Below are 57,212 nucleotides of genomic sequence, written 5' to 3' on the forward strand. Positions count from 1 at the left end.
ACAAAGTCATACCCTTCCATACCGGATTCGCCATGCACCGAGGCGGCATCGCGCAGGGGACGCACCAGCGGCATCGAGGCGCCCTGCGCCAGCGGCACATCGGCATGCCAGAAGTGCAGCAGCTGCAGCGCGTTACGGGTCGTCTTCTCTACCGAGACATTGCCCGCCACGGTGGTCATCAGTTGCAGATCCAGCTCAGGGGCGAACAGCGCCGCGGCAATAGCGGCAGCATCGTCGATGCCCGGGTCTGTATCAAGAATGATCGGTAAGCGCATGGTTTCTCCCTAAAAAAAATGCCAGACGTTAAGTCTGGCATCTTCTCATACTGCTGACGGAAAGAACTTACTCTACTTCACGGACATCCACACGCAGCTCTTTCGGCACTTCAAAGACGATATTCTCTTCCCGGCCTTCCAGCGGTACGGCTTCGCCGCCGCCCAGCTCCTGCAGGCGGGTAATGACGTTCTGCACCAGAATATCCGGCGCCGACGCGCCCGCCGTCACGCCAACGCAGGCCGCATCCTTGACCCACGCTTCCTGAATATCGGAGGCATCGTCAATCAGGTAAGCCGCCTTACCCATCCGCTGCGCCAGTTCGGCGAGACGGTTTGAGTTGGAGGAGTTTTTCGAACCAACCACCAGCACCACGTCAGCCTGCTCCGCCAGCGCGCGCACCGCTTCCTGACGGTTAGTGGTGGCATAGCAAATGTCGTCTTTGCGCGGGCCGACGATTTTCGGGAAACGCGCGCGCAGCGCGTCAATCACATCCGAGGTATCATCCACCGAGAGGGTGGTCTGGGTCATAAACGACAGCCGGGCGTCGTTTTTGACTTCCAGCTTGAGAACGTCTTCCGGCGACTCGACCAGGTACATGCCCCCTTGCGGGTTATTGTACTGCCCCATCGTGCCTTCGACTTCCGGGTGCCCGGCATGGCCGATCAGAATCGACTCTTCGCCACGGCGGCTGGCGCGGGCGACTTCCATATGCACTTTCGTCACCAGCGGACAGGTGGCGTCGAACACCGTCAGATCGCGGCTCTTCGCTTCATTCCGTACCGCCTGCGATACGCCGTGAGCGGAGAAGATCAGGATCGCGCCATCCGGTACTTCGCTGATCTGTTCGATAAAAATGGCGCCGCGCTTGCGCAGGCTATCCACCACATAGCGGTTATGCACCACTTCATGACGAACATAGATCGGCGCGCCGTACAGCGTCAGCGCGTTTTCTACAATGCTGATAGCGCGGTCAACGCCAGCGCAAAAGCCGCGCGGGTTAGCCAACAGGATCTGCATGTTAATCCTCCAGCGCCGGATCGATCTCCAGCACTTCAATATCAAAATGAACGGTGCGCCCGGCCAGCGGATGGTTGAAGTCGACGGTGATGGAATCGCCGTTCACTTCACGGATCACGCCAGGCATTTCGCTGCCATCCATTGCGGTAAAGAGCATAATCGCGCCGATCTCCGGCTCGCCGGCGTCGATAAACTCGCGGCGAGAGAAATACTGAATCAGGTCCGGGCTCGGGACGCCAAATGCGGCGTCAGGCTCCAGCGAAAAGGCCTTTTTCTCGCCCTCTTTCAGACCAAGAAGCTGTTGCTCCAGCCCCTCAGACAGGGAGGTGTCGCCGAGGCGAAACAGCGCCGGTTTGCCATTGTTACGGGTGGACTCGGCGGTGGATCCATCGTCCAGCTTCAGCGTGAAGTGAACGAGAACCGCGCTGTTGCTCTGTACGGATTTAGACATGCAAATTGCTCGCTTGTTTTCGGTCACCTGTTGCCCGGAGGCGCTACGCTTACCGGGCGACGGGAGACCACACATTCTGTAGGCCGGGCAGGCGTGGCGCCACCCGGCATTAACATTTACGCCTGCTCTTTTGCGGTCGGTTTCGGCAGGAAGCCTTCCAGCACAATCATCGCCGCGCCGATGCAGATAGCGCTATCGGCGAGGTTGAAAGTGGCGAAGTGCCAGTCGCCGACGTAGAAGTCGATCATATCGACCACAAAGCCGTGCCACAGGCGATCGAACAAGTTGCCCAGCGCGCCGCCGATAATCAGGGCGTAGGCAATATTGTTCAGCTTTTGCGTCGCCTTCGAACGGTACATCAGCACCGTCAGCACCACGCAAATGCCGATGGCGATCCCGGAAAAGAACCAGCGCTGCCAGCCGCCGCTGTCGGCGAGGAAGCTAAAGGCCGCGCCATAGTTGCGGGCATAATGCAGATTAAGCGACGGGAACAGCGGCACCGTCTCCCCCAGAGCGAAGTTCTGGAGGATCAGGAATTTGCTACCCAGATCGATAATCAGCACGGCTACGACCACCCACAGCCAGCGTAGCCCCGTTGAACAGATCGATTTACTCATCAGGCGAATTTACGTTGCTCGCCGTCACCGGCGACGTTGCTCACACAGCGTCCGCAGATTTCCGCGTGTTCCGCCACCTTGCCGATATCGGTGGTGTAATGCCAGCAGCGCGGGCATTTCTCACCTTCAGCTTTGCTCAATGCGACTTTCAGCCCTTTGAGCAGTTCGCTCTGCTGGGCATCAGCAGGCGCGCTCGCATAGTCTGCGACGTTCGCCCCGGAGGTCAACAGGACAAATCGCAATTCATCGCCCAGCGCGTTGAGCTTAGCGGCCAGATCGGCATCAGCATACAGCGTCACCGAGGCTTCCAGCGAGCCGCCGACTTTCTTATCCGCACGCGCCTGTTCAATCACTTTGTTGACTTCGCCACGGACTTTCAGCAGCTCATCCCAGAAGCCGTCATTCATCGCTTCGTTGTCGGCCAGACCGAAGAGACCTTGATACCATTCGCCGGTAAAGACGTATTTCTCACGCTCGCCCGGCAGGTAACCCCAGATTTCGTCCGCGGTGAAGGACATGATCGGCGCCATCCAGCGCACCAGCGCTTCCACGATGTGGAACAGCGCGGTCTGGCAACTGCGACGCGCCACGCTGTCCGCCCTGGCGGTGTACTGACGGTCTTTGATGATGTCGAGGTAGAACGAGCCCATCTCAATGGAGCAGAAGCGCATCAGGCGCTGCACCACTTCGTGGAAGTCGTAGGATTCGTAGGCTTTCAGGATATCTTCCTGTGCCGCCTGCGCGCAGCCGACCGCCCAGCGATCCAGCACCACCATCTCTTCCGGTTTGACCATGTCTTTTGCCGGATCGAAACCGTTCAGGTTGGCCAGCAGGAAGCGCGCGGTGTTACGGATACGACGATAGCTGTCCGCGGCGCGTTTGAGGATCTCGTCAGAGACCGCCATTTCGCCAGTGTAGTCGGTGGAAGCCACCCACAGGCGCAGGATATCGGCGCCCAGCTTGTTCATCACGTCCTGCGGGCTAACGGTGTTGCCGATAGACTTGGACATTTTGCGGCCCTGACCATCGACGGTGAAGCCGTGGGTCAGTACCTGACGATATGGCGCTTTGCCTTTCATCGCCGTGGAAATCATCAGAGAGGACATGAACCAGCCGCGATGCTGGTCGGAGCCTTCCAGATACATATCGGCGGCGTGACCGGCGAATTCCGGACGCACGTCAACCACGGAAGAGTGGGTCGACCCGGAGTCAAACCAGACGTCGAGGGTATCCGGCACTTTCTCGTAGCTGTCAGCGTCATCGCCAAGGATGTCGCGGGAATCGAGATCCCACCACGCCTGGATGCCGTCGACTTCAACACGCTTCGCGACTTCTTCCATCAGCTCAAGGGTACGCGGGTGCAGTTCGTGAGTTTCTTTATGCACGAACAGCGACATCGGCACGCCCCAGGTACGCTGACGGGAGATGCACCAGTCAGGACGGTTGGCGACCATCGATTCGATACGCGCCTGGCCCCAGTCCGGGATCCACTGCACGCCTTTGATCTCTTTCAGCGACTGCGCGCGCAGACCTTTCTGATCCATGCTCACGAACCACTGCGGGGTGGCGCGGAAGATGATTGGCGACTTGTGGCGCCAGCAGCACGGATAGCTGTGCTGCATTTTTTCCACATGCAGCAGCGCGCCGCGCTCACGCAGCATCTCAACGATGATATCGTTGGCTTTGAAGACGTTGATACCGTCCAGAGACGGATAGGTGCCTGGCAGATAAGCCCCGTCCGGGCCAACCGGGTTAGCGATTTCCAGACCGTATTTCTGGCTGATCGTGTAATCGTCCGGACCGTGGCCGCCGGCGGTATGCACCGCACCGGTACCGGCATCCAGCGTCACGTGGTCGCCAAGGATCGCCGGCACGTCGAAATCGAGGAACGGATGCTGGAAACGCATCAGTTCAAGCTCGGCGCCGTTCACCGCCGCCAGGATGGTGTAATCGGCCGCGCCAACGCGCTTCATCACGCTCTCAACGAGGTCTTTCGCCAGGATCAGCGTCTGGCCGTCCACCTGCACCAGCGCATAGTCGAACTCTGGCGACAGGGAGATGGCGCGGTTAGCCGGCAGGGTCCACGGGGTGGTGGTCCAGATAACCAGCGACACCGGGCCGTTGACGTCGGCGACGCCGAATTTCGCCAGCACCGCGGCTTTATCTACCGCGTGGAATGCCACGTCGATGGATGGAGAAGTCTTGTCGTAATACTCCACTTCCGCTTCCGCCAGCGCGGAACGGCAGTCTACGCACCAGTGCACCGGCTTGGCGCCTTTATGCAGGTGGCCGTTGCCGATGATTTTACCCAGCGCGCGAATGATGTTGGCTTCGGTTTTGAAGTCCATGGTCAGATACGGATGCGACCAGTCGCCCAGCACGCCGAGACGGATGAAATCTTTACGCTGACCCTCGATCTGCAGAGCGGCATATTCGCGGCACTTGGCGCGGAATTCTGCGGCGGTGAACTTCTCGCCCGGCTTGCCGTATTCCTGCTCTACTTTCAGCTCGATCGGCAGACCGTGGCAGTCCCAGCCCGGAACGTAAGGCGAGTCATAGCCCGTCAGTCCTTTGGACTTAACGATAATGTCTTTCAGAATCTTGTTAACCGAGTGACCAATATGAATACTGCCATTCGCATAAGGAGGGCCATCATGCAGAATGAAGGTTTTTTTGCCTTTTTTGGCTGCACGAATGATGCCGTACAGGTCATCATCGGTCCAACGCGCCAGCATTCCCGGTTCGCGTTTGGCGAGGTCGCCACGCATAGGGAACCCTGTTTCCGGCAAATTCAGGGTCGATTTATAGTCACTCATCAGATTCTCGGTTCCGTATTTCGGTTTGATAAACACCAGTGGCTCAGGCCTGGCTGGTCAGCCCAAATAATTCGCGGGCCGTTAACTCATCACGTGCGATTTGCGCCTTCAGCTCGTCGAGCGACGCAAACCGCTGCTCATTACGTATCTTTTTACGCAGTACTACATTGATATGGCGACCGTAGAGGTCCATTACAACGTCCAACAGATGCACTTCGAGCTGCTGACGCACGCCCGCTACCGTTGGACGGGTGCCAATATTGGCGACGCCGGCGATCGGCTTGTCGCCCAGCCCTGTCACTTCTACCGCATAGACCCCTTTAACCGGGGAAACCTGACGACGCAGCGGTAAGTTCGCCGTCGGAAAACCTATGGTACGGCCCAGTTCGTCGCCATGCACGACGCGTCCGGAAATGCTAAACGGATGGCCGAGCAGCGTCTCCGCCAACAGGAGATCGTCATCAGCCAGCGCCTGACGCACCGCCGTGCTGCTGATCCGCACCCCGCCTTCGCAGAAGGTTTGGGTGCTGGTGACGTCGAAGCCGTATTCCGCCCCCGCCTTTTGTAATAACAAGAAATCCCCCTGGCGACCAGCGCCAAAGCGGAAATCGTCACCGACGGCAAGAAACTGCACGCCCAGGCGGCGCACCAGCAGTTCACTGATAAAATCCTGCGCCGTCAGCGCGGCGAACCGGCGGTCGAAGCGAACGCACAGCACATAGTCGACCCCGCTTTCAGCCAGATAGCTCAGCTTTTCACGCAGGCGGGTCAACCGCGCCGGGGCTTTATCGGCGGCAAAGAGCTCGAGCGGCTGGGGTTCGAAAATCATCACCACCACCGGTAAACCGCGCAGGCGGCCCTCTTCGCGCAAGCGCTGCAGCAGCGCCTGATGCCCACGATGCACGCCGTCAAAATTGCCAATGGTCAGCACGCACCCGTGCGGGGCCTGACTGAGATTATGTATGCCGCGTATCAGCTTCATGTCTGGCTCAAAACAGTGAAAATCGTCCGAGTATACCTTGTACAACTGTCAACGTTAACCAGCGATTGCTCCTCGGCAACGAAAGTTCTCAGGAATTCATTCACTCAGCGCGAGTCAGCGGGAAAACCGCCCGCCCCCGGCGATTTTTATGGTGGAAAAGCTGTATTCGCCTGCAACAAGCTGGTAGAATCTTGCGCCATCACTACGTAATGAAGCGCTGTGGTGTTAAACGGCGCTTATTTGCACAAATCCATTGACAAAAGAAGGCTAAACGGGCATATTCCTCGGCCTTTGAATTGTCCATATAGAACACATTTGGGAGTTGGACCTTGGCTAATATCAAATCAGCTAAGAAGCGCGCCGTTCAGTCTGAAAAGGCTCGCAAGCACAACGCTAGCCGTCGCTCTATGATGCGTACTTTCATCAAGAAAGTATACGCAGCTATCGAAGCTGGCGACAAAGCTGCTGCACAAAAAGCATTTAACGAAATGCAACCGATCGTGGACCGTCAGGCTGCTAAAGGTCTGATCCACAAAAACAAAGCTGCGCGTCATAAGGCTAACCTGACCGCTCAGATCAACAAACTGGCTTAATCGCTGCTTGTTGTCGCTTTGTGAAAAAACCCGCGAAAGCGGGTTTTTTTATGCCTGTCATCTTTCCCGTCCTGGCGCGACCTGAGCCACGCCAGCCCACGCTTTCCGGCTATCTGGGTTCAGTAAACAGCGACGAATAATCGCGATTGCAGATGCGCTGTACCGCCGGATGCTGAATCATCCGTTCGGCGAAAATGGCGTGATACTCCTCCATCACGCTATCCATGCGGCCAATTTCGACAATCGATTCATCATGGTAGAAATCATGCGCGTAGAGCGTCGGCGCGACAAAAATCGCATTATGCGCGGCGCCGAAGGCTTTCATGAGCGCCGCGTCGTCAAACTCACCGAGGATCTCCACCTTCAGCCCCTGCACGTTAATCCAGTTCAGCAGCTTACGTCCCAGCATCGAGCGTCGACCAGGGATCAGCAGCCGTCGCTCTTCAAGACAGGCCGGGAACGGCTTCATTGGCGCCGGGTTCATGCACCAGAAGCTGACGCTGCACTCGCCAATCTTCACCGAAAACAGCCCTTCCTGCTGCGTCGAGTCGATCGGGCAGTCAGAGATAATCATATCGAGCTTATGCTGGCTCAGCTGCTCCAGCAGCAGCTCATGGGTGGATTCAAAACAGCGCAGATGGATCTGCTCGCTTTCGACAACGGCGGCATCCAGTACGCCGCTGACCAGCCGTTTCGATAGCGCATCGGCCACGCCGACGTCAAACAGCAGATTCGACTCTTTGCGGTAGTTGACGATGTCGAGCATCTCCTGGCTCAGGGTAAACATCCGGTCGGCGTAGCGAAAGACCAGCTCCCCGAGCTCGCTCGGCTCCAGCCCTCTTCCCTTGCGCTTAAATAACTTTCCCTGCAGACGCTCCTCCAGCGCTTTGATCTGCCCGGTAATGGTTTGCGGCGTCAGAAACAGCGCCTCCGCCGCGCCCACGACAGACCCTTCTTTATAGACGTGCCAGAAGTAGTACAGATGGTTGTAGTTGATATGTGACATGCTTCTCTCCCTGATAATGTCCAGGAGAGCCTGGCAGGCCCTCCTGCAGAAAGGTTATACCGCGAGGCGAGTATCCGTTACGCGCTGACGCAGTATGAGGTAGCCGGTAACAGCTGATACCACCGATCCAATTAAGATGCCAAGCTTGGCCCAGTTGATTAACGCGGGATCGACATTGCCGAAGGCCAGCGTGGCGATAAAAATCGACATCGTAAAGCCAATCCCGCACAGAATGCCCACCGCCATAATCTGCCGGCAGGTGGTCCCCTCCGGTAGCGAGGCCCACTTCAGCTTCAGGGCCAGCCAGCAGAACAGGCTGATCCCCAGCGGCTTACCGATAAACAGGCCGGCCATGATACCCAGGGGCAGCAGCGACGTCAGTCCATCAAGCGTAACCCCCCGCAGCGAGACGCCCGCGTTGGCGAAGGCAAACAGCGGCAGGATCATAAACGCCACCCACGGATGCAGGACATGCTCAAGCACTTTAGCCGGTGACTGACCCTGCTTCTCCTGGAGCGGGATCATAAAGCCGACGATGACCCCGGCAAGCGTCGCGTGAACGCCGGACTTCAGCACCGCGGTCCACAGCACCGCACCGACCAGAATATAGATCCCGGTGCGTCGCACGCCGCTCAGATTCAGAACCACCAGCACCGCAATCGCCGCCGCCGCCACGCCCAGCGAGAGCATTGACAGGTCGTGGGTATAAAACAGCGCGATAATCACGATAGCCCCAAGGTCATCAATAATCGCCAGCGCCATCAGGAAAATCTTCAGCGCCGTCGGGACGCGGCTGCCTAACAGCGCCAGCACGCCGAGGGCAAAGGCAATATCCGTCGCCGCCGGGATCGCCCATCCCTCTCTGGCGACAGGATCCTGAGCGTTAAAGGCCAGATAGACCAGCGCCGGGACGATCATCCCGCCGAGGGCGGCAATCACCGGAAAGACCGCCTGACGGCGACTCGCCAGCGAGCCCTGAATCAGCTCGCGTTTGACCTCCAGGCCAATCAGCAAGAAGAACACCGCCATCAGGGCATCATTGATCCATAGCAGCATATTCTTGTTGATCTCCAGCGCCCCCACCCGCAGCTGTACAGGCGTATCAAGGAAGGAGTGATACAGACCGCTGGTCACGCTGGTATTGGCCATGACCATCGCCAGCGCCGCGGCGATGATTAAGACAATGCCGCCGGAAGCATCGCTACTGAAGAATCGTTGCAGATGTTTCACTTTTACTTTCATCCTGTTGGTGAATAACTCGATAAAAGTATAATACACAGACTGATAACTCGAAAAAATCAGATTTAAGTTGCGCTAATGCTCGATTTTTACGAGTTAAAGAGGAGGAATAAGACAATGATAGACTGGGCAGCAAAAGGCCAGGCGTTGACGAAAGCAGAATTAACCGCGCAGATCGTCCCACATTTTCTGTCTTTTATTATATTCATATTTCAGACAATCCAGCGTCACGGTCACGTTCGCCGGAGACAGGCGATTTAGCTGCGGCAAAAAAGGATGCGCGTGCAGGTATTGAATAAATTTCGTCGCGCCATTTAACGTGGCGTGCCGCAGATTGGCCGTTTTTTTATTGCCGGTTAGGTTACAAACCGCCATCGCATAGTCCCGTGTAGAGAAGGTCCGCCAGACATTGTTGCGGTTCCCTCCGCCCATAAACAGGCGCGGCGGGATATCATGCAGCGGCGGCGTCATGCCTCGCTCTCTGACAAATGAGATATGGCATCGCCCCTGTTGAACCTGCTGCAAATTCGCCATCAGGCAGCCACCTAATATAAAACATTCCTGATCGATGTAGTGTTGAATATTGAGGGAGCGTGCATCTGTCAGTGTTTTGACTAATTCAAAATGGCGATAAGCCGGCAATACGGGTTTGACCAGCATTCCCGGATCGTTTTTGTATAACGCCGCCGGTCCGTAATCCACATCAAAAAGCGTTGCGCGCCGCATCGTTATCGCTTCTTTCCGTTGCACAAGATGTACCAGCGTACCGGGCGGCAGGCGCTCTTCGTAATAAGAGTGGTATTGATACTCCGCTTCAACGGGCTGGAGTGAATAATTGGTTGTTACGGATATAATCCGACCGGTAGTCTCCTCGGCGGTGACCAGCACATACAGAAAATTGTCACCGCCGTTAAATTTAACCCGAAAAGCGCGGGTGCTCAGGGTAATGTCGAAAGCGGGAAAGGCAAACTCACGTTCCGCCTGATTTGCCCTGCGGGATAACTTCTGTAATTCGCGGCTTAGTCCGGTACTGTCTAACGCAAGGGCGGATCGGATATCCGCCAGCGAAGCCCCATCCTGGATGAGTGCGGCAAGATAATCCTGGCGCGGATCGGTTTTATATCTGACGGGATAAAGAAATGTTTTATGGCACTGCTGGCAGCAGACGCGTGGCTCTCCCTGCGCGGAAAAGCCATACTTTTTTAGTGAGACGCTGCCGCATCCTGGGCAGGATTTTATCAACCCTTTCCATATCCGATTTACCGACTGGCGAAAAAGATTCAGCGATCTTGCCGAAATCACAGGAAAATGAAAACCACATGCCCTGCATAACACATTTTTCCCCTGGTTCTGGTAATCCGGGCTGTTCAACACGCCCAGATTTTTGCAGCCTGGCGTTTTGCAGCTATCGACATTAACCTGAGAAAACATGATTAACTCCCTGTGACGGTATGATTTTCAAACAAATATTGATTTTATCTCTGCCGGTGAAAAACCATTCTGATGGAGTGTTTTCATCGCGCTCATAGTCACCGCGCTATGAGAGAAAAACGCTTTATAGCCTGCGCACAAATAGTTGTGGTTTCTCTCGCCCGTCGCGGATTGCAAGAAGCGGTGCTTGGGGCAGCCGCCGTAGCAGGCAAATTGCCACTGACAAGAGCGACACTCCTGCGCCATTGAGTGGCTTTTATCATCACCAAACTGCTGGTTTTGCGCGCTATTATTCATCGCATGTAGCGTTGTATCCTGAATATTTCCCAGCCTGTACTGCGGATAAACAAAATGATCGCAGTTATAAACGTCGCCGTTCATCTCCATCGCAAACGCGCTGCCGCAGGTTGGCGCGAATACGCATACCTGGGGAGGCAACCCACACCAGGCGGCAAGCGTCTGTTCAAACATCTGTATGCCTATGTCGCCAATGTCTTCGCGGACCCATACATCAAAAATAGCGTTAAGAAAATGGCCAAACTGTAGCGGATCAACCGACCACGGCATCATTTTTGTTTGCCTGTCCTCAGGGTGCGCCAGCCCAAGGCCGCTCTTTTCGCTGCTTCTTTCCACCAAAGGGATAAATTGCATATAACGGCTGCCGATGCTCTTCAGATAGCGATATACCTGAAGCGGATGGCGCATATTGCTCTGATTAACAACCGTCAGCGTATTAAATTCAACGCCGTGGCGGTGCAGACATTGTATGGCCTGTTCAACTTTCGCATGCGTCGCTTTTCCCGAGCGCGTAACGCGCCATTCGTCATGCAAGGCTGCATCGCCGTCAATGGAAATACCGACCAGGAATTGATTGGCCCGAAAAAACTCAGCCCATTGGTCGTCGATCAAAATGCCGTTCGTCTGGAAGGTATTCACAATCGTTTTTCCCGCAGCATAACGCTGCTGGAGTTCGATCGCCCGGCGATAAAAAGGCAGCCCCATCAACGTCGGTTCTCCGCCCTGCCAGGCAAAAATCACCTCATCAATCTCTTGTGCGGCAATATGTTGTTTAATGAAGCGTTCCAGCATCTCGTCTGACATTCTGTAGTTGCGCTTTCGCTCCGGGTAGAGCTTTTCCTTTTCCAGATAGAAGCAGTACTTACAATCAAGATTGCATACTGAACCTGTCGGTTTAATCATGACCTGACAGCTCTTTCTTCGCATGATCGCTATATCCATCCCAATAAAAAGAACCTGATTCAGTTTAAACACCGAATCAGGCGGGCATCGCCCTAAGTGGCATACTACGGTTTTATGGTTATTCGGTTAGCCCCAGGTGACCGGCGTCGGCTTATCGCCACGGGCTTTCATTAACGAATCGTTATCGATGTCTGCTTTATACTTCAGGAACTTATCGTACAGTTGTTTCTCAATATCCGGCCGTTTGCCAATCTGATTGAGCGTTTCGTAACGGTCGGTCTTCAGGTTGTAGAGATATTTCGGTTTATTTTCACGATCGATGATCATCTTCCAGTCGCCATCCCTGATCGCCCACTCATCGGTTGGATCGTCCTGGAATGGCATATCAACGCCGAAGATCAACGGCTTATTACGCTCCAGCGGCTTCTGTTCCAGCAGCGGAACCAAAGACTGGCCATCGTACGTGCGATCGTTCGGGAGTGTAAAATCCATCATCTTCGCCAGCGTCGGCATCCAGTCAAGACCGGAAACCGGCGTATCCGTCACCATCCCCTGCGGCAGATGTTTGCCATATTTAATAATCGCCGGAACGCGGATGCCGCCTTCCCACAGATTATCTTTACGGCCACGCAAACCATCGGTCTCACCCGCCAGGTTCAGCTCATACACCTTACGCGCCTCACGCGTTACCGGGCCATTGTCACTGGTGAAAATCACGATGGTGTTGTCTTCTTCGCCCATTGCCTTAATTTTATCCAGCACTTTACCGACCTGAGCATCCATGTAACTGATGTTCGCGTAGTACTCCCCCGTGCCACGCCACGGTTTATCAGCCCAGTCGCCATAAAACAGATCCGGGTGCTGTTTTTGGTACGCGCTCATATATTGCGAGTACATATCGAGATACTTCTTCGGCGAAGCCAGCGGGCTGTGCACCTCAGTAAACGCGACATATAAGAAGAACGGCTTATCATCTTTCTTATTATCCAGCCAGTTCACCACTTCAGAGCTGACAAATTCACCGCTCATTTTATCTGCGCGACCAATTCGTTGCCCATTGCGTAGCCATCCTGTCGGATGCACCACCCCGTAGCGAGGACGCTCTTTGGCATTATCCAGCGTGGAATCCGTGACAAATCCCGCCGGATTCACCAGACTGTAATCAAATCCCATATCTTTTGCCTGGGGCTGATCGGTACGATCTCCACCTGCATTCAGGTGCAGTTTGCCCATCATCGCCGTGTCATAGCCCTGCTGTTTCAACAGATTGGCGATGGTCAGTTCATTACGCCCTAATGCAACATCTTTGCCTTCCGGGATCCATGAGCGAATACCGGTACGAAATGGCATACGACCGGTTAACAGACCCGCACGGGAGGGGGAGCACAGCGGCGCAGGCGCATAATAATCGGTGAATTTCACCCCTTCCTGCGCCAGTTTGTCGATATTCGGGGTTTTGACAATGGGATGTCCATAAGTTGCAAGATCGCCATACCCTAAATCATCAGCCAGAATAATAACCAAATTAGGACGCTTTTCTGTTGCGGCATGTGCTGTTGACAGCGCGCTCCCGGCACATAGCGCCAGCCCAATCATACTGGCAACAACTGTTCTTTTCATTTTAACTCCTTTGACATTTTTTAAAATTCATACCCAACCATATAAATCATTTGATCGCCAAAGCCGTCATAACCTAATTTGTTTTTAAAATAACGCCAGGTTACCGTTGCCTTCCAGCGAGGATAAAATTTCCAGGCCAGCGTTAAACCGCCATTAATGCCATAATCACCGTGTTGCTGTTCCGCGTAGGCGTCATTTCGCTCAAATTCAATTTCATTCCAGTCTGACAGAACAAATTTCTCGTCAAATAGCGTGAAGTTATAAGCTGCCGTCCAGCCCAGCACATACCCGTTCCAGCCGCTTGTTTGCCCATATTTTGGTGAAACATAATCACCCGACTCATTGTGGAGTCCGAGGTAAGGTTTAAAGAATCCCCATTTCCCGGACCATCCCAGATAACCAAGACCATAAAACATGTCCAGATCATCCCCCCACGTATTTTCCCACTGGCCATAAATCTTGCCAAAGAGCGTATAATCAGAGCCAAAAAGGCGAACATGCGTCATCGCTGAAACCGTATGGTTACGCCCCGCGACAGAATGGTTGAGTACATTACTTTCAAAAAAAGAATAGAATTCAGCTTCTTTAAAATTGACGCCAAAATCAGCTGTGGCTTTCCAGACCTCACCACGACCTACATCGACAAAGCCGCTGTTCCAGTCAGCATAACCTGCATTAATCGATCCAAAAGAATATTGGTAGTCCAAAGATGCTTGTACGGAGTGACTAAAGCCCAAGGATGCTGCAAGTATCGTACAAGCCAATAGCGTATTTTTTATCCGAGGCATTGAAAGTATTTCCCAAAGTTATAATTCGTCCATAGCCATACACTACTTTTCTGCGGCGCTTATTGTTAGCGAAACACACCGTCAAAATAGTGATGAAAATCTCATATCAAAAGGGACGATGGGTATTATCAGGCATGTGTCAAAATATGTTGTTTTAGTGAGGGTAAGTTATTATTTATAAATATCCGGCACGATCATAACGCACTTGTCTGTTACCTATTTTTGTCATAACTGGCGCGTAAGGACGTTATTGATATGAGCGACGTCCGACAATACCCATTTGGGCAACCACAGATGAAACGTTCGGGCTTTATCCTGGATGATTAAGACATAATGCCCCAGCAACATCGAAATGACCAGACCATCAATTATTCATGTTATAAATAATAAAGCCCTATTGAGATTAACTGCACATATATTAAATGCATGTAGGTTATGCCATGAGGGAAAAATAAATCAATGGGAAGAACGCTGTTAATACTCCTGATTCAATAAAATAAAGATTCTGAATCAAAGAGTTAAATTAATGGATGCATCAAGAAGAAATAAAAAAGCCTGGGATTTCTCAATCTCAGGCTTTTTATCAGCAATGACGGAAATGATTAACGAGTCAAATCATCAAAAAACTTCTTCACACCGTCAAAGAAGCTTTTCGAACGCGGGCTGTTGTTTTCCCCGGTCGGGCCGCCGAAGCTTTCCTGCAGCTCTTTCAGCAGCTGCTTCTGCTTCTCGTTCAGCCCCACCGGCGTCTCCACCACCACCCGGCACAGCAGATCGCCCTGCGCGCCGCCGCGAACGGATTTCACGCCTTTCCCACGCATGCGGAACAGCTTGCCGGTCTGGGTTTCACCCGGAATTTTCAGGTTGACGCGACCATCGAGCGTCGGGACCTCAATCTCACCGCCCAGCGCAGCCATGGTGAAGTTGATCGGCACTTCGCAGTAAAGGTTATTACCTTCACGCTCAAAGATAGCGTGCTGCTTCACCTGAACCTGAACGTACAGATCCCCTGCCGGTGCGCCATGCTCGCCGGCTTCGCCTTCGCCCGCCAGACGGATCCGGTCGCCGGTATCCACGCCCGCCGGGATTTTAACCGACAGGGTTTTGGTCTTCTCAACGCGGCCGTGACCATGACATTTATTGCAGGGATCTTTAATCAGCGTACCGCGTCCCTGACAGTGCGGACAGGTCTGCTGTACTGCAAAGAAGCCCTGACGCATCTGTACCTGGCCCGCGCCATGACAGGTCGGACAGGTCTGCGGTTTGCTGCCTGCTTTGGCGCCGCTGCCGTGGCAGACGTCGCACTCTTCCAGCGTCGGAATACGGATCTCTTTGGTGACGCCACGAACCGCTTCTTCCAGCGTCAGCTCCATGTTGTAACGGAGATCGGCGCCGCGCGCCGCGCGCTGCCGGCCACGTCCGCCGCCAAAGATATCGCCGAAAACATCGCCAAAGATATCGCTGAAGTCCGCACCGCCGCCAAAACCGCCGCCGCCGCCCATGCCGCCCTGCTCAAAGGCCGCATGGCCGTACTGATCGTAGGCCGCACGCTTCTGGGCATCAGTCAGGATTTCATACGCTTCTTTGATTTCTTTAAATTTGGCTTCGGCCTCTTTATCACCCTGGTTGCGGTCCGGGTGATACTTCATGGCCAGGCGCTTATAAGCCTTTTTGATTTCACGCTCTTCCGCTGTTTTGGAGACGCCTAAAATCTCGTAGTAATCTTGCTTTGCCATCGGTGTTTTTCAGCCCCTTAACATGCGTGCACGGGCGGAGAGGAAACCTCTTCGCCCGTGCCAGTGTTTTACCCGTTCAAAGGGCGATTATTTTTTATCTTTCACTTCTTCGAACTCAGCGTCGACAACATCGTCGTCTTTCGCGTTGCTCGCCTGAGCGTCAGCGGAACCCGCCTGCTGCTGCGCATGCTGCTGCTGGGCGATTTCCATCAGCTTCTGGGAAACCTGCGCCAGCGCCTGCATTTTCGCTTCGATGTCCGCTTTGTCTTCACCTTTCAGCGAAGTTTCCAGCGCGGTCAGCGCAGACTCGATGGCAGTTTTGTCGTCAGCCGGCAGTTTATCGCCTGCTTCTTCAACCTGCTTGCGAGTGCTGTGCAGCAGATGGTCGCCCTGGTTACGGGTCTGTACCAGCTCTTCGAACTTACGGTCAGATTCGGCGTTAGCTTCCGCTTCGCGAACCATTTTCTGAATTTCTTCTTCATTCAGACCGGAAGACGCTTTGATGGTGATCTTCTGCTCTTTACCACTGTTTTTGTCTTTCGCGGAGACGTGCAGGATACCGTCAGCATCGATGTCAAAGGTCACTTCGATCTGCGGCATGCCACGCGGCGCCGGGTTAATGCCATCCAGGTTGAACTGACCCAGAGATTTGTTATCAGACGCGCGTTTACGCTCACCCTGCAGCACATGGATGGTAACCGCGGACTGGTTGTCTTCAGCGGTAGAGAACACCTGGCTGTGCTTGGTCGGGATAGTGGTGTTTTTGCTGATCAGCGCAGTCATCACGCCGCCCATGGTTTCGATACCCAGCGACAGCGGGGTCACGTCGAGCAGCAGAACGTCTTTCACATCACCGGTCAGTACACCGCCCTGAACAGCAGCGCCGATCGCCACGGCTTCGTCCGGGTTAACGTCTTTACGCGGTTCTTTACCAAAGAACTCGGCCACTTTCTTCTGCACCATCGGCATACGAGTCTGACCACCAACGAGGATGACGTCGTTGATATCGGAAACGGACAGACCGGCATCCTGCAGGGCCACTTTCAGCGGCTCGATGGAACGGTTAACCAGGTCTTCTACCAGGCTTTCCAGTTTCGCACGCGTCACTTTGATGTTCATGTGTTTCGGACCGGTCGCGTCTGCAGTGATGTACGGCAGGTTAACGTCGGTCTGCTGAGCAGAAGAGAGTTCAATCTTCGCTTTCTCAGCGGCTTCTTTCAGGCGCTGCATCGCCAGCGGGTCGTTGCGCAGGTCAATGCCCTGATCTTTCTTAAATTCATCAACGAGGTAGTTGATCAGACGGGTATCGAAGTCTTCGCCGCCCAGGTGAGTATCACCGTTGGTCGCCAGTACTTCGAAGGTTTTTTCGCCATCAACTTCGTCGATTTCGATAATAGAGATATCGAAAGTACCACCACCGAGGTCGTAAACCGCGATCGTGCGGTTGCCCACTTCTTTATCCAGACCGTACGCCAGCGCGGCCGCGGTCGGTTCGTTGATGATACGTTTGACTTCCAGACCGGCGATACGGCCAGCATCTTTGGTTGCCTGACGCTGCGCATCGTTGAAGTAAGCCGGTACGGTGATAACCGCTTCAGTTACCGGTTCACCCAGGTAATCTTCAGCCGTTTTCTTCATTTTTTTCAGCACTTCAGCAGAGATCTGCGGCGGTGCAGTTTTGGTGCCCTTCACATCCAGCCATGCGTCGCCATTGTCTGCGGCAACAATTTTGTATGGCATGATAGAAACGTCACGCTGAACTTCTTCGTCCTGGAAGCGGCGGCCAATCAGGCGTTTAATCGCAAACAGGGTGTTTTGCGGGTTTGTCACTGCCTGACGTTTAGCCGGCTGACCAACCAGAGTTTCACCATCCTGGGTATAGGCAATGATAGAAGGCGTGGTGCGATCGCCTTCGGCGTTCTCCAGCACGCGTGCAGTAGTGCCATCCATAATCGCTACACAAGAGTTGGTAGTACCCAGGTCGATACCAATAATTTTACCCATCTAAACGTCTCCACTAAAAATTCGATCAACATGTGGTTGTGAACCTGTAATAAGGGCGAAACGTGCGGTTTCAACTGCCCAGACATCATTTTTTTTCAGGTTCTTCACTGCGGTTGACTACAAGATGGGGTCGCCCACCCCGGCATCAAGGGGCAAGCAGAAAAATTTTTTGTCGGAGGCCAGCCGACGCCCTCGCCCGCTGCCGTCGATGGCTTAGCAAACGATGTTGTCGGGCGGGAAAAAAGATGGCGAAACACCCATACAAGTAACGAATAAAAAAACCGAATATATTCATAATATCATTGACATAAAACGCAATGCTTGTGCGCTAAAAGCCCCGTTTTCGCAGTGATAAGATCCCCGCCCTCGCACTTTACTTATTCAGGGGACAGATTAATGAAATCACTATTCCGGCTTTCAGCGGGGCTTATCCTTAGCGTGTCAGTTATCACCTCGGCGGCCGCCAACGACCATAAGATCCTCGGCGTGATAGCCATGCCGCGCAATGAGACCAACGATCTGACGCTGAAGCTTCCCGTCTGCCGGGTGGTCAAACGTATTCAGCTCAGCGCCGAACGCGGCGATATTCAGCTCTCCGGAGCAACGGTCTACTTTAAGGCCAGCCACGGCGCCAGCCACACCCTGAACGTGCCCGCCGGGATCAAAGAGGGCCACACCACCGGCTGGATCTCCCTCAACAGCGATAACGACAACAAGCGCTGTGTGAAAAAAATCGCCTTCTCCGGCCACACGGTCAACTCCTCAGATATGGCCTCACTGAAAATTATCGGCGACGACTAACGTCGTCCCCTGCCCGAGAGAAAACGTTATGCATATTAACTATCTGGATGATGACGATCTCGCCTTTCTGCCTGAGTGCAGCGAGGCGCATCTGGAAGCGTTTACCCGTATTCTGACCCACGGGGAAAATGGCAAACCCCGTCTCTCCAGTACGCTGCTGCGCAACGAGACCTTTCTGTCTATGGAGGGCCACCCGGAGCGCTATCGCCGCAACTGGCAGTTGATCGCCGGCGAGCTACAGCATTTCGGCGGCGACAGCATCGCCAATACGCTGCGCCGCCATGGCAAATTTTATCGAGCCATCCTGCTGGATGTGTGTAAAAGGCTAAAGGCGAAGGTCGATAAACAGATGACGACGCCGCAGATCGAGCAACAGTTGTTGACGCATTTTCTGCAGCACAGCTGGAATAAGCTGGATGAGGAACAAAAAACGCAGTTTCTCGCCGCGGTGGAGTGCCGGAGTCATGAGCTGGAAAGCCTGCTGCCCCATCTGTTGAGGCGCCGCAAGCTGAGTGAAGGCGTTGCCCTGCTACTGGATGAGCGGTTAACCGCCATCCTGCGCACGCACGCCGCCGTGAGCGTCATCGGCCATGGCCTGGTACGCGGCGCCGGGCTGGGGGGGCCGCTTGGCGCCGCGCTGAACAGCGTGAAAGCGGTAAGCGGCAGCGCTTATCGGGTCACCATCCCCGCGGTTCTGCATATTGCCTGTTTACGACAAATGCTCCACTCGTCGTCGGGCACAACTGAAATTGGTGAAAAATACCCCGCCAGATCATAGACAGCCTTTCCGCGCCTCATTATTATGCCGCGCCCCGCCGCCAAGTCGCGGGGTAATGCTTCCCTTTTAATGATAATTTTGAGGAATTATGGGCAACACTAAGTTGGCTAATCCGGCACCGCTGGGCCTTATGGGCTTCGGCATGACCACTATTCTGCTTAACCTGGCGAATAGCGGCCTGTTCGCATTCGATGTAGCTATCCTGGCGATGGGCATTTTTTACGGCGGCATTGCGCAAATTTTTGCCGGCCTGCTGGAATACAAAAAAGGCAACACCTTTGGCTTGACCGCTTTTACCTCCTACGGCAGCTTCTGGCTGACGCTGGTTGCTATTCTCCTGATGCCGAAAATGGGCCTGGCTGATGCGCCGAACGCGCACTTCCTCGGCATGTATCTCGGCCTGTGGGGTATTTTTACGTTGTTCATGTTCTTCGGTACGCTGAAAGCCGCACGCATGCTGCAGTTCGTGTTCCTGAGCCTGACGGTGCTGTTTGCGCTGCTGGCGATTGGTCATCTGCTGGATAACGAAGGCATCGTGAAAGTTGCTGGCTGGATCGGCCTGGTTTGCGGCGCCAGCGCCATTTACCTGGCGATGGGCGAAGTGCTGAACGAGCAGTTCGGCCGCACCGTGCTGCCGATCGGCGAACCGCGTTAATCTTCCGCCGCCGCCCTGTGACAGGGCGGCGGCTGGTCATCATCGGCAAACCTGCCTAGCGCTGCAGCTCCCCTTCCGGCAACCTCGCCGCCGTCAGCCCCTGACGCAGCCAGATACCTAATCCCAGCCCCATCAGAGACAAGGCCAGCACATACCAGGCCGGGGCCATCGGCGACACCCCCATCAGCATCGTGACGGCAATTGGCGTCAGGCCGCCAAAAATCGCGTACGACAGATTGTAGGAAAAGGAGATGCCGGTGAAGCGCACTTCCGCCGGGAAGGCCCGCACCATAACATAAGGCACCGCCCCCACCACGCCCACACAGAGTCCCACCGTGCCGTAGAGCAGAAACAGCCGCTGCGGGCTGGCGCCAGACAGGTGGTAAAACGCCCAGCTGGCAACCGCCAGCAGCAGGCTGCCGACGATAAAGGTGCGGCTGGCGCCGAAGCGGTCCGCCGCCAGCCCGGCGAGCAGACAGCCGATGCACAACATAAGCGTGGCAATGCTGTTGGCCTGCAGGGTTATCGCCGGGGCGAAGCCATAGTGTTTCTGCAGCCAGACCGGCGACATCAGGATCACCACCACCACGCCTGCCGACAGCAGCCAGGTCAGCAGCATAGAGACCGCCACCGCCTTCTGGTGCTTGAGGACGACCGCTTTTACCGGCAGCTCCTGCGCCAGCGCTTTGCGCTGCTGCATCTCAAGAAAAATCGGCGTCTCCTGCAGCCAGCGGCGCAGATACATCGCCACCAGACCAAATACGCCTCCCAGCAGGAAGGGGATCCGCCAGCCGCCGTCGTGGATCCCCTGCGGCGTCAGGCTGGTGTTGATAAGCGTCGCTACCACCGATCCCAGCAGGATGCCTACAGTCAGGCCGGCCGTCAGCGTGCCGCAGGCGATACCAATGCGTTTTTCCGGAACATGCTCGGCGACAAACACCCAGGCGCCAGGCACCTCGCCGCCGATCGCCGCCCCCTGCAGAATACGCATCAGCAGCAACAGCAGCGGCGCGACGATGCCCACCGAGCTGTAAGTCGGCAACAGACCAATCGCCAGGGTCGGCAGCGCCATCAGCAGGATACTGAGGGTAAACATTTTCTTGCGGCCAACCAGATCGCCAAAATGGGCCATGATGATCCCCCCCAGCGGACGCGCCAGGTAACCGGCGGCGAAAATGCCAAAGGTCTGTACCTGGCGAAGCCATTCCGGAATATCTGCGGGGAAGAAGAGCTCGCCGACGACGGCGGCGAAGAAAACGAAGATGATAAAGTCATAAAACTCCAGCGCGCCGCCAAGGGCGGCCAGCGTCAGCGTTTTATAATCCTGGCGGTTGAGCGGTCGGTTTGCATATGACATAACGCGATTTCATCCTGAGGCGTGCAGCGTATTTTATAGTGTGTAAAGTAAACAGCACTATATCGTAAATAAAACGGCACACCATCAGCGATGCATGTTATGTCACAAATGCATCAAATTCAGGATAAAGTTTCGCGTCGGGCACTTTTGGGACGAAATGCTTCTACCACACCGCCATCGGTTTCCACATAAGGCCCCTCCAGCAACTGTACACAATAAGGTACACTTGCGAAAATACCGTGCACCAGCACGTTGCCGTCAGCATCTTTCACCCCTTCCAGGGTCTCCTGAATCGCTTTCGGTTGTCCGGGAAGATTGAGGATCAGCGCCTGCTTGCGGATCACCCCGACCTGCCGGGAAAGGATCGCCGTCGGCACAAAGTGTAGGCTAACCTGGCGCATTTGCTCGCCGAAGCCCGGCATCTCGCGATCGGCAATCGCCAGCGTGGCGTCGGGCGTCACATCGCGACGCGCCGGGCCGGTGCCGCCGGTGGTCAGCACCAGATGGCACCCCATCTCGTCAACCAGTTCGCACAGCGTTTGCTCAATAATGACCTGCTCATCCGGGATCAGGCGAGTCTGCAGTTCAAAAGGGGTGGTAAGGGCACGCGCCAGCCACTCTTCCAGTGCCGGGATGCCTTTGTCCTGATAGACGCCGCTGGAGGCGCGATCGGAAATGGAAACTAAGCCGATTCGTAAGGTATTCATGGTTATTCCGTTCAAACTGTGGCGTTAAACGAAATGATACACTGCTGCTGGCGGGACAGACAGTGTAATGTGGCCGACGGGCGTCGGCCACCTGCGGGATTACAGCAGTTCGCCGATCATTTTTTCCAGTTTTTCCTGGTCGATCGCAAACTTACGGATACCTTCCGCCAGTTTGTCTACCGCCATCGGATCCTGGTTATGCTGCCACAGGAACTCAGATTCGGTAATACGCTCCGGACGCGCTTTCACTTCACCGGTATATACCAGTTTACGCTCAACGGCGCCTTCGCTTTCGGACAGCTCTTTCAGCAGTGCCGGGGCGATGGTCAGGCGGTCACAGCCAGCCAGTTCCAGAATTTCGCCAACGTTACGGAAGCTGGCGCCCATCACCACGGTTTCATAACCGTGCTGCTTGTAGTACTCGTAGATTTCGCTGACGGAAACCACGCCCGGATCTTCTGCCGGCGCGTACTCTTTCTTATCGGTGTTGGCTTTGTACCAGTCGAGGATACGGCCAACGAACGGCGAAATCAGGAAGACGCCCGCTTCGGCGCAAGCGCGAGCCTGAGCGAAGGAGAACAGCAGCGTCAGGTTGCAGTTGATGCCCTCTTTTTCCAGCTGTTCAGCGGCGCGAATGCCCTGCCAGGTGGAAGCCAGCTTGATCAGAATACGATCGTTGCTGATGCCCGCGTCGTTATACAGCTTGATGATGCGCTTGGCTTTAGCGATAGACGCTTCGGTGTCGTAGGAAAGACGCGCATCCACTTCGGTGGAGATACGGCCCGGGATCAGTTTCAGGATTTCGAGACCGATGTTCACCGCCAGCTTGTCGGAAGCATCGAGGATCTGCTGCGCGCGATCGCTGCTCTGGCTACGAGCCCAGGCCACAGCGTCGTCAATCAGCTTACGGTACTCAGGGATCTGAGCCGCGCCGAGGATCAGGGAAGGGTTGGTGGTGGCATCCTGAGGCTGATACAGCTTCATTGCCGCAATATCTCCGGTGTCAGCGACGACAGTGGTGTACTGACGCAGAGAAGTTAATTTATCCGTCATGATATATTTCTCTTAAACAGCAGTTAAGGGGATGTAACCGGTCTGCCCAGATGATAACACGCTGCCGGGTCAGCGCAACCGCCGACGAGAGAAGAGCGCAGAGTGTGATAAACTATGCAGATTAATTTGCTGAAAGCGCAAGGATTGTCACTTAATTGGTAACGCTTACACTGGCGTGCCGGCATGGACAAGAGGATGTTTAATGCCTGATTTTCTCTCATTTATCAATGAAATACTCTGGGGCTCAGTGATGATTTATCTGCTACTGGGCGCCGGTATCTGGTTTAGCTGGCAAACCCGGGGTATTCAGTTCCGTTACGTGCGCAAATTTGGCCGCAGCCTGAAAAAAAGCCTGCACCCGCAGCCGGGCGGTTTAACCTCCTTTCAGGCGCTCTGTACCAGCCTTGCTGCGCGAGTCGGCAGCGGCAATCTTGCCGGCGTCACGCTGGCTATCGCCGCCGGCGGGCCCGGCGCCGTATTCTGGATGTGGGTCTCCGCCCTGCTCGGCATGGCCAGCAGCTTCGCCGAATGTTCCCTTGCCCAGCTGTATAAAGAGCTCGATAGCCGCGGGCAGTTTCGCGGCGGCCCAGCCTGGTATATGGCGCGCGGGCTCGGCATGCGCTGGATGGGCGTTCTGTTTTCGATCCTCCTGCTGCTGGCCTATGGCTTTATCTTCAATACCGTACAGGCCAACTCCGTGGCCCATGCCCTGCGCTATGCGTTCGATCTGCCGGCGGCAGTCAGCGGCGGCGTGCTGGCCGTTGTCGTTCTGCTGGCCATCCGCCGTGGTTTACGCGGCGTGGCGCGCCTGATGCAGTGGATCGTCCCCATCATGGCGCTGCTGTGGATCGCCACCAGCCTGATTATCGGCCTGTGGCATATCACCGCCCTGCCGACGATTTTCGCCACCATCTTTCGCTGCGCCTTCGGCTGGCAGGAAGCCGCCGCCGGCGCGGTGGGCTACACCATCAGCCAGGCGCTGACCAGCGGCTTTCAGCGCGGCATGTTCTCCAATGAAGCAGGAATGGGCTCTTCGCCTAACGCCGCAGCAGCCGCCGCCTCCTGGCCGCCGCACCCGGCGGCGCAGGGTATCGTGCAGATGATTGGCGTGTTTATCGATACCATCGTCATCTGTACCGCCAGCGCGATTATCGTCATGCTGGCGCCTCACCCCGACAATGAGTATACGCTCAACGGCATCCAGGCCCTGCAGCACGCGATGAGCATGCTGGTCGGGGGCTGGGGGGCGGGTTTTATCGCTTTCATCGTGCTGCTGTTCGCCTTTAGCTCTATCGTCGCCAACTACCTGTACGCGGAAAATAATCTGGTCTTTCTGCGTCTGGATAAGCCGCGCTATATCTGGGCGCTGCGGATACTTACCGTCCTGATGGTGCTGCTGGGAACCGTGGTTAGCCTGCCGGTCGTCTGGCAGAGCGCGGATATCATTATGGCGCTGATGGCGATGACCAACCTGACGGCCATCCTGCTGCTCTCCCCGACGGTGCGGATTATCGCCAGTGATTATCTGCGTCAGCGCCAGCTGGGCATTCAGCCTACTTTCGATGCGTCGCGCTATCCTGAGATTCACCAACAGCTGGCCCCGGGCGCGTGGAATGAACTGCCGCGCGAATAGCGCGGCAATCGCAGCTATCGATCCCACCATGCACTTTTTTTGTTAAAATTCGTCGAAATTACCTGCAAGGACTGGATATGCTGATTCTGATTTCACCTGCTAAAACGCTCGATTATCAAAGCCCGCTGGCAACGACTCGCTATACCCAGCCCGAACTCCTCGAGTATTCTCAACAGCTTATCAGCATCGCCCGTCAGCTGACCGCGCCGCAAATCGGCAAGCTGATGAGCATCAGCGACAAGCTGGCGGATCTGAACGCCACCCGTTTCCACGACTGGCACCCTGACTTTACGCCGCAAAATGCCCGCCAGGCGATCCTCGCCTTTAAGGGCGATGTCTACACCGGCCTGCAGGCAGAGACGCTCACCGAGGACGACTTTGACTTCGCCCAGCGACACCTGCGCATGCTCTCCGGCCTGTATGGCGTGCTGCGTCCGCTGGACCTGATGCAGCCCTACCGCCTGGAGATGGGGATCCGTCTGGAAAACCCCCGCGGCAAAGATCTGTACCAGTTCTGGGGCGAGACCATTACCGAGAAGCTGAATCAGGCGCTGCAGGCTCAGGGCGACGATATCGTCATCAACCTGGCTTCCGATGAATATTTTAAATCGGTGAAAACGCAAAAATTGCAGGGCCAGCTGATCAAGCCGGTATTCCTCGATGAGAAGAACGGCAAATTCAAAGTGATCAGCTTCTATGCCAAGAAGGCCCGTGGCCTGATGAGTCGCTACATTATTGAAAACCGCTTAACCCAGCCGGAACAGCTGAAATCCTTTAATAGCGAAGGCTATTTCTTTGATGCGGAGGCGTCGGAGAAAGGCGAACTGGTGTTTAAACGCCACGAGCAGTAAGTAAACGGTCCCCCTACGGCGATCGACGCAACAGGGGGACGGTAAGGATTTAGCCCATCATCAGCTTACGCAGCGCGGCGAAATCCGCCGGCAGGTTGTGAGACAGCAGCGGCAGGTCGGCGCGGTCGGCCAGCTCTTTCGGCAGCGGCAGGGTCTCCTGCAGGATCTCCTCCACGCTCTCTTTGAACTTCGCCGGATGGGCGGTGCCGAGGAACAGACCGTACTCTCCCGGCTGCAGCTGATCGCGCAGCGCGCGCCAGGCAATCGCCGCGTGCGGCTCAGAGATGTAGCCGATGGCCTTCAGCTCGCGCATTGCCGCTTTGGTGGTCTCATCATCGACCGCGGCATAGCCCAGCTCGCTGAGACGCCAGATTTTACGGCGGAACAGCTCTTCGACACGCGGCCAGTTGTTCGGCTGGCTGACGTCCATGGCGTTGGACAGCGTCGCCTGGGTGGCTTTTGGCGCCCACTCGCCGCCCTGCAGATAGCGCGGAACGGTGTCGTTGGCATTGGTGGCAGCGATAAAGCGTTTGATCGGCAGACCCAGCGACTTCGCCAGCAGACCGGCGGTCAGATCGCCGAAGTTGCCGCTCGGCACGGAAATCACCAGCTGATTGCGGGCTTCCTGCGGCAGCTGCGCCGCCGCTTCGAAGTAGTAGCAGATCTGCGCCAGCAGGCGGCTGATGTTAATGGAGTTAGCCGAGTTGAGCCCCAGCGTCGCCTTCAGTTCTTCATCGTCAAACGCCTGCTTCACCAGCGCCTGGCAGGCGTCGAAGTCGCCGTCAATCGCCACGGTTTCAATGTTGCCGCCGAGAGTACAGAACAGCTTCTCCTGCAGCGGGCTGATCTTGCCGCGCGGGTAGAGGATCACTACCTTAACGTTCGGCAGTCCGTAGAAAGCATGCGCCACCGCCGCCCCGGTATCGCCAGAGGTCGCCGTGAGGATGGTGACCGGCTTATCGCCCGCGATGTGGGTCAGCATCTGCGCCATAAAGCGGCCGCCGAAATCCTTGAACGCCAGCGTGGGGCCATGGAACAGCTCCAGACAGCCGACATCCTCCTGAACCTTGCTCACCGGCGCCGGAAACGCAAACGCCGCGCGGACCCGCTGCTGCAGGACATCCTGCGGGATCTCATCGCCGATAAAGGCGGATAAAATTTTGGCGCTGCGGGTGACAAAATCCTGCGCCAGCATGTCGTCGATTTCAGTCAGGCTGAATTCCGGCAGATCGTGCGGAAAGAACAGGCCCTGATGCTTACCAAGTCCCTGGGTAACGGCCTGCGCAAAGCTGACCTGCTCATTGTGATCTTTTAAGTTATACAGTTTCATTGGTTATCCCACTACGCGTGCGCCCGCCGTGTCCAGCCGGCAAATATGAACAAAGCCTTCCTGATTCTGCAGATAGTGCGCGCCAAGCCAGTCGGCGACGCGCTGTGCGGTGTCCGGCTTATCGCACAACGCGAACAGCGTTGGGCCAGAGCCGGAGATGCCGCAAGCCTGGGCGCCCATCTCCATGGCCGCCTGACGCGCTTCGCTAAAGCCCGGCAGCAGTTTGGTTCGGTACGGTTCGGCAATCACATCTTTCATCAATTTTGCCGCCAGCTGCGGCTGGCGGGTGTAGCAGGCGTGAATAAAGCCCGCGAGGTGGCGACCATGGGCGATACAATCCTGACGGCGGTACTGCGCCGGCAGAATCGCCCGCGCTTCGGCGGTGGATACTTTAATCCCCGGATAGGCCAGCACCCACAGCCACTCATCAAACCCGGGCACCTGCTGGCTGATAATCCCGTTCTCTTCGATCATCAACTGCATGCCGCCAAGATAGCACGGCGCCACGTTGTCGTAGTGAATGCTGCCGGAGATACGCCCTTCCATCTCCCCCATCAGCGCCAGCATGCGCGTCTCGTTCAGCGGCTTACCGCAAAACTCGTTCATCGCCACCAGCGCGGCGACCACCGAGCAGGCGCTGGAGCCCAGCCCGGAGCCAATCGGCATGTTTTTTTCCAGGGTCATCGCCACCGGCACCGTTTTACCGATCTCCCGGCAAAAGCTTTCCCAGCACTGGTAAACAATGTTCTCCTGCGGCGCCGTCGGCAGTTTGCTGGCGAAGCGTCCCAGATTCTGCAGGCTGAATTGCTCCGCCGCTTCGACAGTAACGTTGTCGCCAAGCAGCGTGCCATCGACCGGCGTGACCGCCGCGCCCAACACATCAAACCCGACGCTCATATTGGCACTGGAAGCCGGGGCATATACTTTGACCATCTTAAACTCCTAACTTCCAGGAAAGGGTGCGCAGCAGGTCGGCGAATACACCGGCCGCCGTGACGTCGTTCCCGGCACCATAGCCGCGCAGCACCAGCGGCAATGGCTGATAATAGTGGCTGTAAAAGGCCAGTGCGTTCTCGCCATTTTTGACTTTGAACAGCGGATCGTTGCCGTCAACGGCGGCAATTTTCACCCGGCAGGTACCATCCTCTTCGATGTTACCGACATAGCGCAAGACTTTACCTTCATCGCGCGCCTTAGCGATCCGCGAGGCGAACGCATCATCCAGCGACGGCAAGCGGGCCATAAAGGTCTCAACATCACCGCTGGCGTCGAAGTCCGCCGGCAGCGCCGACTCGACGATAATGTCCGACAGCTCCAGTTCACGTCCGGTCTCACGGGCCAGAATCAGCAGCTTACGCGCGACATCCACCCCGGATAAATCGTCGCGCGGATCCGGCTCGGTATACCCCATCTCACGGGCCATCGCCGTCGCCGCCGAGAAACTCACGCCCTCATCCAGCTTGCCGAAGATAAACGACAGAGAGCCGGAGAGGATCCCGGAGAAATGGCGCAGTTCATCGCCGGCGTTGAGCAGGTTCTGCAGGTTCTCAATCACCGGCAGGCCAGCGCCAACGTTAGTGTCATAGAGGAACTTGCGGCGCGAGCTGCTCGCGGCGTGGCGCAGCTGATGATAGTAATCCAGCGAAGAGGTATTGGCCTTTTTATTCGGCGTGACCACATGGAAACCTTCGCGCAGGAAGTCGGCGTACTGATCGGCGACCGCCTGGCTGGAGGTACAGTCGACGATCACCGGATTCAGCAGGTGGTACTCTTTTACCAGGCGGATCAGGCGACCGAGATTAAAGGGTTCTTTCGCCTCCGCCAGCGCCTCACTCCAGTTTTCCAGATTCAGACCATGCACGCTGGTCAGCAGCGCCTGAGAGTTGGCCACGCCGCAAACGCGCAGATCGATATGTTTGCTCTTCAGCCAACTCTGCTGGCGTTTGATTTGCTCCAGCAGCGCGCCGCCGACGCCGCCGACGCCGATGACGAACACTTCGATCACCTGGTCGGTGTTGAACAGCATCTGATGGGTCACGCGCACGCCGGTGGTGGCGTCGTCATTGCTGACCACCACCGAAATGGAGCGCTCGGATGAACCCTGGGCAATCGCCACGATATTGATATTGGCGCGGGCCAGCGCGGCAAAAAACTTTGCCGAGATACCGCGCAGGGTGCGCATTCCGTCGCCCACCACCGAGATAATAGCCAGACGCTCCATAATGGCCAGCGGCTCCAGCAGCCCCTCTTTCAGCTCGAGATAAAACTCATCTTCCATCGCCCGTTTGGCACGCGCGCAGTCGCTCTGCGGCACGCAGAAACTGATACTGTACTCGGAAGAGGATTGGGTGATCAGCACGACCGAGATGCCCGCGCGGGACATGGTGGCGAAGACGCGGGCCGCCATGCCGACCATGCCTTTCATCCCCGGCCCGGAGACATTGAACATCGCCATGTTGTTGAGGTTAGAGATGCCTTTGACCGGCAGATCGTCCTCGTCGCGGCTGGCGCCGATGAGCGTTCCCGGCGCCTGCGGGTTGCCGGTATTTTTAATCAGACATGGGATTTGGAACTGGGCGATAGGGGCGATGGTGCGCGGGTGCAGCACTTTCGCGCCAAAGTAGGAGAGCTCCATCGCCTCCTGATAAGACATCGATTTCAGCAGACGCGCATCCGGCACCTGGCGCGGGTCGCAAGTGTACACGCCGTCGACATCGGTCCAGATTTCGCAGCAGTCGGCGCGCAGGCAGGCGGCCAGTACCGCAGCCGAATAGTCGGAGCCGTTGCGCCCCAGCACCACCAACTCGCCCTTCTCATTTCCGGCGGTAAACCCGGCCATCAGGATCATATGGTCTGCCGGGATCTGGCTGGCGGCGATGCGGCGGGTGGATTCGGCGATATCGACCGTGGATTCCAGATAGTGGCCCACCGCGAGCAGTTTTTCCACCGGGTTAATCACACTGACTTTATGACCACGGGCTTCCAGCAGACCCGCCATGATGGCGATGGAGAGCTTTTCGCCTCGGCAGATCAGCGCGGCATTGACGCTGTCCGGGCACTGACCCAGCAGGCTGATACCGTGCAGAACATGCTTAATCTGAGCAAACTCCTGCTCAACAAAGGCTTTCAGCTGGGCGAGCGGGAAAGCGGGCTGGGCGTCGGCAAGACCCTGAAGAAGTTCGGTAAAAATGCGTTCAGCGTCGGCAATATTGGGGAGGGCATCCTGGCCGCCAATGGTCTTTTCAATCATCGCTACCAGATGGTTGGTGATCTTCGCCGGGGCAGACAGGACGGTCGCTACCTGCCCCTGCCTGGCATTACTCTCCAGAATATCGGCAACCCGCAGAAATCGTTCCGCATTTGCCACTGATGTACCGCCGAACTTCAACACTCGCATGGTTCTTACCCCTTGATCTCTTGTCAAAAAAAAAGCCCGCACTGTTCAGGTGCGGGCTTTTTTCTGTGTTTCCTGTACGCGTCAGCCCGCACCGTTACCTGTGGTAATGGTGGTGGTGATAATGGTGGTAATCATGCCGATGCGATTCATGGATGTTGTGTACTCTGTATTTTTATCTGTCTGTGTGTCCTGCCTATATTGGTTAAAGTATCTGCCCTCTTAAGTCAATGAATTTCTCAATTAACCTCATTTCAGCGAGCTTACGTATTGCGCCACCCCGACAAGGAAAAACATCCAGATCGGCGGAATACCTCCCACAAAAACAGCACATACAACCATAATTAAAATATATGACAGAGCTTTATTCTGACAGGTTTTTTTCAATATCATGCAGCAAACGATGCAACATTGCCGTGTCGCGCTGCTGCAGCAGCCCCATTCGTTGCGACAGCCAGTCGGCCAGTTTGGCATCATCCTCCACGCCCAGACGCGAAAGCAAGGCCAGGGCGCGCAGGCGCAACGCCTGCAGCTGATGATGGTCTGCCGCGGCGGCGGCGGGCGCCGGTTGTTGCATAAGCGATGCTAATTGATAGCAGTAGACCATCACCGACTGACCGAGGTTTAGCGAAGGATAATCCGCGGCCATCGGCACGCCGGTCAGCACATCGGCCAGGGCCAGCTCCTCATTGGTCAATCCGGCGTCTTCACGGCCAAATACCAGCGCGGTATGGGTCATCCAGTTCGCCTTCTCCTCCAGCAGCGGCAACAGCTGCTGCGGCGTGGCGTAATAGTGAAACCGCGCGCGACTGCGGGCGGTGGTGGCGACGGTAAAATCGACGTCGTGCAGCGCCTCGGCAAGGGTGGAATAGGTGGTGATGCCATCGAGGATGTCGCCTGAGCCGTGCGCCACCCAGCGTGCCGCCGGCGCCAGATGGGCTTCACTGTCCACGATCCGCAGATCGCGAAATCCCATGGTTTTCATCGCCCTGGCGGCGGCGCCGACGTTCTCGGCCCGGGCAGGACCGACTAAAATAATCGTTAAACGCATTGCGGTTTTTTTCTCTCTCTCAGGCGTTGTCGAGGCGCGGAGCCCCCCATTTTACGCGGTGAAAATTTACAAATTTGCAACAAAAATCACTAAAATTGCGTTTTCTTACCCATAAAAAAATCTAAACTGTTCTCAGGAGGCCATGACAAGGAGTATGTTAACAGAACCCATTTATCCATATGATGGGCAATGAAATTTCACCTGACGCATCGTTCCAGGCATTGAATTCACTGTATTTATTAATTTATCCACGCAACTAGTTGAGCCGGGTAAAGATTGTGACTATAAAGAGCATGGCGATGCAATGATTTCACAAGACTGTTAACGTGCTACAATTGAACTTGATATATGTCAACGAAGCGTAGTTTTATTGGGTGTTCGGCCTCTCTTAGCCTGTTATGTTGCTGTTAAAATGGTTAGGATGTCAGCCGTTTTTGACACCGTCGGGTCCAGAGGGAAAGTACCCACGACCAAGCTAATGATGTTGTTGACGTTGATGGAAAGTGCATCAAGAACGCAATTACGTACTTTAGTCATGTTACGCCGCGCATGTTAATTTGCGACATGCAGCAGGCAGGTCAGGGACTTTGGTACTTCCTGTTTCGATTTAGTTGGCAATTTAGGTAGCAAACATGCAGACCCCGCACATTCTTATCGTTGAAGACGAGTTGGTAACACGCAACACGTTAAAAAGTATTTTCGAAGCAGAAGGTTACGATGTATTCGAAGCGACCGATGGCGCGGAAATGCATCAGATCCTGTCTGAAAATGATATCAACCTGGTGATCATGGATATCAACCTGCCGGGTAAAAATGGTCTTCTGCTGGCGCGCGAGCTGCGCGAGCAGGCTGACGTCGCGCTGATGTTCTTAACCGGTCGCGACAACGAAGTGGATAAGATCCTTGGCCTCGAAATCGGCGCTGACGACTATATCACTAAACCGTTTAACCCGCGTGAACTGACTATCCGCGCGCGCAACCTGCTCTCCCGTACCATGAACCTCGGTACCGTGAGCGAAGAGCGTCGCAGCGTGGAAAGCTACAAGTTCAACGGCTGGGAACTCGATATCAACAGCCGTTCCCTGGTCAGCCCGAACGGCGAACAGTACAAGCTGCCGCGCAGTGAATTCCGCGCGATGCTGCACTTCTGCGAAAACCCGGGCAAAATTCAGTCTCGTGCCGAGCTGCTGAAGAAAATGACCGGTCGCGAGCTGAAGCCGCATGACCGTACCGTTGACGTGACCATTCGTCGGATTCGTAAACACTTCGAATCCACTCCGGATACCCCGGAAATCATCGCTACCATTCACGGTGAAGGTTACCGTTTCTGTGGCGATCTGCAGGAATAATGCGATTTATTCCGCAGCCATGATGTGAAAACGGCGCCCCGAGGGCGCCGTTTTTTTATGCCGTCACTCTTTCCAGAGGCGCAGTTTGTCGTCATCGGCAGACGGCGGCGGAGGCACACTGCCTTTCGGTAACGATAACGCATACCAGTCCACTCGCCGGGTCAAAAACATCAGGCTGCTTAGCGCCAGCACCAGCACCCCGGTACCCAACAGCAGCGCGCTGTCCTCGGAATGCAGCAGAAACCACATCACCCCGTCCAGCAGCAGCAGCGCCGCGACAAACAGCAGGCTGTTACGCCATCCCCTGAGCACCGCCTGGAGGTAGATCCCGTTCATCACCGCGCCGGACAGGCTGGCGGCCAGCCAGGCGGCGGTAAAGCCAATGTGCTCCGAAAGCGCCAGCAGCACCAGGTAAAACAGCACCAGCGATAGGCCCACCAGCAAATATTGCATCGGATGCAGGGGGCGATGGGTCAGGCTTTCGAAAGCGAAAAAGGCCATAAACGTCAACCCAATTAACAGGATGGCATATTTTGTCGCCCGGTCGGTTAGCTGATACTGGTCGGCAAGCGACATGACATCGGCACTGAACGCCGGCAGGCGCGACCACGGGATCTCCATATCATCCTTGAAATAGCTGCCCATATCGTTGGCGAACCAGCTGCTTTGCCAGTGGGCGCGATAGCCGGCAGCATTCACTTCGCGTTTCGTTGGCAGGAAGCTGCCGAGAAAGCCGGGATGCGGCCAGTTACTGGTCAGCTGCAGCTCGCTGTTGCGCCCGAGCGGCGCCAGTGAAAATGCGCCCGTCCCGTTCAGATCGAGCGAAAAAGCGATCTCAAGCGGCTTGTTGTCCTCCGCCAGCGCAGGCATCGGCATATGGATGCCCGCCCCATCACCGCTGATCCCCAGCCCAGGCTCCACGCTTAATACGCTGCCGTTAACCTCCGGAGCATGAATGGCGCCAATGCCGCGGGCATCGCCGACGCTCACCACCAGCCGCGGCTGGCCTAAGACAATATTCGTTTTTTTCAGCGCCGCCAGACGCAGCGGATCAAACGAAGCCTTAATCTGCAGGACGTTATGCCAGACCTGTCCGCTGTAGATGCCCACCCTCCTCGACTCCACGGTCTGTTTGCCGCTGACCGCCAGCGACTCCGGCAGCCAGTAGTACTCCCAGCTCCGCTGATATTCGACCTCTTTTTGGTTCTCCCTGCGGGTCAGCGTCTCGGTTACCGGAATAGCGATCAGCGGCCCGGCGAGTTTTTGCGGGCCGCTGGTGCTCTGTTCAATGGCATCCTCAACCTCGCTGCGATAATCAGCCCGCTCATTGATGAGCTCCCTGACTATCATCAAAGGCAGAGATAACAGCACAATACAGCCTATTAACGTGGTGATTTTCCAGAATAACGGTGATTTCAACATAGCTTTCTCCCTATCGTGATGGCCTCACAATAGGGCGGTTGTGTGGGGGGAATTTGAAGCTATGTGAAGGGACGGTGAAGTCTCAGCGTGGCGACCACGCCGCCTTCGGGCCGATTGTGTAGACGGATATCGCCGTGATGCAGGCGCGCGACTTCACGAACGAAGGCCAGCCCAAGGCCGCTGCTCTTATGGCCGTCTTCACGCGGCAGCGAGTAGAACCGATCAAAGATCCGCGTCAGGGCATACTCCGGAATACCGCATCCGTTATCCGTTACGCTCAGTCGCACCTCTGCATTTCGTTTCTCTACTGCCAGGGCGATCTCGCCCCCCTGGGGGGTAAAATCAATCGCGTTGTCGAGCAGATTGCCCAGCGCCTGGGACAGCAGTTCGCCATCGCCATTGACCAGCATCCCACTCTCCTGCCAGCGCAGGGTGATGGCTTTCGCCGCCAGGGCGATGTCGCGCTCTTCCGCCAGGCGTTGGTATAGCGCATCTATCGACACCGGCTGCGGCTTTATCTCCAGCCGGCTTTCCAGTCGCGCCTGCTGGAGCAACCGCTCCACCAACAGCTGCATGCGAGTATTTTGCGCGAGGATATTCTCAGTAAACCGCGCAGCCACCGCAGGCGGCGGCTCTTCGCGCAGGATCTCCGCCGCACCGCGGATGGCTGCCAGCGGACTTTTCAGCTCGTGAGTCAGGTCATAGACATAGTTTTCGATGGCGTTTTTGCCTTCGAGCTTCACCCGCATGCTCTCCAGCGCCTGGGCCAGCTTACGCAGTTCGCTGCTGCCGACCTCCGGCAGCGGCAGTGGGCGGTCAGCGGTCACCGAGTCCGCATAGCGCACCAGCTTGCCGATAGAGAAATTGATCCACCAGACGACGCCGCAGCCAATCAACAGGGCAATGCCCAGCAGAGCGCCGCCGGCCCAAAGGATCCTCCGCTCGCTGCGCTGAATGACCGGCGTCATCGCCAGGTTGGGTTTACCGACGCTCAGCACGCCGATAATCCGCCCCTTATCCATCACCGGCGCGGCGATATACATTACCGAGCTGGCTTCATCATGCGGATCGCTGCGCGTACTGCGCGCGCCGTACTGGCCGCGCAGGGTGAGCCAGACGTCGTTCCAGCGTGAATAGTCCTGCCCTGTCGCCTCTCCGCTCGAGTCAAACACCACCTTGCCCCGGGCATCGGTCAGATAGACGCGGTACTCATTCCGCACCTTTTTAATTCCGCCAATATTGGCGTTGAGCCGCTGCTGGTTGAGCTGGTGAAAGGCCTGCGCCAGCCTGCCCTGCTGCGGGTTTGCCGCCAGCAGGTCCTCACGCGCCAGCGCCGCCAGCAGGGTGGCGGTATCGTTGAGGGTCCCCTCCGTGGCCCGGCGCACGCCCGGCTTGACTTCCTGGACAAAGATCGACAGTACAAACCACGCGGCGATCGCGACGATAAGAAAATAGCCCAGCAGCAGGCGCATGCCGATGCGCATCAGCCGCGCCCCAGGCTGTAGCCCATCCCGCGATGGGTATTGATTGGCGCCACCTCAGGATTAACGACCCGCAATTTAGCGCGCAGGGTTTTGATGTGGGTGTCGACGGTGCGGTCGAGGCTTTCCCAGGCATCGCTCCACACCAGCTCCATCAGCTGCTGGCGGGAGAAGACGCGACCGGGCGCGTGAAGCAGCGTTTTCAACAGCAGAAATTCATAGCGCGTCAGGTTCAGCGGCTGGCCGAACCAGCTTATCGACGCCGCCTGCTCGTCAAGCACAAACTCGCCGACGCGAACTACCGACGAAGGCGCGGCGAATTTTTGCAGCCGCCGCAGCACGCTGCGCACCCGCGCGCAGACTTCGCGCGGCGAAAACGGCTTGGCGATGTAATCGTCAGCGCCGATTTCCAGCCCCAGCAGCTTATCGACCTCGTCGCTCCGCGCGGTCAGAAACAGCACCGGCAGCGCCGGAAAGCGCGTCAGCAGGCGCCGACAGAGCTCGAAGCCGCTGATATCCGGCAAGCCGACGTCGAGGATGGCCACATCGGGCGCCTGATGCGCCGCCGCCTCCAGCGCGGGCAACCCGCGGTCAAAGACGGTGACCTGGAAGCCCTCCTGCTGGAGCATATAAACCAGGGTATCGGCGATACTCTGTTCATCCTCAACTAACCAAATCCGTGGCTGCTGCATGCGCGCTCCCGTTTATTTATTCCAGGGCATAATCGGCACGGCGCTGATGGCGTTCTTCGGCGAACCATCAACCACTTTATCCGAATAGGTCAGGTAGACCAGCGCATTGCGTTTCGCATCATAGAAGCGAACGACCTGTAGCTTTTTAAACACCAGCGAGGTGCGCTTCTGGAACACCACGTCGCCCTGGCTTTTGCCATTTTTGATTTTGTCCGTCAGCTCAATCGGCCCGACCTGCTGGCAGGAGATGGCCGCGTCGGAGGTATCTTCCGCCAGACCCAGCCCGCCTTTGATCCCGCCGGTCTTCGCCCGGCTGATATAGCAGGTCACGTTCTGCACATCCGGATCGTCAAAGGCTTCGACGACAATTTTGTGATCCGGCCCTAACCATTTGAAGACCGTATCCACGGAACCAATCTGCTCCGCCTGAGCGACCTGGCAGCCGGCCAGCAGCAGCAGGCCCATCGCAAACTTCTTGTATTTCATATTGTTACCATTCTTAAAAAATATAGCTGAGTGATTATCACGCACTTTGCGGAAAAGGTTTATAGATCACAGCTTTACAAAATTCTCGTTCAGATCCACGGACCTACCGCATTTAAAAGCAAAAAAAACACTGAATGCTAAAACATCAAAAAATGCTATTATCCGCTACTTTAATATCAGGCACCTGTGTTTAAGGATGGGGACATTTTATGGATCAAGCAGGGATTATTCGCGATCTCCTTAGCTGGCTGGAAGGTCACCTGGATCAGCCGCTTTCTCTGGACAATGTGGCGGCGAAGGCGGGTTATTCCAAGTGGCATTTGCAGCGAATGTTTAAGGATGTCACCGGCCATGCCATCGGTGCCTATATTCGCGCGCGCCGGTTGTCGAAATCAGCTGTCGCATTACGCCTTACCGCCCGTCCAATCCTTGATATTGCGCTGCAGTACCGTTTCGACTCCCAGCAGACCTTCACCCGGGCGTTTAAGAAGCAGTTCTCGCTGACGCCGGCGCTCTACCGCCGCTCGCCGGACTGGAGCTCGTTCGGTATGCGTCCGCCGCTGCGTCTTGGCGAGTTTACCCTGCCGAAACATGAATTTGTCGCCCTGCCCACGACTCAACTGCTGGGGGTAACCCAGAGCTATACCTGTAAGCTGGAGGAAATCTCCGACTTCCGCAACCAGATGCGGGTCCAGTTCTGGCGCGATTTCCTCGGCAACTCGCCGTCGATCCCCCCGGTGCTCTATGGGCTGCATGAACCGCGTCCGAGCCTGGAGAAAGACGATGAACAGGAAGTGTTCTATACCACCGCGCTGACGCCGGAGATGGCTAACGGCCACCTGCAGAACGCCCATCCGGTGACGCTGGAGGGCGGCGAGTATGTCATGTTTACGTATGAAGGGCTGGGTACCGGCCTGCAGGAATTCATCCTGACGGTCTACGGCACCTGCATGCCGATGCTGAACCTGACGCGTCGCAAGGGGCTGGATATTGAACGCTTCTATCCTGAAGATGAAAGCCGGGATCAGGACACGCCGATTCAGTTGCGCTGCGAATATCTGATCCCGATCCGCCGTTAACGCTGCAGCTCGTCCATCGCGGGGGCGTCAAGATGCGAGACGTCGCCCGCCGTTTCCACCACCCAGCCGGAAGCCAGCCACGGGCTCTGCTGATAATCGACGCGCGAGATAGAGCAGTTGCGCAGACGCAGCCGACGCTCTGCGTACGCCGGCAGCCCTAAAATCGTGCTCACCAGGCAGCCCAGCGCGATACCATGACTCACCAGCAGCGGTCGACTACCGGCCGGTAATTCCAGACAGGCTGCCAGCGCCGCATGCATGCGTTCGCTAAGCTCCTGCATCGATTCGCCCTGAGGAATACGACCATCCGGCGTGCCGTTGACCAGCTGGCGGCGCCAGCCCTCTTCTTCTTCGCTGAGCGAGTCGATATGGCGCTTCTCCAGCACCCCCATATCCAGCTCGCGCAGGCGCGCATCGGCGATCACGCTGCAGCCGCAGGCTTCGGCGATAATCTCTGCTGTACGACGGGTTCGTCCCAGATCGCTGGTAATGATATGGGTGATCCCCAGCGTTCTGGCGCGCTCGCCAACCTGCCAGGCCTGGCGCTCACCGTGTGCGGTCAGCGGGCTGTCGGACTGACCCTGAATACGTCGCTCGGCGTTCCACTGCGTTTCACCGTGGCGAACAAGGTATACCTGTAACATGCTTTTTTTCCGTTCTGAACTCGTTATCGACCGCTTTCGGGCATTACCGCCTGCCCTGGGGGTGATTTAGAGTATACTGCGATGACGTTAGTTTATTCTGAGTTGTTTTGATTATGCACCATGTTGTCTCAGCGACCACTAATCCCGCCAAAATTCAGGCAATTCTGCAGGCTTTTGACGAGATTTTCGGCGAAGGATCCTGCCACATTGAGTCCGTATCCGTCGAGAGCGGCGTGCCGGAACAGCCCTTCGGCAGCGAGGAAACGCGCGCTGGCGCACGAAATCGCGTCGCCAATGCGCGCCTCGCCCAGCCCCATGCCGATTTCTGGGTCGCCATCGAAGCCGGAATTGACGATGGCAGTACCTTTAGCTGGGTGGTCATCGAAAGCGCCAGCCAGCGCGGAGAAGCGCGCTCAGCCACGCTGCCGTTGCCTGACGTTATTCTTGAGCAGGTTCGCGCTGGCGAAGCCCTCGGGCCGGTCATGTCGCAGTATACCGGCATCGATCAGATCGGTCGTAAAGAGGGGGCGATTGGGGTTTTCACCGGCGGCAAATTAACCCGCAGCAGCGTTTACCATCAGGCGGTCGTGCTGGCGTTAAGCCCGTTCCACAACGCTATTTATCGCTAGCCAGCAGCGTCTGCTCCAGCCACTGGCGCAGCTCAACCGGCGCCGACTTCAGGCTGTTCGACCCGCGGGTAATGGTCGCAATGCCGGCGCCGAGCTCATTTTTCAGCTCGCGCTGGCTCATCTCGCCGCGCAGCAGCTCTTCGATAATGCGCACCCGGGTTCCCAGCGCTTCGCGCTCATCAGGGGTTAGCATTAGCTGCAGCAGCGGCAGATGCAGATCCTGCGCATAGGCCTGCTGTAGCAGCGCCACAAAGCGCAGCCACTCCTGATGACGTTGTTCGGCAACGGCCGCGGAATAGGGAGATTGTTGGGTCATATCGCGCCACCATATTGAGACGGGCAGCTTACGCTGCCCGTCGAATGTACTCTTCAACGAGTACAAAGCATAACATACTTCCCGGCGATCAGTAACGCTGCCGCCACTCCGCATCGCTGAAGAGCTTATCCTGCTGTCCCATAAAGTAGCGGTAGTAGGCGTCATAGGAGAGGACATTCTTCACGTAGCCGCGGGTTTCCGAGAACGGAATACTCTCGACAAACGCCACGGCGTCGATCCGTCCGGCGCTGTTCCCCTGCCAGGTGCGTACCCGACCCGGCCCGGCGTTATAGGCCGCCGAGGCGTAGATGCGGTTATTGCCGAACTGCTGGTAAACGTACTGCAGATAGCTGGTGCCGATGTTGATGTTGGTTTCCGGATCCAATAGCTGCGACGGGCCGCTGTAGCCGGGAATGCGGAACATGCTGACGGTATGCGTCGCGGTGCCCGGCATAATCTGCATCAGCCCGCTGGCGCCGACCGGCGAACGCACTTTCGGGTTCCAGGCGCTCTCCTGGCGGGCAATGGCCATCGCGTAGCTCTGCGGAATATCTTTACCGCTGATATAGCGGGCAAACAGATCGTTATAGGCCAGCGGGAAGCGCTCCTCCAGCTGATCCCACAGCTTGCCGGCGATCGTCGCCTGCACGCTCAGATCCCACCAGTGTTGATCGAAGGCATAGCGCGCCAGCTGCGCCTGCTGAGATTTCGTGCGGCTGGTGACCAGATTCGCCCATTCGGTGCGCGCGGTGTTATCCATATTCCAGTACATCAGCTCGCGTACCCGGGCCATCTCCGGACCGGAAGCCAGCGCCGGATCGAGCGTGCCAGTCGCTTTATCGATGCGGAAGGTATACTCCTCGCCGAGACGCTGTGCGGCGACCATCGGGTAGAAACCGCGCTGCTGCATCAACGACCGGAGGATCGCCTGCGCCTCCTCGTCCCTGCCGCGCTCCAGCAACAGATCCGCCTGCCAGTAGCGCCATTCGTCTTTCTCTTTCGCCTCCATCGGCAGGCGCGCCAGCCAGGTATTCAGGCCATGGCGATCGCCCGTCCCCAGCGCCATCCGCACCCGCCGCTCCACCAGCGGCGTGGACTGCGATCGCATAATCGCATCGTCGCGCCAGATGGCCTGCTCTTCGGTCACATCGTTCCCCATCAGGCGCCAGGCGACAATATCGCGTAGCTCCTGGGTCTGATCCTCATTGAGCTGCTGGGCCTGCACCAGCGAAGGGATCATCAAACGGGCATTTTCCACATCCTGACGGGCGACGCTGGCGAAGGCGACGGCGGCCATCTGGCGGGTAAAGTCCGTCGCCCCGGTGGTGCGGGCAAAGGTCAGGACGCTGTTAGGATCGTTAGCCAGAGCGACCACGGCGCTGGCGATGCTCTGGTAGTTGGCGGGCATCTGCTGGGCCAGCGATTTCACCAGCCCGATATTGCCGGCCTTCATCGCCAGGCGGATCCGTTCGAGATAAGCCAGCGGATCCTGCTGGCCGGAGTCGCGCCAGGCGCTGAACAGCGGTTCACAGGCGCCGGGCTGGTTCTTGCCCGTCAGCCAGAGGTCTTTCGCTCCGCTCCAGGCCTCCTGCGACTGCCCCACGCTCAGTTTGGCGTAGTAGTAGTTGCACTGCGCCTCGGTGCTGGTCGGCTTATCGGGACTAAACGCCAGCAAGCCGCGCCAATCGCTGCGCCGGGCCAGTTCATTCACGAAGCGCGAACGTAATGAACGCGCGGGGGGCAGCGTCGGGTTGGCGTCAATAAAGTTTTTCACCACCAGCGCCGGCTGGTTCATCAGATCGTCGGTAATCTGCCGGTACTGCAAATAGGGATACAGGGGATAGGTGCTTAACGTGGGCATCAGCTGGTCAACCACATCCATCTGCCGGTTATCCCACGCCTGCTTAATTTGTGCGTAGCGGCTGCGCTGTTCATCCAGTGAATCCGCATGCGCCAGCTGACTCAACGCCAACAGACCAACGCTGGCAGCCAAAAGATGCCACGCCATTTTTTTGGCTTTTTCCACAAGCTCTTCCTCTTTCAGGTGCATTTTCGCAGCATCGTGCCGCTTAAAAGCCCCTGCCGGTTCGGCAGGCGGCTTTACTTATGCTAATCAGACAACGCTAAACGCGCCATGTCCTGAACATTTTTTTACGCTTCTGTGAATCCTGTCGCCTCGCTGGGATTAGCGCGCGAAAAAGGCTACACTTCGGCTTTGAACTATCTATCAAAATAGAAAGAGGCGAAGTCCAACGTGGCTCAATTCGTTTATACCATGCATCGTGTCGGCAAAGTGGTTCCGCCGAAACGTCATATTTTGAAAAATATCTCCCTCAGCTTTTTCCCTGGCGCAAAAATCGGTGTGCTCGGTCTGAACGGCGCCGGTAAATCTACCCTGCTGCGCATCATGGCCGGTATCGACACCGAGATCGAAGGTGAAGCGCGTCCGCAGCCTGGCATTAAAATCGGCTACCTGCCGCAGGAGCCGCAGCTCAACCCGGAGCACACCGTACGCGAGTCCGTTGAAGAAGCGGTCGCCGAAGTGGTTAACGCGCTGAAGGGCCTGGACGAAGTCTATGCCAAATACGCCGAGCCGGATGCAGACTTCGATAAGCTTGCCGCACAGCAAGGTAAGTTCGAAGAGATTATCCAGGCGCACGACGGCCACAATCTGAACGTGCAGCTGGAGCGCGCGGCCGACGCCCTGCGCCTGCCGGACTGGGATGCGAAAATCGCCAATCTTTCCGGTGGTGAACGCCGCCGCGTCGCGCTGTGCCGCCTGCTGCTGGAAAAACCAGACATGCTGCTGCTCGACGAACCGACCAACCACCTGGACGCCGAGTCCGTCGCCTGGCTGGAACGCTTCCTGCACGACTTCGAAGGCACCGTGGTGGCAATTACCCACGACCGTTACTTCCTCGATAACGTCGCCGGTTGGATCCTCGAACTTGACCGCGGCGAAGGTATTCCGTGGGAAGGCAACTACTCCTCCTGGCTGGAGCAGAAAGATCAGCGTCTGGCGCAGGAAGCCTCTCAGGAAGCAGCGCGTCGCAAATCCATCGAGAAAGAGCTCGAGTGGGTTCGCCAGGGCGCGAAAGGCCGTCAGTCCAAGGGCAAAGCCCGTCTGGCGCGCTTTGAAGAGCTCAACAACGTTGAATACCAGAAACGTAACGAGACCAACGAACTGTTCATTCCGCCAGGCGCGCGTCTGGGCGATAAAGTTCTGGAAGTCAGCAACTTGCGTAAATCCTACGGCGACCGCGTGCTGATCGACGATCTGAGCTTCTCGGTACCGAAGGGCGCTATCGTCGGCATCATCGGCCCGAACGGCGCGGGTAAATCTACGCTGTTCCGCATGATGTCCGGCCAGGAACAGCCAGATTCCGGCACCATCACCCTGGGCGAAACCGTTAAGCTGGCCTCCGTCGATCAGTTCCGCGACGCGATGGACAACAGCAAGACCGTGTGGGAAGAGGTCTCCGGCGGCCTGGATATCATGAAGATCGGCAACACCGAGATGCCGAGCCGCGCCTACGTGGGCCGCTTTAACTTCAAAGGCGTAGACCAGGGCAAACGCGTTGGCGAACTGTCCGGCGGTGAACGCGGTCGTCTTCACCTGGCGAAGCTGCTGCAGGTTGGCGGTAACGTACTGCTGCTCGATGAACCGACCAACGACCTGGATATCGAAACCCTGCGCGCGCTGGAAAACGCCCTGCTGGAGTTCCCGGGCTGCGCGATGGTTATCTCGCACGACCGTTGGTTCCTTGACCGTATCGCCACCCACATTCTGGATTACCAGGATGAAGGTAAGGTGGAGTTCTTTGAAGGTAACTTTACCGAGTACGAAGAGTACAAGAAACGCACCCTCGGCGCCGACGCGCTGGAGCCGAAGCGAATCAAGTACAAACGTATCTCAAAATAAAATGCAAAAAGGCAACGCAAGTTGCCTTTTTTAATGTTTGCTCCCTCTCCCACCGGGAGAGGGCCGGGGTGAGGGCATCAGCCCGCAGAGGATCTACCCCTGCTCCCCCATCAGCTGCTTCACCAGCTCGACGCAGCGCAGGAAGCGCGTATCGTAGTCCGACTCCTTAACATGGACGAACTCGATCTCATTCTCTTTCAGCAGCGACACCAGCAGCGACTGAAACTCTTTACGATCCACCGAACTCCCAAGGCTGCGTAACCCATCGGCCACCCACGGGGTATTGTTCTCCAGCAGGATCACCAGATCGAAGCGGTATTCATCAATCAGCGCCTGCACGAACGGGTGCTCTCGCCCCTCGTACTTCAGGCAGAACGCCTGAGTGCTGACGAAGTCGGTATCGATAAACGCCACCTTGTTGGCATATTTCACTGCGAAATCAATATACTGGGCATGCCCGAGGGCTATTTTATCGTAATCCGAATACTGGAGCGCCATCTCATCGCCGCCGAGATGCGAAAAGACATAATCCCGGCCATATTCCCAGGCGCTGGTGGTATTGAAGATATTGGCGAGCTTATTGACCAGCGTTGATTTCCCGCTCGACTCGCCGCCGAGGATCGCCACCGTCCGCACAAAGAACGGTTTCACTTCCGTCGGAATATATTCCCAGTAACGGAACGGGTTCTCGCGGATCTGGCCGCCGCTAATATTCATAAAGGTCCGCTTAGGATCGATAAGCACCGTCTCGATCCCCAGATGCTCAAGGTACTGCGGCGCATCGGCCTCTTCCGAGGTATAGATCCGGTTCGGCTCGATCCCTTTTTCGCTCATAAAAGCGCGGATCCCATGACTCCACACATCCCAGCCGTGCGGATAGGGTTCCATCCCCTCTTCATTGAAGGCATGGATGCGAATATTCTTCTGATATTTAAAGGTTTGTAGCAGCCAGCGCAGGCGGTCAGGCACCGTCGGCTGCTGCGACATGGCGCTCTCTTCAAACAGCTCGCGGTCGCGAGTGTCGTCATAGCCCATGATGATATGCAGCTCATCGACCTGGCTACAGGCGCGTTGAATCAAATAGATGTGCCCGGTATGCAGCGGGTAAAATTTACCAAACACCACGCCGACGCTTTTCTGTCGGCGGGGAAACTCCAGCCCGAGGAAACGATGCAGCGCTTCTAGCTTCTGCGCGCTCGGGCTTTTGATTTTGGCATTCAACAGTTGGCTGAGATACCCTTTGGTCATCCCGCTGGCTTCCGCCACCTGCTGCAGGGTACAGCCTTTCTGCTTTATGGCGCTTTTTAAATAGTCAAATGACGACATCGCTAATCTCCTTTTAACTTATTATAAGTCGTCAAAAACGCTTAGCGCGTCTGAAAGCTTTTTCACACCAAAGATTTGCATGCCTTCCGGCACTTTTTTCGGCACATTGGCCGCCGGGACAATGGCGCGGCGGAAGCCATGCTTCGCCGCTTCGGAGATACGCTCCTGTCCGCTCGGCACCGGGCGAATTTCGCCAGCCAACCCCACTTCGCCAAAGACCACCAGGTCCTGCGGCAGCGGGCGATCGCGCAAGCTGGAGACCATCGCCAGCAGCAGCGCCAGATCGGCGCTGGTTTCCGTGACCTTCACCCCACCGACCACGTTGACGAAAACGTCCTGATCGGCCATCTGCAGGCCGCCGTGGCGATGCAGCACCGCCAGCAGGATCGCCAGACGGTTCTGTTCCAGCCCCACCGCCACGCGGCGCGGGTTGGACATCATCGAGTGATCCACCAGCGCCTGGATCTCCACCAGCAGCGGGCGGGTCCCTTCCCAGACCACCATCACCGAGCTGCCGGAGGTGATTTCATCTCCCCGGCTGAGGAAGATAGCGGATGGGTTGCTCACTTCGCGCAGCCCCTGCTCGGTCATAGCGAAGACGCCCAGCTCGTTCACCGCGCCAAAGCGGTTTTTGTGGCTGCGCAGAGTGCGGAAGCGGGAGTCGGCATCGCCGTCCAGCAGCACCGAGCAGTCAATACAGTGCTCCAGCACCTTCGGGCCGGCCAGCGAACCGTCTTTGGTGACGTGGCCGACCATGACGATCGCCACGCCGCGTGTTTTGGCAAAGCGCGTCAGGTAGGCCGCCGTTTCACGTACCTGGGCGACGCTGCCCGGCGACGACTGAACGTCGGCCATATGCATCACCTGGATAGAGTCGATCACCATCAGCTGCGGTTTTTCTTCCTCGGCAATCTGACAAATCTGCTCAATGCTGGTTTCCGACAGCATGTTCAGGTTCGCCGTCGGCAGCCCAAGGCGATGGGCGCGCATCGCCACCTGCTGAAGGGACTCCTCCCCGGTGACGTACAGGGTTTTCATCCCTTCCGCCAGCTTGCACAACGTCTGCAGCAGCAGCGTCGATTTCCCCGCGCCGGGGTTACCGCCAATCAGGATCGCGCTGCCCGGCACCACGCCGCCGCCGAGTACGCGGTCGAACTCTTTAAAACCGGTGGAGAAACGCGGCAGCGCTTCCAGGCTGATGTCTGACAGCTTCTGCACCTTCGAGACGCCGGCGTGACCGGCGTAGCCTGACAAACGCTCGTTTCTCGCCACCTGCGGCGACGCGGCGATGCGCATCTCGGTGATGGTATTCCAGGCATGGCAGGCGCTGCACTGCCCCTGCCAGCGCGGATAATCCGCACCACATTCATTACAGACAAATGCGCGTTTTGGAGCTTTCGCCACGTTTACCTCTTACTTTTGGTTCATGCTGCCCGAGAGAATACAGAATACCCCCATCAGGTCAGCGTGGCGGATAGTCACTTCCGCCTGTTCATTCACTTTAGGCTTAGCATGATACGCGATGCCAAGCCCGGCAGCCTTAATCATCGGCAGGTCGTTGGCGCCATCGCCGATGGCCACGGTCTGCGCCGTTGGGATCGCATACTTTTCCGCCAGCTTGCGCAGCGTATTGGCTTTGTATTTGGCATCGACGATATCGCCGAGCACGTTGCCGGTGAGCTTGCCGTCGCGGATCTCCAGTTCGTTGGCGAACACCGAGTCGAGATGCAGCTTATCGCGCAGATACTCGGCGAAGAAGGTGAAGCCGCCGGAGGCGATCGCCACCTTCCAGCCCAGCGTTTCCAGCTTGAGCACCAGCTGCGCCAGGCCCGGCATCAGCGGCAGCGCGTCGCGAACCTGCAGCAGAATGCTGGCATCAGCGTCTTTCAGCGTCGCCACGCGCTGGCGCAGGCTGGCGGTGAAGTCCAGCTCCCCGCGCATCGCCCGCTCGGTCACTTCCGACACCAGCTCGCCGGTGCCGGCCAGTTTCGCGATCTCATCGATGCATTCGATCTGGATCGCCGTGGAGTCCATATCCATCACCAGCAGTCCCGGGGTGCGCAGATGAGGGATTTTACCCAATGGCGCGACGTCCAGCCCCGCCTCATGCGCCAGTCGCGTCGCACGGGGGGTCAGCGAACCGGCCAGGCGGATCACCTGGTAATCCTCGACCACCCAGGAGGCGACGATCACTAACGCGGCGCCCAGCTCACGCTGCCAGTCCGTCAGACGGCGTTTATCCAGCCCACGCCCGTACAGCAGCCAGCCGCTGCGCCCGGCGTGATAATCCAGCGGCATGACCTCGTCACCGCTCAGGGAAAGCGGCAACCCAGGCCACAGGGAAACGTCTTCAGGCAGGTCGCACCAGGTCAAACTGTTAGGCATTACGGCTCCACATCTCTTCATTCAGGCGAGGAAAATAACGCATGAGGCTACCTTGTAACCAGCGCTTCTGGCAACATTAAGCTGCAAATTTTCAAAGGTGGAATATGGTTCGCGCAAAACTGAAATTCCGGCTGCATCGTGCGGTCATTGTCCTTATCTGTCTCGCCCTGCTCGTCGCGCTGATGCAGGGCGCCTCGTGGTTCAGTCAGAACAGTCAGAAACAACGCAATCCGCAGCTGGAAGAGCTGGCCCGCACGCTGGCGCAGCAGGTGGTGCTGAATCTCGCGCCGCTGATGCGCAGCGAAACGCCGGACGAAAAGCGCATCAATCAGCTGTTGACGCAGCTCACCCACAACAGCCGCGTACTGGACGCCGGGGTATATGACGACCAGGGCGACCTGGTGGCGCGCTCTGGCGAAAGCGTCGAGGTTCGCGACCGGCTGGCGCTGGATGGTAAGAAAGCCGGCGGCTACTTCAACCAGCAGATTGTCGAGCCGGTACCGGGAAAAAACGGTCCGTTGGGCTACCTGCGTCTGACCCTCGATACCCATACGCTGGCGACCGAGGCGAAGCAGGTGGATAATACCACCAATATCTTACGCCTGATGCTGTTGCTGTCCCTGGCAATCGGCGTGGTACTGACCCGCACGCTGCTGCAGGGCAAACGCACCCGCTGGCAGCAATCGCCCTTCCTGCTCACCGCCAACAAGCCGGTTGAGGATGAAGACGATGAAAAGAAAGGAAATCTATAATGTCCACACTGCGCCTCCTGCTTTCTGACTCTTACGACCCGTGGTTCAACCTGGCGGTCGAGGAGTGCATTTTCCGCCAGATGCCCGCCACCCAGCGGGTGCTGTTCCTGTGGCGCAATGCCGATACCGTGGTCATCGGCCGCGCGCAGAACCCGTGGAAGGAGTGTAATACCCGCCGCATGGAGGAAGATCATGTGCGGCTGGCCCGTCGCAGCAGCGGCGGCGGCGCGGTGTTCCACGACCTCGGCAATACCTGCTTTACCTTTATGGCAGGCAAACCGGAGTACGACAAAACCGTCTCCACCGCTATTGTGCTGGCGGCGCTCAATTCACTTGGCGTAACCGCCGACGCCTCCGGGCGCAACGATCTGGTGGTCAAAACCGACAGCGGCGACCGCAAAGTCTCCGGCTCCGCCTATCGTGAAACCATGGACCGCGGTTTTCACCACGGCACCCTGCTGCTCAACGCCGATCTAAGCCGTCTCGCCAACTACCTCAACCCGGACCAGAAAAAGCTGCAGGCTAAAGGCATTACCTCGGTGCGCGGGCGGGTGGCGAACCTGGTTGAGCTGCTGCCGGGCATTACCCATCAGCAAGTTTGCGAGGCGATCCAGGAGGCGTTCTTCAGCCATTACGGCGAACGGGTAGACGCCGAGGTGATCTCCCCGGACAACACGCCGGACCTGCCGAACTTTGCCGACACTTTCGCACGCCAGAGCAGCTGGGAGTGGAACTTCGGCCAGGCGCCTGCCTTTTCCCACCTGCTGGACGAGCGCTTCCCCTGGGGTGGCGTCGAGCTGCATTTTGACGTTGAGAAGGGCCATATTACCCGCGCGCAGGCCTTTACCGATAGCCTGAATCCGGCGCCGCTGGAGGCGCTGGCGGAACGCTTAATCGGCTGTCAGTATCGGGCTGAGGTTTTGCAGCAGCAGTGTGAGGCGCTGATGGAGGACTTCCCGGAGCAGGAAGCGGAACTCAAAGCGCTGTCGGTGTGGATTGCCGGCGCGGTACGCTAAAAAAAAGCCCGCTGGCGTAGCGCTTAGCGGGCCTGGAAAACCGCAGGCCGGGTCAGGCGAAGCCGCCGCCCGGCACAACAGCTTTTACTCTTTATCGCCCAGCAGCACGGATTCCAGCGCGATTTTAATCATGTCGTTGAACGTGGTCTGACGCTCCGCGGCAGTGGTCTGCTCGTGGGTACGAATATGGTCAGACACGGTGCAGATGGTCAGCGCTTTCGCCCCGAATTCCGCCGCCACGCCGTAGATACCCGCCGCTTCCATTTCCACGCCCAGGATGCCGTATTTTTCCATCACGTCGAACATGGACGGGTCCGGGGTATAGAACAGGTCTGCAGAGAAGATGTTGCCGACGCGCGCGTCAACGCCCAGCGCTTTCGCCGCGTCTACCGCGTTACGCACCATGCCGAAATCGGCAATCGCCGCGAAGTCGTGGTCTTTAAAACGCAGACGGTTCACTTTGGAGTCGGTGCAGGCGCCCATACCGATCACCACGTCGCGCAGTTTGACGTCTTCGCGCACCGCGCCGCAGGAGCCGACGCGGATGATTTTCTTGACGCCGAAATCGGTGATCAGCTCTTTGGTGTAGATAGAGCAGGACGGAATACCCATCCCGTGGCCCATGACGGAGATTTTGCGGCCTTTATAGGTGCCGGTGAAGCCCAGCATGCCGCGCACGTTGTTCACTTCACGCACGTCTTCGAGAAAGGTTTCTGCAATGTGCTTGGCGCGCAGCGGGTCGCCCGGCATCAAGACTACGTCAGCGAAATCGCCCATTTCTGCGTTAATGTGAGGAGTTGCCATCTTCAGTTCCTTTTACATTGTTGTTTTTGCCGGGCGGCTACGCCTGACCCGGCCGACAAAACCGTAGGCCCGGATCGCTGAGCGCCACCGGGCAATTGCATCACAGCATGTTTTTACCGTAGGCCATTGGCGAGGTACCAAAGTATGTCGCCAGCGTCTGGCCGATGTCCGCGAAAGTTTCGCGGTGGCCTAACGATCCTGGTTTCACTTTCGGGCCGTACACCAGCACCGGAATATGCTCGCGGGTGTGGTCGGTACCGGTCCAGGTCGGGTCGCAGCCGTGGTCGGCGGTGAGGATCAGGATGTCGTCTTCCCCTACCAGCTCCATCAGCTCCGGCAGACGGCGGTCGAACAGTTCCAGACCCGCCGCGTAGCCGGCGACATCGCGACGGTGGCCCCAGGAGGAGTCAAAGTCGACGAAGTTGGTGAAGACGATAGTCTCGTCGCCGGCTTCCTTCATCTCTTTGATGGTCGCGTCAAACAGCGCGTCCAGCCCGGTGGCTTTCACTTTTTTGGTGATGCCGCAGTTTGCGTAGATGTCCGCTATCTTACCGACAGACACCACGTGGCCGTTCTTCTCGTCAACCAGCTTCTGCAGCACGGTCGGCGCCGGCGGTTCGACCGCCAGATCGTGACGGTTGCCGGTACGCTGGAAGTTACCGGCTTTATCGCCGATAAACGGACGAGCGATGACGCGGCCAATGTTGTAGCCGCCTTCGGTCAGCTCTTCACGGGCGATTTCGCACAGCTCATACAGCTTGTCGAGGCCAAAGGTCTCTTCGTGACAGGCGATCTGGAACACGGAGTCAGCGGAGGTATAGAAAATCGGTTTCCCGGTTTTCATATGCTCTTCGCCGAGCTGATCGAGGATCACCGTCCCGGAAGAGTGGCAGTTGCCGAGGTAGCCCGGCAGGTTGGCGCGTTTCACCAGCTTATCCAGCAGCTCCTGCGGGAAGCTGTTTTCATGATCGCTGAAGTAGCCCCAGTCAAACAGCACCGGCACGCCGGCGATTTCCCAGTGGCCGGACGGCGTATCTTTACCAGAAGAGAGTTCATGCGCCCAGGCCCAGGCGCCAATCACTTCGGCATTGCCATCCATTCCGGCGGCAATTTTACCGGTAGAGCCTTCATGCGCTTTCACCAGCCCCAGACGGGTCAGGTTCGGTAAATTCAGCGGGCCTTTGCGGCCGTGGTCAGCCTCGCCTTTGGCGCAGGCTTCCGCAATGTGGCCCAGGGTATCGGCGCCGACGTCGCCAAAGCGGTCTGCGTCTTCCGTTGCGCCAATCCCAAAGGAGTCCAGCACCATGATAAATGCACGTTTCATCTTGTTCTCCATACATCTTGCGCTGCAAAAAAGCGATCAGATCAGTATATCGCTATTCGGTGATACGGCGATAGACTGTCGGTGTAATTTCCGGAGCTTTATCGTCCAGTTTAATGGCCGCTTTGACCGCTTTCGCGGCCTCCTGCCAGCTGTTCTCGTCTTTGGCATGGATCACCGCCAGCGGACGCTGTCCGTCCACGCGGTCACCCAGACGCGCCATCTCGGTAAAGCCAACGCTATAGTCAATGGTGTCTGATGCCTGACGGCGGCCGCCGCCCATAGAAACCACTGCCATACCCAGCGCGCGTGTATCCATCGCGCTGACAAAACCTTCGGTATCAGCATAGACTGCTTTGCTCAGCATCGCCGTCGGCAGATAATGATCATAATTCTCGACAAAGTCGCTCGGTCCTTTCTGCGCCGCGACCATACGGCCAAAGACTTCCGCCGCTTTACCGTTATCCAGTACCGCCTGCAGCTTCGCGCGCGCGTCGGCATCGTCCGCCGCCAGCTTGCCGGAAATCAGCATCTCTACACACAGCGCCATCGTCACGTCGAACAGACGCGGGTTGCGGTATTCGCCGGTCAGGAACTGGACCGCTTCGCGAACTTCAACGGCGTTCCCGGCGCTGGAGGCCAGCACCTGGTTCATATCAGTCAGCAGCGCGGTGGTGCGCACGCCGGCGCCGTTGGCGACCCCGACGATCGCTTCCGCCAGCGCGGCGGAAAGTTCATAAGTCGGCATAAACGCGCCGCTGCCGACTTTGACGTCCATCACCAGCGCATCCAGCCCTTCCGCCAGCTTCTTGGCAAGGATCGAGGCGGTGATCAGCGGGATGGAGTCCACCGTCGCGGTAATATCGCGGGTGGCATAGAAACGTTTGTCCGCCGGAGCGAGGGAGCTGGTCTGCCCGATAATCGCCACGCCGACATCTTTAATAATCTCGCGGAAGCGGTTGTCGTCCGGGAAGATATCGAAGCCCGGGATCGCTTCCAGTTTATCCAGGGTACCGCCGGTATGGCCGAGTCCGCGGCCGGAAATCATCGGCACATAACCGCCGCAGGCGGCCACCATCGGTCCCAGCATCAGCGAAGTGACATCCCCGACGCCGCCGGTGGAGTGTTTATCGACGATCGGGCCGTTAAGGTTGAGGCTTTTCCAGTCCAGAACGGTACCGGAATCCCGCATCGCCATGGTCAGCGAAACGCGCTCCGGCATAGACATATCGTGGAAGAAGATGGTCATCGCCAGCGCGGCGATCTGCCCTTCTGAGATAGTATTGTCGCGGATGCCGTTGATGAAAAAGCGGATCTCTTCATCGCTTAATGCCTGACCATCACGTTTTTTACGAATAATTTCTTGTGCGAGAAACACGGTAACCCCCATGAGGAATCGGGTGAATGGTGGCGGGTGGCGCTACGCTTACCCGCCCTACGATCCTGTAGGCCGGATAAGCGAAGCGTCATCCGGCAATGTCTGACAATCAGTAGCTGCTGGCGCTCTTGCCGTCGCCGTGACCCAGGGCTTTCAACAGGCTGGCCAGCAGGCTGGAGGCACCAAAGCGGTAGTGACGGGCATCGGCCCAGTCGGCGCCAAACAGCTCATCGGCGATCGCCAGGAACTGCTGCGCATCTTCCGCGCTGCGCACGCCGCCCGCCGGTTTGAAGCCAACGGTTTTCTCAACGCCCATATCGCGGATGACTTCCATCATGATGCGCGCGCTTTCCGGCGTAGCATTCACCGGCACTTTACCGGTCGAGGTTTTGATGAAATCGGCCCCGGCTTTGATAGAGATTTCAGACGCTTTACGGATCAGCGCTTCTTCTTTCAGCTCACCGGTTTCGATGATCACTTTCAGCAGCACGTTGGCCGCCGCGCAGGCCTCTTTACAGGCTTTCACCAGCTCGAAGCCGGCCTGCTCGTTACCGGCAATCAGCGCGCGGTACGGGAACACCACGTCCACTTCATCGGCACCGTAAGCGATCGCCGCGCGGGTTTCCGCCAGCGCAATGTCGATATCGTCATTACCGTGCGGGAAGTTGGTGACCGTAGCGATGCGGATCTCCGGCGTTCCCTGCTCGTTCAGCGTTTTACGGGCAATCGGGATGAAGCGCGGATAGATGCAGACCGCCGCGGTGTTACCCACCGGGGTTTTCGCCTGATGACACAGGGCAATCACCTTTTCATTGGTGTCGTCGTCGTTCAGGGTGGTCAGGTCCATCAGTTTTAACGCGCGCAGGCTGCTTGCTTTTAAATCAGTCATTTCATACTCCGCCGGCGCAGTGCCGGTTCAATAGTTTGTTCACCTTGCGAGTCTGTTACTATTGTAACATTCACTCGCCGCTACACTTCGACATTCATCACAGTTAATGAAAACTACTTACTAATTTGCATTACTGTAATGTGACTTTAATCACAAAATATCAACGCATACCGCGGTAATTATCCTCACGCCCCTCTTAAGCATAATCGAAACTCCGCACCCAATGAGGATGTGATAATTCTAACACACAATGACAGAGACTCTCGACACCGTGGCGCACATTTTGCCCACCCAGCCGGTGATACAATTATTATATTTTGAAATATAAGCTATTTTTCTGAAAGTCAGAAATGATGGAATTTTCACAAATTCAATAAAACCAGCGACGCGGCGGCCGCTGGTTGAGGGAACTGGCTTAGAGGGCGAGGAAAACCCCGGCGATGGTGGCGCTCATCAGGTTAGACAGCGTCCCCGCCGCCACCGCACGCAGCCCAAGCTGGGCGATATCCTGACGCCGGTTGGGCGCCATCCCCCCGAGGCCGCCAATCAGGATGGCGATCGATGACAGGTTAGCGAATCCGCACAGCGCGAAAGAGATAATGGCTTTAGTGTGATCTGAAATAACCTGCAGCCCGGCCGCCGCCACCTCGGCGTCCGCCTTCAGATACTCGCCAAAGTTCATATAGGCCACGAACTCGTTAATGATCAGCTTCTGGCCGATAAACGATCCCGCGACCGTCGCTTCGTGCCACGGCACGCCGATCACCCACGCCAGCGGTGAGAAGACCCAGCCGAGGATCATCTGCAGCGACAGCTCCGGATGGTTAAACCAGCCGCCGACGCCGGACAGAATGCCGTTCAGCAGGGCGATCAGCGCGATAAACGCCAGCAGCATCGCGCCGACATTGAGCGCCAGCTGCATACCAGACGCGGCGCCGGAGGCGGCGGCGTCCAGCACGTTGGCCGGTTTATCCGCGTCAGCGCTCTGGCGGTCATGAGCCGGGTTATCGTCCGGCGTTTCCGTTTCCGGTACGATAATTTTGGCAAACAGCAATCCACCCGGCGCCGCCATAAACGACGCGGCAATCAGGTACTCCAGCGGAACGCCCATCTGCGCATAGCCCGCCAGCACGGAACCTGCCACCGAGGCCAGGCCGCCGCACATGACCGCAAACAGCTCCGAGCGGGTCATAGTGGCGATATAAGGACGCACCACCAGCGGCGCTTCGGTCTGACCAACGAAGATGTTCGCCGTGGCCGACAGCGATTCGGTACGCGAGGTCTTCAGTACCGCCCGCAGCGCGCCGCCGAGAATGCGAATGACCAGCTGCATAATGCCCAGGTAATAAAGCACGGCAATCAGCGACGAGAAGAAGACGATCACCGGCAGCACGCGCAGGGCAAAGACAAAGCCGCCGCCGCCAAACACCTCGAACATTTTATCGGAGACCAGCCCGCCGAAGATGAAACCGATCCCTTCATTGCCATAGGCAATTACGCGGGCGACGCCGTTCGACATCGCTAACAGCGCCGAGCGCCCGGCCGGTACATACAATATCAACGCGCCGATACCCACCTGGATTATCCAGGCGCCGAGCACAGTACGCAGGTTAATGGCTTTTCGATTATTGGAGAGCAGCACAGCAATGGCCAACAGCGCCACCATGCCGATAAGTCCCATGAGGATTTGCATACAGATTCCCTGTGTTTTGATAGTCCAGCACTAACGGCGTGATTATATCGGCATGAAACTATCCTGCCTGCCAGGCTTCACACATTTTAAGCAAATCAATGATATGGATGAACAATTATGAGAATTCGATCACCATACAGTGGCTGAGGGCAGGGAAAACAAGGCGAGCGTGTTGCGCATTATCCCTTCGGCTATGGCTGCCGGCGGCTCCGACCGGAGTTCGCACAGGGCGTCAAATACCCGCGCAGCTTGCTCCGGGCGATTGGGCTGTCCCTGGAAGCCATTGAGCGGCATATCCGGGGCATCGGTCTCCAGCAGCAGGGCTGAAAGCGGCAGACGCGCCATCACCTCGCGGGTTTTGCTGGCGCGGGGATAGGTAATGGTGCCGCCAACGCCGATCTTATAGCCAAGCTGCACGAAACGCTCGGCCTGCTGCAGGCTGCCGGCGAAGCCATGTACCACCCCGGTACGCGGCAGGGCATGTTTTTTCAGCAGCATCGCCAGCTTATCGTGGGTGCGTCGGGAGTGGAGGATCACCGGCAGATCGTAACGCTTCGCCAGACGCAGCTGCGCTTCCAGCAGCGCCTGCTGACGATCGAACTGCGGCTCGTCGCGATAGAGATCGAGACCAATCTCCCCCACCGCCACCAGTTTTGGCGGGCGCTGCGCCAGCGACGCCTCCAGTTGCGCCAGCCCCTCATCGGTGTGCTGCTCGATGACAATCGGATGCAGGCCCAGCGCGGCATACAGCGCCTCGTGCTGCGCCGCCAGCGCCAGCACGCGGCTAAAACGCTCAGCGGAGATGGCCGGAACGATAATTCGCCCGACGCCGGCCTGCGCCGCACGCGCCAGGCTGGCGACCTCATCTTCCGCGAAGGGGGGAAAATCGAAATGGCAGTGGGTATCGATAAAACGGTGCGTCACGCCAGATCCTCATGATTAAAGCTTGCGTCATTGGCCTGCGGCGCAGCGATGATGGTCGCCTGCGGCGCTTCATTGGCCACCGGCACCGGCGGCACCACCACCGGCGCAGGCCGGGCGATACGCGGCGCGTGGCGCAACAGCGGCGGCCGGTCGGCCAGCAGTTTACCCACGGTGGCCAGGAAATAACGGCCGCACTGGCGTCCGGTTTTGTAGTCCTCCAGCAGCGCCGGCAGTCGGCTGCCAAGCGCCATGCTGCGCAGCGGCCGCTGGGGATAGATTTCGAAGATCCGCAGTTTGCCGGGCGGTTTTTCGATGAACTGCTGGATGGCGCGATAGGTGGTTTCGTGATGATGCACCAGATTGACCAGCGGCTGCAGGCTGCTCTCCCCCAGCCAGCGCTCCATCCGCTTAAACCACTCCGGGGTGTAAAACATCTGCGAAGGGACAGTGCGGATCACCACGATGGTCTGAGCGCCGCGGCGGGCCGCCTCCTGTACCGGGATCGCATCGCTGACGCCGCCGTCAAGGTAGCTAACGCCGTCAAGTAACACGCCGCTGCGGTAAAACCCGGGGATGGCGCTGGAGGCGCGGATCAGATCCAGCCAGGTTTGCGGCGTCGGTGAAAAATAGCTGGCGGAGTAATCGTCGCCGCGACAGGCGCACATCCACAGCTCTTTGCCCAGCGCGAACTGCGTTTCGGCATAGTTCATGGCCAGCGGCATCTGCTGCGAGGTGGCCTCCACCAGCCAGTCGAGATCGATAAGGTTGCCGCCGCGCACAAAGCGCATCGGATCGAAAAACTGGCGTGAGGTGGTGTAGCGTGTGATGACTTTGCGGGCATAGCCTTGCTGATTACACATGTAAGCGGAGAGGTTTTGCGCCCCCGCTGAGGTCCCCAGCATCAGGTCAAAGGGGTTAAATCCGGCGCGCATGAATTCGTCCAGAACCCCGGCGGTGAAAATCCCTCGCTGTCCCCCGCCTTCACACACCAGCGCCAGCTTGCCTGGTCGGAAGGGTTTAACCGCCAGCGGGGCGATATTGCCCAGCGTAACGGGAATGCGTTGCCCCACCCTGCTTTCCTGTTCGATTAGTCTTCTCCTGACAAGGTAACGCAATTTGCCCATCGCTTAAACCGCGAAAGCCAGTCCGCAGGACTGGCTTTGTGTAAGACGACGTGTCAGTAAAAACGCTCAGGCTTCAGCATCGCCCGGATTGTTGTCCCTCTACGGACGTCTGCGTCCTGTAAACAGGCTCACCAGGAACAGGATAATCCCGACGACAAAGACGATTTTCGCGGCGCCAGCGGCAGTACCCGCCA

Annotated in this window: 53 protein-coding genes, 1 pseudogene and 1 other annotated feature (2 of these 55 only partly in view); of the genes and pseudogenes, 12 read left to right on the forward strand and 42 right to left on the reverse strand. The window is 57.2% G+C overall.

What is annotated here, in order from left to right; genetic code table 11:
* From rihC to ABLV04_RS21820, 7 genes and pseudogenes are all read right to left on the reverse strand, one after another.
* On the reverse strand, positions 1–275 hold the start of the coding sequence (gene rihC / locus ABLV04_RS21790; protein WP_180266019.1) for a ribonucleoside hydrolase RihC. Its footprint begins 640 nt before the window's first position; only the first 275 of its 915 coding nucleotides appear in the window; the start codon lies at positions 273–275; its stop codon lies beyond the left edge, outside the window.
* A gap of 67 nt (positions 276–342) precedes the next feature.
* The gene (gene ispH / locus ABLV04_RS21795) at positions 343–1,293 is read right to left on the reverse strand and encodes a 4-hydroxy-3-methylbut-2-enyl diphosphate reductase (protein WP_002887979.1); all 951 of its coding nucleotides are present in this window, start codon (positions 1,291–1,293) and stop codon (positions 343–345) included.
* Between the two features lies 1 nt (position 1,294).
* On the reverse strand, positions 1,295–1,744 hold the full coding sequence (gene fkpB / locus ABLV04_RS21800) for an FKBP-type peptidyl-prolyl cis-trans isomerase (RefSeq protein ID WP_023291927.1): 450 nt from the start codon (positions 1,742–1,744) through the stop codon (positions 1,295–1,297).
* A 116-nt stretch (positions 1,745–1,860) separates the two neighbouring features.
* Positions 1,861–2,361 (reverse strand): signal peptidase II, encoded by a 501-nt coding sequence (gene lspA, locus ABLV04_RS21805; RefSeq protein ID WP_023291926.1) that lies wholly within the window; start codon positions 2,359–2,361, stop codon positions 1,861–1,863.
* Complete coding sequence (ileS, locus tag ABLV04_RS21810; protein WP_180266020.1) at positions 2,361–5,177, reverse strand: isoleucine--tRNA ligase; 2,817 nt, start codon at positions 5,175–5,177, stop codon at positions 2,361–2,363. The genes lspA and ileS overlap by 1 nt, the downstream gene beginning before the upstream one ends.
* Positions 5,178–5,220: 43 nt before the next feature.
* Positions 5,221–6,159, reverse strand: a complete 939-nt coding sequence (gene ribF / locus ABLV04_RS21815) for a bifunctional riboflavin kinase/FAD synthetase (protein ID WP_348816182.1) — start codon at positions 6,157–6,159, stop codon at positions 5,221–5,223.
* Between the two features lie 7 nt (positions 6,160–6,166).
* Positions 6,167–6,372 (reverse strand): annotated as a pseudogene (locus ABLV04_RS21820) (DUF2575 domain-containing protein); the annotation flags it as partial.
* A gap of 116 nt (positions 6,373–6,488) precedes the next feature.
* On the opposite strand from ABLV04_RS21820, the gene rpsT reads away from it, so the two are divergent.
* Entirely contained in the window at positions 6,489–6,752 is a 264-nt protein-coding gene (rpsT, locus tag ABLV04_RS21825; RefSeq protein WP_002887965.1) for a 30S ribosomal protein S20, read from the forward strand.
* A 109-nt stretch (positions 6,753–6,861) separates the two neighbouring features.
* Here rpsT and nhaR read toward each other — a convergent pair whose 3' ends face one another.
* From nhaR to dnaK, 8 genes are all read right to left on the reverse strand, one after another.
* Entirely contained in the window at positions 6,862–7,758 is an 897-nt protein-coding gene (nhaR, locus tag ABLV04_RS21830) for a transcriptional activator NhaR (RefSeq protein ID WP_023291923.1), read from the reverse strand.
* Between the two features lie 54 nt (positions 7,759–7,812).
* Positions 7,813–8,988 (reverse strand): Na+/H+ antiporter NhaA, encoded by a 1,176-nt coding sequence (gene nhaA, locus ABLV04_RS21835; RefSeq protein WP_032429094.1) that lies wholly within the window; start codon positions 8,986–8,988, stop codon positions 7,813–7,815.
* A 171-nt stretch (positions 8,989–9,159) separates the two neighbouring features.
* The gene (locus ABLV04_RS21840) at positions 9,160–10,428 is read right to left on the reverse strand and encodes an IS1 family transposase (RefSeq protein WP_180266021.1); all 1,269 of its coding nucleotides are present in this window, start codon (positions 10,426–10,428) and stop codon (positions 9,160–9,162) included.
* A gap of 27 nt (positions 10,429–10,455) precedes the next feature.
* Positions 10,456–11,655 (reverse strand): anaerobic sulfatase maturase, encoded by a 1,200-nt coding sequence (locus tag ABLV04_RS21845; RefSeq protein ID WP_087827581.1) that lies wholly within the window; start codon positions 11,653–11,655, stop codon positions 10,456–10,458.
* 99 nt (positions 11,656–11,754) lie between these two features.
* The gene (locus tag ABLV04_RS21850) at positions 11,755–13,248 is read right to left on the reverse strand and encodes a sulfatase-like hydrolase/transferase (protein ID WP_049014573.1); all 1,494 of its coding nucleotides are present in this window, start codon (positions 13,246–13,248) and stop codon (positions 11,755–11,757) included.
* A gap of 20 nt (positions 13,249–13,268) precedes the next feature.
* Positions 13,269–14,036, reverse strand: coding sequence for an outer membrane protein OmpK (locus ABLV04_RS21855; RefSeq protein WP_023291918.1), 768 nt, complete (start codon positions 14,034–14,036; stop codon positions 13,269–13,271).
* A gap of 602 nt (positions 14,037–14,638) precedes the next feature.
* A complete protein-coding gene (gene dnaJ / locus ABLV04_RS21860; protein ID WP_002887955.1) occupies positions 14,639–15,772 on the reverse strand; it encodes a molecular chaperone DnaJ in 1,134 nt (377 codons plus the stop codon).
* 87 nt (positions 15,773–15,859) lie between these two features.
* A complete protein-coding gene (dnaK, locus tag ABLV04_RS21865) occupies positions 15,860–17,776 on the reverse strand; it encodes a molecular chaperone DnaK (RefSeq protein ID WP_023291917.1) in 1,917 nt (638 codons plus the stop codon).
* 396 nt (positions 17,777–18,172) lie between these two features.
* Between dnaK and ABLV04_RS21870 the strand changes: the two genes are divergently transcribed.
* The 3 genes from ABLV04_RS21870 to satP all read left to right on the forward strand — a co-directional run bounded on the left by ABLV04_RS21870 (position 18,173) and on the right by satP (position 20,010).
* The gene (locus tag ABLV04_RS21870; RefSeq protein ID WP_023291916.1) at positions 18,173–18,577 is read left to right on the forward strand and encodes a DUF2541 family protein; all 405 of its coding nucleotides are present in this window, start codon (positions 18,173–18,175) and stop codon (positions 18,575–18,577) included.
* A 28-nt stretch (positions 18,578–18,605) separates the two neighbouring features.
* A complete protein-coding gene (gene msyB, locus ABLV04_RS21875) occupies positions 18,606–19,355 on the forward strand; it encodes an acidic protein MsyB (RefSeq protein WP_050534023.1) in 750 nt (249 codons plus the stop codon).
* Positions 19,356–19,443: 88 nt separating this feature from the next.
* Positions 19,444–20,010: an acetate uptake transporter gene (gene satP, locus ABLV04_RS21880; RefSeq protein WP_064155488.1), complete on the forward strand. Its 567-nt coding sequence runs from the start codon at positions 19,444–19,446 to the stop codon at positions 20,008–20,010.
* A gap of 55 nt (positions 20,011–20,065) precedes the next feature.
* Here satP and ABLV04_RS21885 read toward each other — a convergent pair whose 3' ends face one another.
* The 3 genes from ABLV04_RS21885 to tal all read right to left on the reverse strand — a co-directional run bounded on the left by ABLV04_RS21885 (position 20,066) and on the right by tal (position 23,127).
* Complete coding sequence (locus ABLV04_RS21885) at positions 20,066–21,367, reverse strand: MFS transporter (RefSeq protein ID WP_180266023.1); 1,302 nt, start codon at positions 21,365–21,367, stop codon at positions 20,066–20,068.
* A 119-nt stretch (positions 21,368–21,486) separates the two neighbouring features.
* Positions 21,487–22,074, reverse strand: coding sequence for a molybdopterin adenylyltransferase (gene mog, locus ABLV04_RS21890; protein ID WP_049014566.1), 588 nt, complete (start codon positions 22,072–22,074; stop codon positions 21,487–21,489).
* 99 nt (positions 22,075–22,173) lie between these two features.
* A complete protein-coding gene (gene tal / locus ABLV04_RS21895) occupies positions 22,174–23,127 on the reverse strand; it encodes a transaldolase (protein WP_004204228.1) in 954 nt (317 codons plus the stop codon).
* A 202-nt stretch (positions 23,128–23,329) separates the two neighbouring features.
* Here tal and ABLV04_RS21900 point away from each other — a divergent pair, with 202 nt between their 5' ends.
* Positions 23,330–24,760, forward strand: a complete 1,431-nt coding sequence (locus ABLV04_RS21900) for a sodium:alanine symporter family protein (RefSeq protein ID WP_180266024.1) — start codon at positions 23,330–23,332, stop codon at positions 24,758–24,760.
* A 77-nt stretch (positions 24,761–24,837) separates the two neighbouring features.
* A complete protein-coding gene (yaaA, locus tag ABLV04_RS21905; RefSeq protein ID WP_032452393.1) occupies positions 24,838–25,611 on the forward strand; it encodes a peroxide stress protein YaaA in 774 nt (257 codons plus the stop codon).
* A 49-nt stretch (positions 25,612–25,660) separates the two neighbouring features.
* Here the strand turns inward: yaaA and thrC are convergent, their stop codons facing one another.
* The 6 genes from thrC to yjjY all read right to left on the reverse strand — a co-directional run bounded on the left by thrC (position 25,661) and on the right by yjjY (position 31,923).
* Positions 25,661–26,941: a threonine synthase gene (gene thrC, locus ABLV04_RS21910; protein ID WP_002887863.1), complete on the reverse strand. Its 1,281-nt coding sequence runs from the start codon at positions 26,939–26,941 to the stop codon at positions 25,661–25,663.
* Positions 26,942–26,944: 3 nt separating this feature from the next.
* Positions 26,945–27,874, reverse strand: a complete 930-nt coding sequence (thrB, locus tag ABLV04_RS21915) for a homoserine kinase (protein WP_002887853.1) — start codon at positions 27,872–27,874, stop codon at positions 26,945–26,947.
* A gap of 1 nt (position 27,875) precedes the next feature.
* Entirely contained in the window at positions 27,876–30,338 is a 2,463-nt protein-coding gene (gene thrA / locus ABLV04_RS21920) for a bifunctional aspartate kinase/homoserine dehydrogenase I (RefSeq protein ID WP_044525310.1), read from the reverse strand.
* Between the two features lie 25 nt (positions 30,339–30,363).
* Positions 30,364–30,481, reverse strand: a sequence feature (Thr leader region).
* A complete protein-coding gene (gene thrL, locus ABLV04_RS21925) occupies positions 30,420–30,488 on the reverse strand; it encodes a thr operon leader peptide (RefSeq protein ID WP_004222578.1) in 69 nt (22 codons plus the stop codon). Its footprint overlaps the feature before it by 62 nt.
* A gap of 211 nt (positions 30,489–30,699) precedes the next feature.
* Positions 30,700–31,386, reverse strand: a complete 687-nt coding sequence (locus tag ABLV04_RS21930; protein WP_032452390.1) for a tRNA/rRNA methyltransferase — start codon at positions 31,384–31,386, stop codon at positions 30,700–30,702.
* A gap of 396 nt (positions 31,387–31,782) precedes the next feature.
* Entirely contained in the window at positions 31,783–31,923 is a 141-nt protein-coding gene (yjjY, locus tag ABLV04_RS21935) for a protein YjjY (protein ID WP_004146984.1), read from the reverse strand.
* Positions 31,924–32,018: 95 nt separating this feature from the next.
* On the opposite strand from yjjY, the gene arcA reads away from it, so the two are divergent.
* Positions 32,019–32,735 (forward strand): two-component system response regulator ArcA, encoded by a 717-nt coding sequence (gene arcA, locus ABLV04_RS21940; RefSeq protein ID WP_002887843.1) that lies wholly within the window; start codon positions 32,019–32,021, stop codon positions 32,733–32,735.
* Between the two features lie 63 nt (positions 32,736–32,798).
* Here arcA and creD read toward each other — a convergent pair whose 3' ends face one another.
* The 4 genes from creD to creA are packed head-to-tail and all read right to left on the reverse strand — an operon-like array spanning position 32,799 to position 36,816.
* On the reverse strand, positions 32,799–34,157 hold the full coding sequence (gene creD / locus ABLV04_RS21945) for a cell envelope integrity protein CreD (protein ID WP_180266025.1): 1,359 nt from the start codon (positions 34,155–34,157) through the stop codon (positions 32,799–32,801).
* Between the two features lie 59 nt (positions 34,158–34,216).
* Positions 34,217–35,641, reverse strand: coding sequence for a two-component system sensor histidine kinase CreC (gene creC, locus ABLV04_RS21950; RefSeq protein WP_044525307.1), 1,425 nt, complete (start codon positions 35,639–35,641; stop codon positions 34,217–34,219).
* On the reverse strand, positions 35,641–36,330 hold the full coding sequence (gene creB, locus ABLV04_RS21955) for a two-component system response regulator CreB (protein ID WP_023291904.1): 690 nt from the start codon (positions 36,328–36,330) through the stop codon (positions 35,641–35,643). The genes creC and creB overlap by 1 nt, the downstream gene beginning before the upstream one ends.
* Positions 36,331–36,342: 12 nt before the next feature.
* Positions 36,343–36,816, reverse strand: a complete 474-nt coding sequence (gene creA, locus ABLV04_RS21960) for a protein CreA (RefSeq protein WP_009309170.1) — start codon at positions 36,814–36,816, stop codon at positions 36,343–36,345.
* Between the two features lie 209 nt (positions 36,817–37,025).
* Here creA and robA point away from each other — a divergent pair, with 209 nt between their 5' ends.
* Positions 37,026–37,895, forward strand: coding sequence for an MDR efflux pump AcrAB transcriptional activator RobA (gene robA / locus ABLV04_RS21965; RefSeq protein ID WP_023291903.1), 870 nt, complete (start codon positions 37,026–37,028; stop codon positions 37,893–37,895).
* Here robA and gpmB read toward each other — a convergent pair.
* The gene (gene gpmB / locus ABLV04_RS21970; protein ID WP_004204216.1) at positions 37,892–38,539 is read right to left on the reverse strand and encodes a 2,3-diphosphoglycerate-dependent phosphoglycerate mutase GpmB; all 648 of its coding nucleotides are present in this window, start codon (positions 38,537–38,539) and stop codon (positions 37,892–37,894) included. The genes robA and gpmB overlap by 4 nt on opposite strands.
* A gap of 113 nt (positions 38,540–38,652) precedes the next feature.
* Here gpmB and yjjX point away from each other — a divergent pair, with 113 nt between their 5' ends.
* A complete protein-coding gene (yjjX, locus tag ABLV04_RS21975; protein ID WP_032452387.1) occupies positions 38,653–39,168 on the forward strand; it encodes an inosine/xanthosine triphosphatase in 516 nt (171 codons plus the stop codon).
* Here the strand turns inward: yjjX and trpR are convergent.
* The gene (trpR, locus tag ABLV04_RS21980) at positions 39,155–39,484 is read right to left on the reverse strand and encodes a trp operon repressor (RefSeq protein WP_004204213.1); all 330 of its coding nucleotides are present in this window, start codon (positions 39,482–39,484) and stop codon (positions 39,155–39,157) included. The genes yjjX and trpR overlap by 14 nt on opposite strands.
* An 88-nt stretch (positions 39,485–39,572) precedes the next feature.
* Positions 39,573–41,510, reverse strand: coding sequence for a murein transglycosylase (gene sltY / locus ABLV04_RS21985; RefSeq protein ID WP_044525328.1), 1,938 nt, complete (start codon positions 41,508–41,510; stop codon positions 39,573–39,575).
* Positions 41,511–41,738: 228 nt separating this feature from the next.
* On the opposite strand from sltY, the gene ettA reads away from it, so the two are divergent.
* A complete protein-coding gene (gene ettA / locus ABLV04_RS21990; RefSeq protein ID WP_023291900.1) occupies positions 41,739–43,406 on the forward strand; it encodes an energy-dependent translational throttle protein EttA in 1,668 nt (555 codons plus the stop codon).
* A 93-nt stretch (positions 43,407–43,499) separates the two neighbouring features.
* On the opposite strand, the gene nadR is transcribed toward ettA, so the two are convergent.
* From nadR to serB, 3 genes are read right to left on the reverse strand one after another with little or no spacing between them, the layout of a single operon-like run.
* A complete protein-coding gene (gene nadR, locus ABLV04_RS21995) occupies positions 43,500–44,732 on the reverse strand; it encodes a multifunctional transcriptional regulator/nicotinamide-nucleotide adenylyltransferase/ribosylnicotinamide kinase NadR (RefSeq protein ID WP_004886547.1) in 1,233 nt (410 codons plus the stop codon).
* Between the two features lie 21 nt (positions 44,733–44,753).
* Complete coding sequence (gene radA / locus ABLV04_RS22000; protein ID WP_023291899.1) at positions 44,754–46,136, reverse strand: DNA repair protein RadA; 1,383 nt, start codon at positions 46,134–46,136, stop codon at positions 44,754–44,756.
* Positions 46,137–46,145: 9 nt separating this feature from the next.
* A complete protein-coding gene (serB, locus tag ABLV04_RS22005) occupies positions 46,146–47,117 on the reverse strand; it encodes a phosphoserine phosphatase (protein WP_180266026.1) in 972 nt (323 codons plus the stop codon).
* Positions 47,118–47,221: 104 nt separating this feature from the next.
* Here serB and ABLV04_RS22010 point away from each other — a divergent pair, with 104 nt between their 5' ends.
* Both ABLV04_RS22010 and lplA read left to right on the forward strand, forming a co-directional pair.
* Entirely contained in the window at positions 47,222–47,869 is a 648-nt protein-coding gene (locus tag ABLV04_RS22010; protein WP_023291897.1) for a YtjB family periplasmic protein, read from the forward strand.
* Positions 47,869–48,885 (forward strand): lipoate--protein ligase LplA, encoded by a 1,017-nt coding sequence (gene lplA / locus ABLV04_RS22015; RefSeq protein WP_032452385.1) that lies wholly within the window; start codon positions 47,869–47,871, stop codon positions 48,883–48,885. The genes ABLV04_RS22010 and lplA overlap by 1 nt, the downstream gene beginning before the upstream one ends.
* Positions 48,886–48,969: 84 nt before the next feature.
* On the opposite strand, the gene deoD is transcribed toward lplA, so the two are convergent.
* The 8 genes from deoD to ABLV04_RS22055 form a co-directional block, all read right to left on the reverse strand.
* A complete protein-coding gene (gene deoD, locus ABLV04_RS22020; RefSeq protein ID WP_002887789.1) occupies positions 48,970–49,689 on the reverse strand; it encodes a purine-nucleoside phosphorylase in 720 nt (239 codons plus the stop codon).
* A 100-nt stretch (positions 49,690–49,789) separates the two neighbouring features.
* The gene (deoB, locus tag ABLV04_RS22025; protein ID WP_023291895.1) at positions 49,790–51,013 is read right to left on the reverse strand and encodes a phosphopentomutase; all 1,224 of its coding nucleotides are present in this window, start codon (positions 51,011–51,013) and stop codon (positions 49,790–49,792) included.
* 52 nt (positions 51,014–51,065) lie between these two features.
* Positions 51,066–52,388: a thymidine phosphorylase gene (gene deoA, locus ABLV04_RS22030; protein WP_032429093.1), complete on the reverse strand. Its 1,323-nt coding sequence runs from the start codon at positions 52,386–52,388 to the stop codon at positions 51,066–51,068.
* Between the two features lie 109 nt (positions 52,389–52,497).
* Positions 52,498–53,277, reverse strand: coding sequence for a deoxyribose-phosphate aldolase (deoC, locus tag ABLV04_RS22035; protein ID WP_180266027.1), 780 nt, complete (start codon positions 53,275–53,277; stop codon positions 52,498–52,500).
* Between the two features lie 415 nt (positions 53,278–53,692).
* Entirely contained in the window at positions 53,693–54,970 is a 1,278-nt protein-coding gene (locus ABLV04_RS22040) for a NupC/NupG family nucleoside CNT transporter (protein ID WP_023291892.1), read from the reverse strand.
* Positions 54,971–55,099: 129 nt separating this feature from the next.
* A complete protein-coding gene (locus ABLV04_RS22045) occupies positions 55,100–55,894 on the reverse strand; it encodes a metal-dependent hydrolase (RefSeq protein WP_032452382.1) in 795 nt (264 codons plus the stop codon).
* Complete coding sequence (locus ABLV04_RS22050; RefSeq protein WP_023291890.1) at positions 55,891–56,964, reverse strand: patatin family protein; 1,074 nt, start codon at positions 56,962–56,964, stop codon at positions 55,891–55,893. The genes ABLV04_RS22045 and ABLV04_RS22050 overlap by 4 nt, the downstream gene beginning before the upstream one ends.
* Positions 56,965–57,117: 153 nt before the next feature.
* Positions 57,118–57,212 carry the 3' portion of a DUF1328 family protein gene (locus tag ABLV04_RS22055; protein WP_002887716.1) on the reverse strand. Its footprint extends 67 nt past the window's final position, so 95 of the gene's 162 nt are visible here — the last part of the coding sequence; its start codon lies off the right edge, out of view — the gene reads right to left on this strand; its stop codon occupies positions 57,118–57,120.

The sequence above is a fragment of the Klebsiella sp. JN_Kp127 genome (genome assembly GCF_040062505.1).
Lineage (GTDB): Bacteria > Pseudomonadota > Gammaproteobacteria > Enterobacterales > Enterobacteriaceae > Klebsiella > Klebsiella quasipneumoniae.

Excerpts from the sequence above, each read along its gene's own strand:
- ABLV04_RS21850 (WP_049014573.1), bottom strand. The coding sequence starts at position 13,248 with ATGAAAAGAACAGTTGTTGCCAGTATGATTGGGCTGGCGCTATGTGCC.
- gpmB (WP_004204216.1), bottom strand. The coding sequence starts at position 38,539 with ATGTTACAGGTATACCTTGTTCGCCACGGTGAAACGCAGTGGAACGCC.
- arcA (WP_002887843.1), top strand. The coding sequence starts at position 32,019 with ATGCAGACCCCGCACATTCTTATCGTTGAAGACGAGTTGGTAACACGC.
- dnaK (WP_023291917.1), bottom strand. The coding sequence starts at position 17,776 with ATGGGTAAAATTATTGGTATCGACCTGGGTACTACCAACTCTTGTGTA.
- yaaA (WP_032452393.1), top strand. The coding sequence starts at position 24,838 with ATGCTGATTCTGATTTCACCTGCTAAAACGCTCGATTATCAAAGCCCG.
- thrA (WP_044525310.1), bottom strand. The coding sequence starts at position 30,338 with ATGCGAGTGTTGAAGTTCGGCGGTACATCAGTGGCAAATGCGGAACGA.
- ABLV04_RS21870 (WP_023291916.1), top strand. The coding sequence starts at position 18,173 with ATGAAATCACTATTCCGGCTTTCAGCGGGGCTTATCCTTAGCGTGTCA.
- ribF (WP_348816182.1), bottom strand. The coding sequence starts at position 6,159 with ATGAAGCTGATACGCGGCATACATAATCTCAGTCAGGCCCCGCACGGG.
- ABLV04_RS22040 (WP_023291892.1), bottom strand. The coding sequence starts at position 54,970 with ATGCAAATCCTCATGGGACTTATCGGCATGGTGGCGCTGTTGGCCATT.
- ABLV04_RS22010 (WP_023291897.1), top strand. The coding sequence starts at position 47,222 with ATGGTTCGCGCAAAACTGAAATTCCGGCTGCATCGTGCGGTCATTGTC.
- lplA (WP_032452385.1), top strand. The coding sequence starts at position 47,869 with ATGTCCACACTGCGCCTCCTGCTTTCTGACTCTTACGACCCGTGGTTC.
- deoD (WP_002887789.1), bottom strand. The coding sequence starts at position 49,689 with ATGGCAACTCCTCACATTAACGCAGAAATGGGCGATTTCGCTGACGTA.
- serB (WP_180266026.1), bottom strand. The coding sequence starts at position 47,117 with ATGCCTAACAGTTTGACCTGGTGCGACCTGCCTGAAGACGTTTCCCTG.
- deoB (WP_023291895.1), bottom strand. The coding sequence starts at position 51,013 with ATGAAACGTGCATTTATCATGGTGCTGGACTCCTTTGGGATTGGCGCA.
- ABLV04_RS21885 (WP_180266023.1), bottom strand. The coding sequence starts at position 21,367 with ATGTCATATGCAAACCGACCGCTCAACCGCCAGGATTATAAAACGCTG.
- lspA (WP_023291926.1), bottom strand. The coding sequence starts at position 2,361 with ATGAGTAAATCGATCTGTTCAACGGGGCTACGCTGGCTGTGGGTGGTC.
- nadR (WP_004886547.1), bottom strand. The coding sequence starts at position 44,732 with ATGTCGTCATTTGACTATTTAAAAAGCGCCATAAAGCAGAAAGGCTGT.
- creD (WP_180266025.1), bottom strand. The coding sequence starts at position 34,157 with ATGTTGAAATCACCGTTATTCTGGAAAATCACCACGTTAATAGGCTGT.
- satP (WP_064155488.1), top strand. The coding sequence starts at position 19,444 with ATGGGCAACACTAAGTTGGCTAATCCGGCACCGCTGGGCCTTATGGGC.
- creA (WP_009309170.1), bottom strand. The coding sequence starts at position 36,816 with ATGAAATACAAGAAGTTTGCGATGGGCCTGCTGCTGCTGGCCGGCTGC.
- trpR (WP_004204213.1), bottom strand. The coding sequence starts at position 39,484 with ATGACCCAACAATCTCCCTATTCCGCGGCCGTTGCCGAACAACGTCAT.
- creC (WP_044525307.1), bottom strand. The coding sequence starts at position 35,641 with ATGCGCATCGGCATGCGCCTGCTGCTGGGCTATTTTCTTATCGTCGCG.
- yjjY (WP_004146984.1), bottom strand. The coding sequence starts at position 31,923 with ATGACTAAAGTACGTAATTGCGTTCTTGATGCACTTTCCATCAACGTC.
- ABLV04_RS21840 (WP_180266021.1), bottom strand. The coding sequence starts at position 10,428 with ATGTTTTCTCAGGTTAATGTCGATAGCTGCAAAACGCCAGGCTGCAAA.
- dnaJ (WP_002887955.1), bottom strand. The coding sequence starts at position 15,772 with ATGGCAAAGCAAGATTACTACGAGATTTTAGGCGTCTCCAAAACAGCG.
- deoC (WP_180266027.1), bottom strand. The coding sequence starts at position 53,277 with ATGACTGATTTAAAAGCAAGCAGCCTGCGCGCGTTAAAACTGATGGAC.
- nhaR (WP_023291923.1), bottom strand. The coding sequence starts at position 7,758 with ATGTCACATATCAACTACAACCATCTGTACTACTTCTGGCACGTCTAT.
- robA (WP_023291903.1), top strand. The coding sequence starts at position 37,026 with ATGGATCAAGCAGGGATTATTCGCGATCTCCTTAGCTGGCTGGAAGGT.
- thrC (WP_002887863.1), bottom strand. The coding sequence starts at position 26,941 with ATGAAACTGTATAACTTAAAAGATCACAATGAGCAGGTCAGCTTTGCG.
- yjjX (WP_032452387.1), top strand. The coding sequence starts at position 38,653 with ATGCACCATGTTGTCTCAGCGACCACTAATCCCGCCAAAATTCAGGCA.
- ileS (WP_180266020.1), bottom strand. The coding sequence starts at position 5,177 with ATGAGTGACTATAAATCGACCCTGAATTTGCCGGAAACAGGGTTCCCT.
- msyB (WP_050534023.1), top strand. The coding sequence starts at position 18,606 with ATGCATATTAACTATCTGGATGATGACGATCTCGCCTTTCTGCCTGAG.
- ABLV04_RS21855 (WP_023291918.1), bottom strand. The coding sequence starts at position 14,036 with ATGCCTCGGATAAAAAATACGCTATTGGCTTGTACGATACTTGCAGCA.
- ABLV04_RS21930 (WP_032452390.1), bottom strand. The coding sequence starts at position 31,386 with ATGCGTTTAACGATTATTTTAGTCGGTCCTGCCCGGGCCGAGAACGTC.
- ispH (WP_002887979.1), bottom strand. The coding sequence starts at position 1,293 with ATGCAGATCCTGTTGGCTAACCCGCGCGGCTTTTGCGCTGGCGTTGAC.
- thrB (WP_002887853.1), bottom strand. The coding sequence starts at position 27,874 with ATGGTCAAAGTATATGCCCCGGCTTCCAGTGCCAATATGAGCGTCGGG.
- ABLV04_RS21900 (WP_180266024.1), top strand. The coding sequence starts at position 23,330 with ATGCCTGATTTTCTCTCATTTATCAATGAAATACTCTGGGGCTCAGTG.
- tal (WP_004204228.1), bottom strand. The coding sequence starts at position 23,127 with ATGACGGATAAATTAACTTCTCTGCGTCAGTACACCACTGTCGTCGCT.
- mog (WP_049014566.1), bottom strand. The coding sequence starts at position 22,074 with ATGAATACCTTACGAATCGGCTTAGTTTCCATTTCCGATCGCGCCTCC.
- creB (WP_023291904.1), bottom strand. The coding sequence starts at position 36,330 with ATGCAGCAGCCACGGATTTGGTTAGTTGAGGATGAACAGAGTATCGCC.
- fkpB (WP_023291927.1), bottom strand. The coding sequence starts at position 1,744 with ATGTCTAAATCCGTACAGAGCAACAGCGCGGTTCTCGTTCACTTCACG.